This window comes from Bradyrhizobium sp. UFLA05-108, from assembly GCF_059803455.1.
The window spans coordinates 113,494-170,475 of record NZ_JBANAZ010000005.1 but is presented as its reverse complement, the minus strand read 5'-3'; the positions used below and the strand labels follow the sequence as shown (position 1 = coordinate 170,475).

The 56,982-nt window shown below is 64.5% G+C and carries 53 protein-coding genes (2 of these 53 cut by a window edge); 32 read left to right on the top strand and 21 right to left on the bottom strand.

Going from position 1 to position 56,982, the window contains the following annotated elements; translation table 11 throughout:
- Positions 1-3,244, bottom strand: partial view of an efflux RND transporter permease subunit gene (locus tag SO140_RS05815; RefSeq protein ID WP_449382244.1) — the 5' portion only. The gene continues 8 nt to the left of window position 1, outside the view; the window shows 3,244 of its 3,252 coding nt (coding positions 1-3,244); it begins with the start codon at positions 3,242-3,244; the stop codon falls past the left edge of the window.
- A gap of 45 nt (positions 3,245-3,289) precedes the next feature.
- Entirely contained in the window at positions 3,290-4,492 is a 1,203-nt protein-coding gene (locus SO140_RS05810) for an efflux RND transporter periplasmic adaptor subunit (RefSeq protein WP_449382245.1), read from the bottom strand.
- Positions 4,493-4,497: 5 nt separating this feature from the next.
- On the opposite strand from SO140_RS05810, the gene SO140_RS05805 reads away from it, so the two are divergent.
- The 3 genes from SO140_RS05805 to SO140_RS05795 all read left to right on the top strand — a co-directional run bounded on the left by SO140_RS05805 (position 4,498) and on the right by SO140_RS05795 (position 6,806).
- Entirely contained in the window at positions 4,498-4,683 is a 186-nt protein-coding gene (locus SO140_RS05805; protein ID WP_449382246.1) for a hypothetical protein, read from the top strand.
- A 61-nt stretch (positions 4,684-4,744) separates the two neighbouring features.
- Positions 4,745-5,419 carry a response regulator transcription factor gene (locus tag SO140_RS05800; RefSeq protein ID WP_449382247.1) on the top strand — a complete coding sequence of 225 codons (675 nt, stop codon included), beginning with the start codon at positions 4,745-4,747 and terminating at the stop codon, positions 5,417-5,419.
- A gap of 1 nt (position 5,420) precedes the next feature.
- Positions 5,421-6,806 (top strand): sensor histidine kinase, encoded by a 1,386-nt coding sequence (locus SO140_RS05795; RefSeq protein ID WP_449382248.1) that lies wholly within the window; start codon positions 5,421-5,423, stop codon positions 6,804-6,806.
- Between the two features lie 112 nt (positions 6,807-6,918).
- On the opposite strand, the gene SO140_RS05790 is transcribed toward SO140_RS05795, so the two are convergent.
- From SO140_RS05790 to gph, 5 genes are all read right to left on the bottom strand, one after another.
- A complete protein-coding gene (locus SO140_RS05790; protein ID WP_449382249.1) occupies positions 6,919-8,523 on the bottom strand; it encodes a TRAP transporter large permease in 1,605 nt (534 codons plus the stop codon).
- Entirely contained in the window at positions 8,520-9,059 is a 540-nt protein-coding gene (locus SO140_RS05785) for a TRAP transporter small permease subunit (protein WP_027523609.1), read from the bottom strand. The genes SO140_RS05790 and SO140_RS05785 overlap by 4 nt, the downstream gene beginning before the upstream one ends.
- A 301-nt stretch (positions 9,060-9,360) precedes the next feature.
- Positions 9,361-10,395: a GTP 3',8-cyclase MoaA gene (moaA, locus tag SO140_RS05780; protein ID WP_474797049.1), complete on the bottom strand. Its 1,035-nt coding sequence runs from the start codon at positions 10,393-10,395 to the stop codon at positions 9,361-9,363.
- A 108-nt stretch (positions 10,396-10,503) separates the two neighbouring features.
- Entirely contained in the window at positions 10,504-10,998 is a 495-nt protein-coding gene (locus SO140_RS05775; RefSeq protein ID WP_449378906.1) for a hypothetical protein, read from the bottom strand.
- A gap of 128 nt (positions 10,999-11,126) precedes the next feature.
- Complete coding sequence (gene gph / locus SO140_RS05770) at positions 11,127-11,822, bottom strand: phosphoglycolate phosphatase (protein ID WP_449378905.1); 696 nt, start codon at positions 11,820-11,822, stop codon at positions 11,127-11,129.
- 192 nt (positions 11,823-12,014) lie between these two features.
- Between gph and rpiA the strand changes: the two genes are divergently transcribed.
- From rpiA to gor, 3 genes are read left to right on the top strand one after another with little or no spacing between them, the layout of a single operon-like run.
- On the top strand, positions 12,015-12,728 hold the full coding sequence (rpiA, locus tag SO140_RS05765; protein ID WP_449378899.1) for a ribose-5-phosphate isomerase RpiA: 714 nt from the start codon (positions 12,015-12,017) through the stop codon (positions 12,726-12,728).
- A 2-nt stretch (positions 12,729-12,730) separates the two neighbouring features.
- Entirely contained in the window at positions 12,731-13,279 is a 549-nt protein-coding gene (locus SO140_RS05760) for a DUF2059 domain-containing protein (RefSeq protein WP_449378898.1), read from the top strand.
- 33 nt (positions 13,280-13,312) lie between these two features.
- Complete coding sequence (gene gor / locus SO140_RS05755; RefSeq protein ID WP_498540085.1) at positions 13,313-14,701, top strand: glutathione-disulfide reductase; 1,389 nt, start codon at positions 13,313-13,315, stop codon at positions 14,699-14,701.
- Between the two features lie 70 nt (positions 14,702-14,771).
- Here gor and SO140_RS05750 read toward each other — a convergent pair whose 3' ends face one another.
- The gene (locus SO140_RS05750) at positions 14,772-15,713 is read right to left on the bottom strand and encodes a LysR substrate-binding domain-containing protein (RefSeq protein ID WP_449378896.1); all 942 of its coding nucleotides are present in this window, start codon (positions 15,711-15,713) and stop codon (positions 14,772-14,774) included.
- Between the two features lie 124 nt (positions 15,714-15,837).
- On the opposite strand from SO140_RS05750, the gene SO140_RS05745 reads away from it, so the two are divergent.
- The gene (locus SO140_RS05745) at positions 15,838-16,392 is read left to right on the top strand and encodes a hypothetical protein (protein WP_449378895.1); all 555 of its coding nucleotides are present in this window, start codon (positions 15,838-15,840) and stop codon (positions 16,390-16,392) included.
- A 44-nt stretch (positions 16,393-16,436) separates the two neighbouring features.
- On the opposite strand, the gene SO140_RS05740 is transcribed toward SO140_RS05745, so the two are convergent.
- The 5 genes from SO140_RS05740 to SO140_RS05720 form a co-directional block, all read right to left on the bottom strand.
- Entirely contained in the window at positions 16,437-17,888 is a 1,452-nt protein-coding gene (locus SO140_RS05740; RefSeq protein WP_449378894.1) for an aldehyde dehydrogenase, read from the bottom strand.
- A gap of 26 nt (positions 17,889-17,914) precedes the next feature.
- A complete protein-coding gene (locus SO140_RS05735; RefSeq protein ID WP_449378893.1) occupies positions 17,915-18,643 on the bottom strand; it encodes an ABC transporter ATP-binding protein in 729 nt (242 codons plus the stop codon).
- Positions 18,636-20,321, bottom strand: coding sequence for a branched-chain amino acid ABC transporter ATP-binding protein/permease (locus SO140_RS05730; RefSeq protein WP_449378892.1), 1,686 nt, complete (start codon positions 20,319-20,321; stop codon positions 18,636-18,638). The genes SO140_RS05735 and SO140_RS05730 overlap by 8 nt, the downstream gene beginning before the upstream one ends.
- The gene (locus SO140_RS05725) at positions 20,318-21,193 is read right to left on the bottom strand and encodes a branched-chain amino acid ABC transporter permease (protein WP_449378891.1); all 876 of its coding nucleotides are present in this window, start codon (positions 21,191-21,193) and stop codon (positions 20,318-20,320) included. The genes SO140_RS05730 and SO140_RS05725 overlap by 4 nt, the downstream gene beginning before the upstream one ends.
- A 66-nt stretch (positions 21,194-21,259) precedes the next feature.
- A complete protein-coding gene (locus SO140_RS05720) occupies positions 21,260-22,480 on the bottom strand; it encodes an amino acid ABC transporter substrate-binding protein (protein WP_449378890.1) in 1,221 nt (406 codons plus the stop codon).
- 406 nt (positions 22,481-22,886) lie between these two features.
- Between SO140_RS05720 and SO140_RS05715 the strand changes: the two genes are divergently transcribed.
- Positions 22,887-23,615 (top strand): helix-turn-helix domain-containing protein, encoded by a 729-nt coding sequence (locus SO140_RS05715; RefSeq protein ID WP_449378889.1) that lies wholly within the window; start codon positions 22,887-22,889, stop codon positions 23,613-23,615.
- A gap of 21 nt (positions 23,616-23,636) precedes the next feature.
- On the opposite strand, the gene SO140_RS05710 is transcribed toward SO140_RS05715, so the two are convergent.
- Positions 23,637-24,197 carry a DUF2478 domain-containing protein gene (locus tag SO140_RS05710; protein WP_449378888.1) on the bottom strand — a complete coding sequence of 187 codons (561 nt, stop codon included), beginning with the start codon at positions 24,195-24,197 and terminating at the stop codon, positions 23,637-23,639.
- 64 nt (positions 24,198-24,261) lie between these two features.
- Complete coding sequence (locus SO140_RS05705) at positions 24,262-25,671, bottom strand: aldehyde dehydrogenase family protein (RefSeq protein ID WP_449378887.1); 1,410 nt, start codon at positions 25,669-25,671, stop codon at positions 24,262-24,264.
- Between the two features lie 181 nt (positions 25,672-25,852).
- On the opposite strand from SO140_RS05705, the gene SO140_RS05700 reads away from it, so the two are divergent.
- Positions 25,853-26,230, top strand: coding sequence for a hypothetical protein (locus tag SO140_RS05700; protein ID WP_449378886.1), 378 nt, complete (start codon positions 25,853-25,855; stop codon positions 26,228-26,230).
- A 296-nt stretch (positions 26,231-26,526) separates the two neighbouring features.
- Entirely contained in the window at positions 26,527-28,434 is a 1,908-nt protein-coding gene (locus SO140_RS05695) for an AI-2E family transporter (protein ID WP_449378885.1), read from the top strand.
- A gap of 582 nt (positions 28,435-29,016) precedes the next feature.
- Here SO140_RS05695 and SO140_RS05690 read toward each other — a convergent pair.
- Entirely contained in the window at positions 29,017-29,391 is a 375-nt protein-coding gene (locus SO140_RS05690; protein ID WP_449378884.1) for a winged helix-turn-helix domain-containing protein, read from the bottom strand.
- Positions 29,392-29,755: 364 nt separating this feature from the next.
- Here SO140_RS05690 and SO140_RS05685 point away from each other — a divergent pair, with 364 nt between their 5' ends.
- From SO140_RS05685 to SO140_RS05670, 4 genes are read left to right on the top strand one after another with little or no spacing between them, the layout of a single operon-like run.
- Positions 29,756-30,229 carry a TerB family tellurite resistance protein gene (locus SO140_RS05685; RefSeq protein WP_449378883.1) on the top strand — a complete coding sequence of 158 codons (474 nt, stop codon included), beginning with the start codon at positions 29,756-29,758 and terminating at the stop codon, positions 30,227-30,229.
- Between the two features lie 2 nt (positions 30,230-30,231).
- Positions 30,232-30,594 carry a hypothetical protein gene (locus SO140_RS05680; RefSeq protein WP_449378882.1) on the top strand — a complete coding sequence of 121 codons (363 nt, stop codon included), beginning with the start codon at positions 30,232-30,234 and terminating at the stop codon, positions 30,592-30,594.
- Positions 30,591-31,235 carry a YjbE family putative metal transport protein gene (locus SO140_RS05675; RefSeq protein WP_449378881.1) on the top strand — a complete coding sequence of 215 codons (645 nt, stop codon included), beginning with the start codon at positions 30,591-30,593 and terminating at the stop codon, positions 31,233-31,235. The genes SO140_RS05680 and SO140_RS05675 overlap by 4 nt, the downstream gene beginning before the upstream one ends.
- Positions 31,236-31,275: 40 nt before the next feature.
- A complete protein-coding gene (locus tag SO140_RS05670; RefSeq protein ID WP_449378880.1) occupies positions 31,276-31,872 on the top strand; it encodes a TIGR00645 family protein in 597 nt (198 codons plus the stop codon).
- Between the two features lie 19 nt (positions 31,873-31,891).
- Here the strand turns inward: SO140_RS05670 and SO140_RS05665 are convergent, their stop codons facing one another.
- A complete protein-coding gene (locus SO140_RS05665; protein WP_449378879.1) occupies positions 31,892-32,839 on the bottom strand; it encodes a helix-turn-helix domain-containing protein in 948 nt (315 codons plus the stop codon).
- 399 nt (positions 32,840-33,238) lie between these two features.
- Here SO140_RS05665 and SO140_RS05660 point away from each other — a divergent pair, with 399 nt between their 5' ends.
- Positions 33,239-34,240 (top strand): AraC family transcriptional regulator, encoded by a 1,002-nt coding sequence (locus SO140_RS05660; RefSeq protein WP_449378878.1) that lies wholly within the window; start codon positions 33,239-33,241, stop codon positions 34,238-34,240.
- A gap of 190 nt (positions 34,241-34,430) precedes the next feature.
- The gene (locus tag SO140_RS05655) at positions 34,431-34,694 is read left to right on the top strand and encodes a hypothetical protein (RefSeq protein ID WP_449378877.1); all 264 of its coding nucleotides are present in this window, start codon (positions 34,431-34,433) and stop codon (positions 34,692-34,694) included.
- Between the two features lie 3 nt (positions 34,695-34,697).
- Here SO140_RS05655 and SO140_RS05650 read toward each other — a convergent pair whose 3' ends face one another.
- Positions 34,698-35,594 carry an alpha/beta hydrolase family protein gene (locus tag SO140_RS05650; protein ID WP_449378904.1) on the bottom strand — a complete coding sequence of 299 codons (897 nt, stop codon included), beginning with the start codon at positions 35,592-35,594 and terminating at the stop codon, positions 34,698-34,700.
- A gap of 183 nt (positions 35,595-35,777) precedes the next feature.
- On the opposite strand from SO140_RS05650, the gene SO140_RS05645 reads away from it, so the two are divergent.
- From SO140_RS05645 to SO140_RS05635, 3 genes are read left to right on the top strand one after another with little or no spacing between them, the layout of a single operon-like run.
- Positions 35,778-37,166 (top strand): class II 3-deoxy-7-phosphoheptulonate synthase, encoded by a 1,389-nt coding sequence (locus SO140_RS05645; RefSeq protein ID WP_449378876.1) that lies wholly within the window; start codon positions 35,778-35,780, stop codon positions 37,164-37,166.
- 4 nt (positions 37,167-37,170) lie between these two features.
- A complete protein-coding gene (locus tag SO140_RS05640) occupies positions 37,171-37,524 on the top strand; it encodes a diacylglycerol kinase (protein WP_449378875.1) in 354 nt (117 codons plus the stop codon).
- A gap of 25 nt (positions 37,525-37,549) precedes the next feature.
- Complete coding sequence (locus SO140_RS05635) at positions 37,550-39,307, top strand: NAD+ synthase (RefSeq protein ID WP_474797052.1); 1,758 nt, start codon at positions 37,550-37,552, stop codon at positions 39,305-39,307.
- A gap of 254 nt (positions 39,308-39,561) precedes the next feature.
- Here SO140_RS05635 and SO140_RS05630 read toward each other — a convergent pair whose 3' ends face one another.
- Positions 39,562-40,749 carry a DUF2865 domain-containing protein gene (locus SO140_RS05630; protein ID WP_449378873.1) on the bottom strand — a complete coding sequence of 396 codons (1,188 nt, stop codon included), beginning with the start codon at positions 40,747-40,749 and terminating at the stop codon, positions 39,562-39,564.
- A 124-nt stretch (positions 40,750-40,873) separates the two neighbouring features.
- Complete coding sequence (locus SO140_RS05625; RefSeq protein WP_449378872.1) at positions 40,874-41,179, bottom strand: hypothetical protein; 306 nt, start codon at positions 41,177-41,179, stop codon at positions 40,874-40,876.
- Between the two features lie 291 nt (positions 41,180-41,470).
- Between SO140_RS05625 and cysS the strand changes: the two genes are divergently transcribed.
- The 4 genes from cysS (at position 41,471) to SO140_RS05605 (ending at position 45,449) form a co-directional block, all read left to right on the top strand.
- Positions 41,471-42,868, top strand: a complete 1,398-nt coding sequence (gene cysS / locus SO140_RS05620) for a cysteine--tRNA ligase (protein ID WP_449378871.1) — start codon at positions 41,471-41,473, stop codon at positions 42,866-42,868.
- Positions 42,868-43,359, top strand: coding sequence for a GNAT family N-acetyltransferase (locus SO140_RS05615; RefSeq protein ID WP_449378870.1), 492 nt, complete (start codon positions 42,868-42,870; stop codon positions 43,357-43,359). The genes cysS and SO140_RS05615 overlap by 1 nt, the downstream gene beginning before the upstream one ends.
- Positions 43,356-44,954: a citramalate synthase gene (gene cimA, locus SO140_RS05610; RefSeq protein ID WP_449378869.1), complete on the top strand. Its 1,599-nt coding sequence runs from the start codon at positions 43,356-43,358 to the stop codon at positions 44,952-44,954. The genes SO140_RS05615 and cimA overlap by 4 nt, the downstream gene beginning before the upstream one ends.
- Positions 44,955-45,071: 117 nt before the next feature.
- The gene (locus SO140_RS05605; protein ID WP_449378868.1) at positions 45,072-45,449 is read left to right on the top strand and encodes a VOC family protein; all 378 of its coding nucleotides are present in this window, start codon (positions 45,072-45,074) and stop codon (positions 45,447-45,449) included.
- Positions 45,450-45,456: 7 nt separating this feature from the next.
- On the opposite strand, the gene SO140_RS05600 is transcribed toward SO140_RS05605, so the two are convergent.
- The gene (locus SO140_RS05600; RefSeq protein ID WP_449378867.1) at positions 45,457-46,062 is read right to left on the bottom strand and encodes an LOG family protein; all 606 of its coding nucleotides are present in this window, start codon (positions 46,060-46,062) and stop codon (positions 45,457-45,459) included.
- Positions 46,063-46,263: 201 nt separating this feature from the next.
- Here SO140_RS05600 and SO140_RS05595 point away from each other — a divergent pair, with 201 nt between their 5' ends.
- From SO140_RS05595 to SO140_RS05555, 9 genes are all read left to right on the top strand, one after another.
- A complete protein-coding gene (locus SO140_RS05595) occupies positions 46,264-48,222 on the top strand; it encodes an ABCB family ABC transporter ATP-binding protein/permease (RefSeq protein WP_449378866.1) in 1,959 nt (652 codons plus the stop codon).
- Between the two features lie 78 nt (positions 48,223-48,300).
- Complete coding sequence (locus SO140_RS05590; protein ID WP_449378903.1) at positions 48,301-49,005, top strand: phosphatidylserine decarboxylase; 705 nt, start codon at positions 48,301-48,303, stop codon at positions 49,003-49,005.
- A gap of 238 nt (positions 49,006-49,243) precedes the next feature.
- Positions 49,244-50,125: a CDP-alcohol phosphatidyltransferase family protein gene (locus SO140_RS05585; RefSeq protein ID WP_449378865.1), complete on the top strand. Its 882-nt coding sequence runs from the start codon at positions 49,244-49,246 to the stop codon at positions 50,123-50,125.
- A gap of 252 nt (positions 50,126-50,377) precedes the next feature.
- Positions 50,378-51,097 (top strand): RraA family protein, encoded by a 720-nt coding sequence (locus tag SO140_RS05580; protein WP_449378864.1) that lies wholly within the window; start codon positions 50,378-50,380, stop codon positions 51,095-51,097.
- A gap of 42 nt (positions 51,098-51,139) precedes the next feature.
- Positions 51,140-51,433: a DUF1330 domain-containing protein gene (locus tag SO140_RS05575; RefSeq protein WP_449378863.1), complete on the top strand. Its 294-nt coding sequence runs from the start codon at positions 51,140-51,142 to the stop codon at positions 51,431-51,433.
- Between the two features lie 282 nt (positions 51,434-51,715).
- Positions 51,716-52,489 carry a motility protein A gene (locus SO140_RS05570; RefSeq protein ID WP_449378862.1) on the top strand — a complete coding sequence of 258 codons (774 nt, stop codon included), beginning with the start codon at positions 51,716-51,718 and terminating at the stop codon, positions 52,487-52,489.
- 22 nt (positions 52,490-52,511) lie between these two features.
- The gene (locus SO140_RS05565) at positions 52,512-53,342 is read left to right on the top strand and encodes a flagellar motor protein MotB (protein WP_449378861.1); all 831 of its coding nucleotides are present in this window, start codon (positions 52,512-52,514) and stop codon (positions 53,340-53,342) included.
- A gap of 169 nt (positions 53,343-53,511) precedes the next feature.
- Positions 53,512-55,410: a potassium transporter Kup gene (locus SO140_RS05560; protein ID WP_449378860.1), complete on the top strand. Its 1,899-nt coding sequence runs from the start codon at positions 53,512-53,514 to the stop codon at positions 55,408-55,410.
- Positions 55,411-55,553: 143 nt separating this feature from the next.
- Positions 55,554-56,982, top strand: partial view of a potassium transporter Kup gene (locus SO140_RS05555; protein ID WP_449378859.1) — the 5' portion only. It continues 500 nt past the right edge of the window; 1,429 of the gene's 1,929 nt are visible here — the first part of the coding sequence; the start codon lies at positions 55,554-55,556; the stop codon falls past the right edge of the window.

Genomic DNA, 56,982 nt, shown 5'->3' with positions numbered 1-56,982 from the left:
CCGCTTCGGGAGGCGCGGTCGTCGCGCGGTTCTCGTGCGGAACGGCTCGTTCCCGCGACAGGAAGATCTTGCGTAGCGCCGGCGCGACCACGAGCAGAAGGAGCGGGCCGATGAACATGCCGCCGACCACGACGGTCGCAAGCGGCCGCTGCACCTGGCTGCCGATGCCGTGCGACAGCGCCGCCGGAAACAGTCCGACGCCGGCCGAGAGCGCGGTCATCAACATCGGCCGCATGCGCTGCTCCGCGCCGGAGAACACGGCCTCCGCGATGCTCATGCCGGAGGCGCGCAGCTCGCGGAAATAAGTGATGTTCAGGATGCCGTCCATCACGGCGACGCCGAACAGCGAGATGAACCCGATCGCGGCCGAGATGCTGAAATCGAGATTGGCGAGGTACAACGCAATCAGCCCGCCGCCGACGGCGAAAGGAATGCCGGCGAGCGCGAGCAGGCTGTCGCGTACCGAATTGAAGAGGCTATAGAGCAAGACGAAGATCAGGAGCAGGGTCACCGGCACAACGACCATGAGGCGCGCCTTCGCCGCCTCGAGGTTGTCGAACTCGCCGGACCAGATGATGCGATAGCCGGGCGGAAGCTGGACATCTTCCGCGACGCGCTGCTGCGCCTCGGCGACCGTGCCGCCGAGATCACGGCCGCGCACGCTGAATTTGATCGGGATGTAGCGCTGGCTGCGCTCGCGATAGATGAACAGCGCGCCGGTATCGAGGGTGATGTCGGCAAGCTCGCTCAGGGGGATGTAGGCATTGATGCCCGACGGCGTCGAATAGGCGACCTTGAGGTCGCGCACCGCGTCGATGCTCTCCCGGAATTTGTGATCGAGCCGGACCGCCACCGCGAAGGAACGATCGCCTTCCAGCACGTTCGTCGCGATGGTGCCGCCGAGCGCGGCCTGCACCACGGCAGTGATGTCGCCGGTGTTGAGTCCGTAGCGCGCGGCTTTCTCTCTGACGACCCTGATGTTGAGGTTGGGCTGGCCGACGAGGTGGAAGACGCCGAGATCGGCGACGCCGCGGACGTCCCGCATGACGTCCATGACCTTGGTGGCGGTCTGCTCCAGCACGTCCAGATTCGGGCCGATGATCTTGACCGAGTTGGCGCCCTTCACGCCGGACAGCGCTTCCTCGACGTTGTCCTGGATGTATTGGGAGAAGTTGAAGGTGACGCCGGGAAGCTCCTCGTCGAACTCCTTCTGGAGCTCCTCGGTAAGCTTCTCCTTGGTCAGGCCCTTCGGCCATTCGTCGAACGGCTTGATCGGTGCGAACAGCTCGACGTTGGAGAAGGGCGAGGCGTCGCTGCCGTTGTCAGGGCGGCCGTGCTGGGAGACGACCGTGATGATCTCGGGGTGCCGGAGCAGGATGTCGCGCATCTTGCGCGTCGCCTCGGTGCCGGCTTCGAGCGAGATCGTCGGCGGCATCGCGGCGCGGATCCAGAAATTGCCCTCTTCGAGCGCCGGCAGGAATTCGCTGCCGAGCCGGCTTGCCGCGAGCGTCGAGATGGCGAGGAAGATGACGCCCACCGTCACCGCCAGCTTCACCTGCGACAGCGCCCAGCGCAACACCGGCGTGTAGACCTTGCGCAAGCACCGCACGATGACCGTCTCGGTTTCCTCGATATGCTCGGGCAGCAGCAGCGCGGCGAGCACCGGTGTCACCGTGAAGGTGGCGAGCAGGGCGCCCGCGAGCGCGTAACCATAGGTACGAGCCATCGGACCGAAGATCTGGCCCTCGACGCCCTGCATGGTGAACAGCGGCACGAAGGCGGTCACGGTGATCGCGGCGGTGAAGAACACCGCCTTGTCGACCTGGAGCGCGCTGACGAAAATCATCCGTAGCCGCTCGGTCCAGCGGGCGCTGGAAGGCTGGCCATGGGTGGGCGCGGTCGGATCAGTGCCCCAAAAGCCTTCCGCGAGATTTCGCAGCACGCGCGCGCGGCTCTCAGGGCTCGATTGGAAATTGCGAAAAATATTCTCCATCATGATGACAGCGGAATCGACGATGATGCCGAAATCGACCGCGCCGAGCGACAGCAAATTGGCGTCCTCGCCTTGCAGCACCAGAATGATGATGGCGAAGAACAGCGCGAACGGAATGTTGGCCGAGACGATCAGCGCGCTGCGCAGATCGCCCAGAAACACCCATTGGATCACGAACACCAGGAGGCAGCCGAATACGAGGTTGTGCAGCACCGTGTGAGTCGTGACGCCGACGAGCGAGCTGCGGTCGTAATAGGACACGACCTTCACGCCTGCCGGCAAGGTGCCGTCGCTGTTGATCTTGGCGACCTCTTCCTCGACCTTCGGAAGGATGTCGTTGGTGTGCTGGGTGCGGCCCATGACGACGATGGCGGCGGCGACGTCATCGTCCTTGTCCTTGCCGGCGATGCCGAGCCGCGGCACGTATCCGACCGAGACTTTTGCGACGTCCTTGATCTGGAGCGGCAGACCACCCGACTGGCTGAGAACGATATTCTCGATGTCGCCGACCTTGTAGCCCTTGGTGATGTCGTCGGCGCCACCGGAGTCGATCAGGCCGATGCCGCGGATGTTGATCGACTGCTGGCCGATCGCGATCTCGCGCCCGCCAACATTGACGTTGGCATTGCCGAGCGCGGTGACGAGCTGCGGCACGGTGATGTTGTAGGCCTCGAGCTTGGCGAGGTCGGCGTCGACGTTGAACTGCTTGGTCGTGCCGCCCCAGGAATTGATCTGCACCACGCCCGGAATGGTCATCAGGCGACGGGTGACGACATAGTCCTGCAGCGTGCGCAGATTGGTCAGCCCGAAGTTCGGCGGGCCGACGAGCTGGTAACGATAGATCTCGCCGACCAGGCTCGACTGCTGGATCGTCGGCACCAGATTGCCGGGCAGGGTGATGTTCTGCTGGATGCTGTTGGCGGCCTGCGTCAGCGCGAAGTAATAGTCAACGCCGTAGCGGAAGGTGACACGAACGAAGGACAAGCCGTAGAACGAGGTCGAACGGATGCTGACGACGCCTGGCGTAGGGTACAGCCCGACCTCCATCGGGATGGTGTAGTACTTCTCCATCTCCTCGGCCGACAGCCCCGGCGCCTGCGCGGTGATCTCCAGGATCACGGGCGCCGGATTGGGATAGGCCTCGATGTTGAGCTTGCCGAAGGCCGCAAGCCCGGCGGCGCAGAACACGACGAGGCCGAGCACGACGATCGCGCTGCGGGTCAGGCCGAAATTGATGATGCTCTTGACCAAGATCTTGGACTTGGCGCCGCAGGGCGCGGTTGGCGGACAGGGGTTTCAGCCCGTGGTGGCGGTGGCGAGCTTGTTGGAGAGGAAGATGGCGCCGGTCGAGGCGACGAGCTCGCCCGGCTTCAGGCCGTCGAGGACCTGCCACCACCCATCCTGGGCAATGCCGACCTTCACGTTACGCCGCTCGAAGCGGTGCCGGTCGGTGGTGACCCAGACCGTCATGGTGCCGTCACCTTCGCGAACCACGGCGTCCAAGGGCACGCCAACCGAGAGTTTCGGGCCGTCGATCTCGATGGTGAAGCTCGCCAACATGCCGGCGCGCAGCTTGTGGGTGGGATCGTCGATCACCGAGCGGACGAGCTGCCTGTGCGTGTTCGGATCGATGTTGAGCCCCAGCGTGGTGACGTGGCCCCGAAACACCTCGTCCGGATAAGCGGGGACGCTGACGGTGACCGCCTGGCCGATCTGGTAGGCCGGCGCGTCGATCTCGATGACGTTGGCGACCATCCACATCGTCGAGAGGTCGGCCAAGGTGAAGGGCGCCGGCGCGTTGCCGGGTTGAACGTAAAGTCCCGGTGCCGCATTGCGGGCGACGACCTGGCCCGAGATCGGGCTCGGCACGATCAGGATGGAATCGACCTTGCGGTCGGCGACGATGCGATCGATCTCCTCATCGGTCTTGCCGAAGATGCGCACGGCATCGCGCGCGGCCTTGTAGTTGCCTTCCGCGGTCTGCTGATCGGAGGTCGCCTGGTCGACGTCCTTCTGTGCGCCGCCGCCGGTCTTCAGAAGCTGCTTGACGCGCGTCAGTGTGCGGGTCTGGAGCTCCAGCACGCCGGCGGCCGCGAGCAGGGTGGACTCGGCCTGAAGCAGGTCGGGGCTGTCGATGGTGAACAGCGTCCGTCCCTTGGCGACGGTCTCGCCGACGTTGAAAAATGTGTCGACGATCTTGCCTGCGTTGGGCGTGAACACCTGCACCAGCATGTTCTGGTTGAAGTCAATCGATCCGACAGCGTTCTTCATGACGCGGAAGGCGCGCGGCTCGGCGGGCAGAACTTTGAAGCCCTCAACTTGCTTGCCAGTGACGTTCACGGCTTGTTGAGCGATATCGACGTCGCTGTCGGTGGCCGGCTGGTCTGCCTTGGCCGGGCGCACCTCGTTGGTTCGCGTCAACAACCAGGCGCCGACAGCGAGCACGGCCGCCGCAGCAATGCTCGCTGCAAAGCCCGCATGCTTGATGCGAAATGCCATAGCCCATGCTCACCTTGGTTGTTTCGGACGCGTTTGCTCACAACCGGACCATCGCCGTGCAGCGGAGGCGCGGCGACGCAAACGTCGTGGCAAAAGGCGGAACTCTGGTATCAGGCTTGCCTGACGCCCACCTTACGCGCCGCAGCATGCCGGAAGCGCCAGCTTTTTTGCTGGCCGAAGCCAACGAATGATGGGAGACATCGGTCATGGAGCGCAGGCTATTCGGGCCTGTTGCAATTGCGGATTGGACGAATGCGTCTTCTGATCGTCGAGGACAATGTCGAGCTGTCGCGACTGGTCGCGAACGGCCTGATCGCGGCGGGCTATCAGAGCGACATCGTCAGCAGCGCGGCCGAGGCGCGCGAGGCGGTACGCAATGTCAGCTATGCCGCGATGATCCTCGATCTCGGTCTGCCCGATGGCGATGGTCTTGCGGTGCTGCGAGAGCTGCGCCGCCACATGGACCCGCTGCCGGTGCTGGTGCTGACCGCGCGCGGCGGCTTGCAGGATCGTGTCAGCGGCCTGCGCAGCGGCGCCGACGATTATCTCGCAAAGCCGTTCGCGCTGGAGGAGCTGGTGGCGCGGCTGGAGGCGATCCTGCGCCGCCCCGGCCAGTTGCTCGGCCGTTCGCTGCGGCTAGCCAATCTCGTCTACGACACCGAGAGCCGGCAGATATTCGTCGACGACCAGCCGCGGATCATCTCCTCGCGCGAGACATCGGTGCTGGAGATCCTGCTGCGGCGGCAGGGGCGGGTGGTGCCGAAGAAGAACGTCGAGGACCACATTTTCGGGCTCGAGGGCGAGGTCGCCTCCAACGCCGTGGAAGTCTACGTCTCGCGGCTGCGCAAGCAGCTCGCCGAGCACGGCGCCAAGGTCGTGATCCATACCATCCGGGGTGTCGGCTACCTGATGGCCGAGGAGAAGTAGCGTGCTGCGCCTGAGGTCGCCGACATTCAAATCGCTGATCTGGCGCGTCGTCTTCCTGCACATCGTCGCGGTCGCCGTGGTGGCGATCTTCCTGCCGCTGGTCTTGTTCTGGCTGTTGAACTCGGAGATCGGCGAGCTGCATCGCGCGGCCATGCGCGCGCAGGCCGAGGTGCTGGCCGAACGTATTGCCGTGCAGCCGGACGGCAGGATCACGTTCAACCTGCCTGACAGCCTCCGCGGCCTCTATTCGGAGGCCTATGGCCGCTATCAATACGACATCAGCGATGCCGACGGCAGGGTGCTGTTCTCCTCGCACAAGAAGACCGGAGCGGCAGCCTCGGAGACCATTTCCGGCGCGGGCGTCACGCGCACCGTCGACGACAAGACCGTGCGCATCCAGGTCGCCGAGGATCTCGCCCATCGCGACGTCATCATCGACGACATCGTCGCCAACTTCTTCCGGCGCGTCGGCTGGATCACGATTCCGATCCTCCTGGTTCTGCTTGCCACCGACATCATCATCTTCCGCCGCGCCATCTCGCCGCTGCTGAAGGCCTCGGAGGAGGCGACCAATATCAGTCCGGCGCGCACCGATATCCGTCTGCCGACGGAGCAGATCCCACGCGAGATCATGCCGCTGGTTACCGCCGTCAACCAGGCGCTCGACCGGCTCGAGGATGGCTTTCGCGTGCAGCGGCAGTTCACCGCGGACGCCGCGCATCAGCTGCGCACCCCGCTCGCGATCCTGCGCACGCGGATCGAGACATTGGGCGATGGCGCGGCCAAGGAGTCGCTGCACGCCGACATCGAGGGCATGAGCCGGATCGTTGCGCAGCTGCTGGAGATCGCCGAGCTCGATACGCTGGTGCTCGATCCCGGCGAGACCGCAGACCTGCGTGCCGTCTGCGCCGAGGTGATCGGCTCGATCGCGCCGCTCGCGCTCGCCCAGCACAAGGATATCGCGCTAAGGGGCACCGATGCGCCGGTCCTGATCCACGGCAATTCCGAGATGCTGCAGCGGGCGATCTTCAATCTCGCGGAAAACGCCATCAAGTTCACCGCGAAGGAGACCGCCGTTGACGTCGAGGTCAGCGGCGATGGCGTGGTGCGGGTGCGCGACTGCGGTCCGGGCATCGCGGAAGCCGAGCGCGAGCTGATCTTTCAGCGCTTCTGGCGCGCCGACCGCCAGCGCAGCGACGGTGCGGGCCTCGGGCTGTCGATCGTGCGCGGCGTCGCGGAGGATCACGCGGCCAGCATCGCCGTCGAAAATCTCCCCGGCGGCGGCGCGCAGTTCACGCTGTGCTTCAAGCTGGCGGAAAAGATGTCTGCTGCAGCCTCTCCCCTTGCGGGAGCGGGTGGATCGCATCGTCAGATGCGAGCCGGATGAGGGGTTCTCTCCGCGAGATCAACTCCTGTATGGAGCGCGGAGAGAACCCGTCATCCGGCGCTTTCGCGCGCCACCTTCTTCCGCAAGGGAAGAAGGAAAAAGCGCGCGCGGCCTACTTCTGCGGCGGGCCGAGGTCGAGCGGGGGCAAGTCGATCTGTGGCACCTCGATCTTCACCTTGTCGAGATCGACAGTGACCGGCTTGTCGAGCAGGCCCGTCACCACGGACGGGAAGACGATCACGAGCAGCACCATGATCATCTGCAATCCGATCCAGGGCACCGCGCCCCAATAGATGTCCGAGCTCTTCACCGAGCGCGGCGCGACGCCACGCAGGTAGAACAGCGCGAAGCCGAACGGCGGATGCAGGAACGAGGTCTGCATGTTCACGCAGAGCATGACGCCGAACCAGATCAGCGCGGCGTCGGGGCCGACCACCGGCGCCAGCATCTTCTGCGCGATCGGCGCGATCATCGGCAGGATGATGAATGCGATCTCGAAGAAGTCGAGGAAGAACGCGACGAAGAAGATGAAGAGGTTGATGAAGATCAGGAAGCCCCAGACGCCGCCGGGCAGGGACGTGAGCAGGTGCTCGAGCCAGACGCCGCCGTTGCAGCCCAGGAACACGATCGAGAAGCACGTCGAGCCGATCAGGATGAAGGTGACCATGCAGGTGATGCGCATGGTCGTCTCGTAGCCCTGCTTGATCAGATCGCGCAGGTCCGGAATGCGGGCCGCCTCGATGCAGATCCAGGCAACCGCGAGGTAGGTGATCGCATAGGCGATCTTGAAGACGATGTTCTCGCTGAACAGCATCGCGACGATCGTGCCGATGCCGGCGGTGATGACGCCGATGATCAGGATCTTGCGTCCCGTGGAGGAAAAGTCCTTGTGGTGGATGGCGGCGAGGACGATGGCGCCGACCGCGCCCATCGCGCCGGCTTCGGTCGGGGTCGCAAGTCCCAGCATCATGGTGCCGAGCACGACGAAGATCAGGACCGCGGACGGAATGATGCCGAGCAGGCACTTCTTCCACAGCGCCCAACCGGCCAGCGTGCGCGCCTCTTTCGGCACTGCAGGCACGTGGTGGGGCTTGATGATGCCGAGCACGAAAGTGTAGCCGGCAAACAGCACGATCTGGAAGATCGAAGGACCCCAGGCGCCGAGATACATGTCGCCGACGGACTTGCCGAGCTGGTCGGCGAGCACGATCAGCACCAGGGAGGGCGGCACGAGCTGCGTGATGGTGCCGGAGGCCGCCAGCACGCCCGTGATGTAGCGGATGTTGTAGCCGTAGCGAATCATCACCGGCATCGAGATCAGCGCCATGGCGATGACCTGCGCCGCCACCGTGCCGGTGATGGCGCCCAGGATGAAGCCGACGATGATCACGGAGTAGCCGAGGCCGCCGCGGATCGGGCCGAAGAGCTGGCCCATGGAATCCAGCATGTCCTCGGCTAGCCCGCACCGCTCCAGCACCGCGCCCATGAAGGTGAAGAACGGGATCGCGAGCAACAGCTCGTTGGCGAGCACGCTGCCGAACACGCGGCCCGGAATCGCCTGAAGGAAGTTCAGGTCGAAGAAGCCGAGATGGATCGCGAGGAAGCCGAAGGAGAGGCCGAGCGCCGCCAGCGTGAACGCGACGGGGTAGCCGATCAGCATCGCCACCACCAGGCCGCCGAACATCATCGGCGGCATCATCTCCAGCGTAATGGTCATTGGGTCGGTCTCTCGTACTTGGCGTCGATCGTCACATAGCCCTGGAGAGCCGCGATACGCTTGATGACTTCGGATACACCCTGCAGCGCCAGCATCACGAAACCTGCGGGGATCACGAACTTGATCGGCCAGCGGATCAGGCCGCCGGCATTGCCGGACATCTCGCCGACGTCATAGGCCTGCATGAAGAACGGCCAGGAGAGTTTTGCGAGCAGGAGGCAGGAGGGGATCAGGAAGAAGAGCGTGCCGATCAGATCGAGCCAGAGCTGGCCGCGCTCGGACAGCATCAGATAGAAGATCTCGACGCGGACGTGCTCGTTGCGCTTGAAGGTATAGGACGCGCCGAACATCACGAGCACGGCGAACATGTACCATTGCAATTCCAGCCAGCCGTTCGACGAGTAGCTGAAGGCGTAGCGGATCATGGCATTGGCAGCGCTGACGAGGCACGCCAGCAGCACCAGCAGGTTACAGATGTTGCCGATCTTTTCATTGAGGAGGTCGATGGCGTTGCTCACCGCCAACAATGGACGCATCTTACTTTTCTCCGCCGCGGCCTTTATTATTCATTGGGGGGTGCATGTGCATGCATTGCTCGGCCGGCGCGCGAAATACACGCGACCTTGACGGCTCGTCATCCGGAGCGATTGCAGCGACAGTCCTCCCTCGTGCCTCGCCATCTTGATCGCGCTCGCCTTCTAGGCAGCGCGCCGGCTTATGCTGCCGGACAGCCAAGGCGCAGGCACCATTTCAGCGGGCTCGCGCGCCGTCAATCGGAAAATGGGCAAATTGACGCTTGCTCAGGGGGTTAGGTTATCGGCGGCCCCCGTAATTCTCCTAGCCGCCAGTAACGCTCATGTGCCGGCTGACGCTCGGGCGGTTGTGCCGGCGGTCGATGATGAAATCGTGCCCTTTGGGTTTGAGGCCAATCGCACGGTCGATCGCGGCCGCAAGCAGCGCATCCTCAGTGGACTCTCGCAGAGGCTTGCGCAAGTCGGAGGCATCCTCGTGACCGAGGCAGGTGTGCAGGGTACCAGTGCAGGTGATGCGCACCCGGTTGCAGGATTCGCAGAAGTTGTGGGTCATCGGCGTGATGAAGCCGAGCTTGCCGCCGGTCTCCGCGACGCTGACATAGCGCGCCGGACCGCCCGTCGTCTCACTCAAGTCCGTCAGCGTGAATTGCTGGGCGAGCCGCGCGCGCACCAGCGACAGCGGCAGATACTGGTCGATGCGGCCCGAGCCGATCTCTCCCATCGGCATCACCTCGATCAGCGTGAGGCCCATGCCCTTGCCGTGCGCCCACTGCATCAGCGAGGGGAGCTCGTCCTCGTTGAGATTCTTCAGCGCCACCGCGTTGATCTTGACCGCGAGCCCGGCCGCGCGTGCCGCCTCGATGCCCTCCAGGACCTTGTCGATCTCGCCCCAGCGGGTGATCTCGCGAAACTTCTGCGGATCGAGCGTGTCGAGTGAGACGTTGATGCGGCGGACACCGCAATCGGCGAGTTCCCGCGCATGCTTGGCCAGCTGCGTTCCGTTGGTGGTCAGCGTCAACTCGCCGAGCGCGCCGCTTTGCAAATGGCGTGACAGCGAGCGCACCAGCGACATCACGTTGCGGCGGACCAGGGGCTCTCCGCCGGTCAGCCGCAGCTTTTTCACGCCCTTGGCGATGAAGGCCGAGCAGAGCCGGTCGAGTTCCTCCAGTGTCAAGAGGTCTGCCTTGGGCAGGAACGTCATGTCTTCCGACATGCAGTAGAAGCAGCGCAGGTCGCAGCGATCGGTGACGGAGACCCGCAAATAGGTGATGGTCCGGCCGAACGGGTCGGTCATCGGGCTCGACAGCGGGGACAGGCGACTCACAGCGGGTCCGTTCATTCAACAAGCCTTGTCACGATCGCGATCACCGCGCCTTGCGCAGTGACAATCATACTGGAGGCAATCTAAGCATCCCCGCCATTGCCGACAATCGTGCGCTGCACCGTATTAGCGCGTTGGTGCGGGGGCCGTGGGCGGCGGCGCGGCGGGAGGCGGCGCCGAGTTCGGATCGGGGAACGGAGAGTCTGCCGCGGCCGGCGTTGCTGCCTTCGGCGCCTTCGGCTTCTTTGGCCGATGCGGCTTCTTCACCGGTTTTGGCGGCACGGCCGGTTGCAACTCGACGAATACCGGGTTGGGATCGGTCGTCACCGATGCGGGTGTGGAGAAATCGCCGGGCGTCTTGGTGACGTTCACCGGCACCGAGGCCGGGAGGTAGTTGATTAGCGTGTAGCTGACGGTGAAGGGAGCATCCGGCGCTGGAACCGAGACCGCGCAAGGGGTCTTGCAGCCCGGGCCGAGCGAGGTGACGGCCTCGGCGCCCGGTGGACTTGATTCCAGCCGGACCTGGACGGCCGGGGGCGTCGACTTGAACATGTCCCACGAGGCCGAGGAGCAGCCCGCCAAGCTCGCCCCCGCAAACGCAATCGCGATCACACGACGCATGACCATCACATCTCACTGCGACGAACCGCCACAATCCCAGGCGGACCTTAGGTGCGTCGGTTTACCCACGCAACGCGCCGAGGGCGCGTAGTTAGTAGATGGTTAATGCGGCGGGTTTCGTAGCGATATCAGGCGCTTGCCTCGATTTTCAGGCACCCCATCAGACTCGTCGCCGCTGCCGGCAGGTCGCGCATATGGTGGATCAGGCGGTCTGGCTTGAGTTCCTCGATCGGCACGTCGGTATAGCCGAAGCTTACGCCGATGACGGGAACCCCGGCGCGCCGCGCGACCCCCACGTCGGTTCCGGCATCCCCGACCATGATGCTGGCGGCGAGCTGTCCGCCGGAGCGGGCAACGGTCTCGCGCAGGATGGTCGGGTCGGGCTTCTGTACCCCAAAGGTGTCGGCGCCGCAGATGGCGGCAAAGCGCTGGCTCAGGCCCAGCGCGTCGAGCAGCCGCCTGGAGAGCCATTCAAGCTTGTTGGTGCAGACCGCGAGCCTGTGGCCACGCTCCGCGAGGTGATCGAGGGCGGCCTCCAGCCCCTCGAACGGGCGCGATTCATCGGCGATATGGTCGGCGTAATAGGCGATGAAATCCGCCGTCAATCGGTTGATGTCCGCGACGCCGACGATCCGGCCTTCGGCCTCCAGGCCCCGCTCGATCAGCTTGCGCGCGCCGGCGCCGATCATGTTGCGGGCCGATTGCATCGGCACCGGCGGCAGGCCCTCGCGCTCGAGCACGTGGTTCAGCGCGCTGATCAGGTCGGGCGCCGTGTCCACTAGCGTGCCGTCGAGATCGAAGACGATGGTGTGAGCGGTCATGATCATGCGCTACCGGCAAGGTGAAGCTTCTGCAAGCGGAGCCGCCATAAGATCAGCTTATAACTTCCTTCCGCAGGCCTGTTCTCCGGGCCAAAACGGGGCTAGATAGGCCGCCGAATGCGACTTATTTCGGCGGTCTCCCAAATGAGATCTCAAGTGAGGCATTCAAGACACACACAAAGGGCAGGCCCGAACGTGGACATGGACCAGTTGAAGCGACAGGCGGCTGCACGCGCCCTCGAGGAGGTGCGCGACGGCATGCAGCTCGGTCTCGGCACCGGATCGACGGCCAAGCATTTCGTCGAGCTGCTCGGCGAGCGCGTGCGCGCCGGCCTCAAGGTGATTGGCGTGCCGACTTCGGAAGCCACGCGCGCCGACGCGGTCCGTTGCGGCGTGCCGCTGACCACGCTGGACGAGATCGACCATCTCGACATCACCGTCGACGGTGCTGACGAAGTGGATCCCGAGCTCAACCTGATCAAGGGCGGCGGTGGCGCGCTGCTCCGCGAAAAGATCGTCGCCGCCGCCTCAGACCGCATGATCGTGATCGCCGACGACAGCAAATGGGTCCCGACGCTCGGCCGTTTCCCACTACCGGTGGAGGTCATTCCGTTCGGGCTCGGCGCGACACGGCGGGCGATCGAGAAGGCGTTTGCGCAATCCGGCGTTTCCGGGCAAATGGCGCTCCGCAAGGCCAAGGACGGCCACGTTTTCGTCACCGATGGTGGCCACTGGATCCTCGATGCCCATCTTGGACGGATCGAGGATCCGGCACGGCTCGCGGTCGCGCTGAGCGCGATCCCCGGCGTGGTGGAGCATGGACTGTTCATCGGCTTGGCCGGCTCTGCCGTTCTGGCGGGCGGCGAGGGAATCCGCGTGATTGAACGGCGAAAGCCGAAAGGAGACTAGGAATGAAGAGCGTTTTGAAGATGCTGCCCGTGGCCGGACTCGCCTTGGGACTGGCAGGCTTGGGACTGGCGGGCTTGGGACTCGCTTTTGGCGTCGTCCCGGCGGCGGCACAGCAGGCGGCAGCGCCCAAGGCCTCGCCCGCGGCGATCGCGGCCGCCAAGGAAATCCTGACCATGAAGAACGCGAACGCGCTGTATGCCAACGCCGTTCCCGGCATGGTGGAGAAGGTCAAGGGCGCGCTGATCGGGCAGAACCTCAACTACCAGAAGGACCTCAACGAGCTGGCGCCGATCGTGGTGCAGCAGCTCACGGGCCGCGAGAAGGAGATCGGCGAAGGCATGGCGCAGGCCTATGCTGCTCAGTTCACCGAGCAGGAGCTCAAGGATCTCGTGACGTTCTACAAGTCTCCGCTGGGGCAGAAGCTGATTACTGCCGAGCCGCGCGCGATCGAACAGGGCATGGCCTTCACGAATTCGTGGGCGCAGAATTTCTCCGAGGTCGTCGCGGGCGCGTTCCGCGCCGAGATGAAGAAGCGCGGCAAGGACATCTGACGAGGACGAGAGGCAAGGAGGTCGGAGTGGACAATGGCTGAATTCGACGTCGACCTCTTTGTCATCGGTGGTGGTTCGGGCGGCGTGCGCGCCGCTCGCATCGCGGCCGGTCACGGGGCACGCGTGATGATCGCGGAAGAGTACCGCATGGGCGGTACCTGCGTGATCCGCGGCTGTGTGCCGAAAAAGCTGTTCGTGATCGGATCGCATGTCCGCCACGAGATCGAGGATGCCGCGGGCTTTGGCTGGACGATCCCGTCCGCAAGCTTCGACTGGCCGACGCTGATTGCCAACAAGGACAAGGAGATCGCGCGGCTCGAGGCGGCCTACACCACGAATGTCGAGAAGTCGGGCGCGCGCATCGTCAAGAGCCGCGCGGTGATCGAGGATGCCCACACCATCCGCCTGCTCGAGAACGACAAGACGATCACGGCAAGATACATCCTGATTGCCACCGGCGGCGCGCCCAACCATGGCGCGGCGATCCCCGGCATCGAGCATGTCATCTCCTCCAACGAGGCGTTTCATCTCAAGAAGCTGCCGAAGCGGATCGTGATCCAGGGCGGCGGCTATATCGCGCTGGAATTCGCCGGCATTTTCGCCGGCTACGGCTCAGACGTCACCGTGATCTATCGCGGCGACAACATCTTGCGCGGTTTCGACGACGACGTCCGCGCCCATGTCCGCAGCGAGATGGAGAAGCAGGGCATCACCATCCTCACCGGCTGCACGGTGAGCAAGGTCGATCGTCACGGTGACGAGTTCACCACCCATCTGTCGAACGGCTCGAGCGTTGCCTCCGACCAGGTGATGTTTGCGATCGGCCGCCATCCCGCCGTCGCCAATCTGGGCCTCGAGAAGGCTGGCGTTGCCATCAATCCGAAGAACGGCGGTATCGCGGTCGACGGTTTCTCGAAGAGCTCGGTCGACAGCATCTACGCCATCGGAGACGTCACCCATCGCCACAATTTGACGCCGGTCGCGATCCGCGAGGGCCACGCCTTTGCCGACACCGTGTTCGGCAAGCGCGAGGTGCGGGTCGACCACGCCAACATCCCGACCGCCGTGTTCTCGCAGCCGGAGGTCGGCACTGTCGGCCTCACCGAGACCGAAGCGCGCGCGCAATTCAGCCACGTCGACATCTACAAGGCGACATTCCGCCCGATCAAGGCTACGATGTCCGGCCGCGACACCCGCGTGCTGATGAAGCTCATCGTCGACGGCAGCTCCGACCGCGTGCTCGGCTGCCACATCGTCGGCGATGCCGCGGCTGAGATCATCCAGGCGGTCGCGATCGCCGTGAAGATGAAGGCGACCAAGGCCGATTTCGACGCGACCATCGCGCTGCACCCGACAGCGGCCGAAGAGCTCGTCACCATGCGCACGCCAACCGCGCGCCACGTGCGGCAAGCGGCAGAGTAATTCGAGGGCAGCGGACTCTTTATCCTCTCCTCATCCAGAGGGTCTTTCGGCGCAAATGGGCCGTGTGCGGTTACGCGCCGACCTTGCCGTGATCGGCATTCTCCTGCCGTTCGCGATCGCCGAGTTCGCGCACCAGTTCCTGGAGAAGCGACTCCGTATAGGCGGGCAGCACCCGTTCGGCGCGGACATAGACGCCGAGGTCGGACCACACCGGACTGCCGGCGTTGTCCAGCGGCAGGAATTTGAGCTGTCCGCTCTTCGCGAGGCGACCGACGCCGATCTGGGTCTGGATCGCAACGCCGACGCCGCGTGCCGCCAATTCGCGCATCAGGTCGATCGAATTGGCCTGCACGGCGGGCTCGGGCGTCTCGGCAAGCTGCGCGATGAGCGGTTGCAACAGGTGATAGATCGACAGCTCCGGAAGCGCGTGGATGATCGGAAAGGCGAGGCATTGCGCCAACGTCACGGTCCGGCGCCGCGCCAGTGGATGATCAGCCGCGACGATCGCCCCTAGCCGGAAGCGCTTCAGCGCGACCTGGCGCAGATCCTGGGGATGACGCAGCGCCATGGCGATGCCGATGTCGGCTTCGCCGCGGCTCAGTGCGTCCAGCACGTCGGCTGATCCCATCACCTGCGTGGTGAAGGTAACGCGGCGGGCGCGGCTGCGATGCGAGGCGATCAGGTCGGGCAGAAGCGATTCCGCGAGCGACTCGATGCAGGCGATGCTCACCGAGCCACGCCAGGTGCCGGACAGCGATTGGACGTCGGAGCGGAAGCGGTCGTGGTCCTGGAGCACGGTCATGACGTGCCGCGCCAGCATCTCGCCGACCGTGGTCAGCGTCAGGCCGCGCGCCGTCCGCTCGAACAGGGGCGCGCCGATCTCCTCTTCAAGCTTGAGGACCTGTCGGCTGACCGCCGACGAGGCGACGTTGAGGGTCCGCGCGGCAGCCCGGATCGAGCCGGTCCGGCGCACGGCGTGAAAGTAATAGAGGGCGGGGGCATGAAATCGCATCGCTCGACTATAGCCGTTGCCGATTCGGCAGCAAGGCGTACGAAATTCTCTTCTTTTCGAGAGCAGCCCTTAGGCCTAGTTTCCGCCGCGGCCGCCAGGGGCGGGCGAAGAGGGGGACTGGGCGGTGGACGGGAAGAGCGCGTGCGCGCTGGAGGCGGCGGAGCCGCATGGTTTGATCGATCGGCGCCGCGCGGCTGCCTATGTCGGCGTCACCGCCGGCCGTTTCGAACAACTGGTGCGCGACAATGTCGTGCCGCCGCCGGTCATGGTGGATAGGAGCCGCCGGTGGCCGATCGCGGCGCTCGATCTCGTCAAGCAATCGGTCGGCACAGGGGCAATGGAGCCAGCGGAAGCGGTCCCGGAGACTGAGCCCTGCGACGAGATGGTCGAGCCGTCGCGCGTGTTGCCCGATGAGACTTGGCTCCAGCAGAAGGCGAGGCTGGTACAGCGCGTCCGCAGGTCGCTGTTGTCGGGCAACGAGATCCGCGCGCTACGCGAGTTCAGGGCGCAGCGGCAGAGCGAGATCAGCATGCATGGCTATTATGGAAGCTTCGAAGCGTTGATGGTGCGCGGCTACGTCGTCGAACTCGCGCGCAAGCCGCCGTCGAGCCGTCCGCTGGTGACCTACCGCCTGACCGAGCTCGGCGAACAGGTGCTCGCCGCGCTCAGGGACGAGTAGCTTGCGGCGCGCCATTGGCGTTTGGCGCGCCGGCTCGGCCGATCTCAGAACGGATAATGCCGCGGCCCGGTCTGCACCGTGATCCAGCGCAACTCCGTGAACTCGTCGATCGCGGCCTTGCCGCCGAAACGGCCATAGCCCGAGGCCTTGGTGCCGCCGAACGGCATCTGCGGCTCGTCGTGCACGGTCGGTGCATTGACGTGGCAGATGCCGGCCTCGATGCGCTTGGCAACGTCGAGCGCGCGTGCGATGTCGCGGCCGAATACCGCGGAGGACAACCCATACTCCGTGTCGTTGGCGATGCGCACGGCCTCGTCGATGCCGCTGACCCGGACGACCGTGACGACGGGGCCGAAGCTTTCCTCGCCATAGATGCGCATCGCCGGCGTGACGTGATCCACGATCGTCGCGGGCATGATGGCGCCGTTGCCGCGGCCGCCCGCCGCGATCGCAGCGCCCTTGGCGAGGGCATCGTCGATCAGGCCGCCGACGCGGTCGCAGGCGGCTTGGCTCACCAGTGAGCCCAGAACGACATTGCCCTTGCGCGGATCGCCGTAGGGCAGGCCCTTCGCCTTCGCTGCAAATTTGGCGACGAAGGCGTCGGCCACCTTGTCGTCGACGACGATGCGTTCGGTCGACATGCAGATCTGGCCCTGGTTCATGAATGCCCCGAACGCAGCTGCGTTTACCGCCGCATCAAGGTCGGCATCGTCGAGGATGACGAGCGGGGCCTTGCCGCCGAGCTCGAGCAGCACGCGCTTCAGATGCTTGGCGCAGGCGAGCGCGATCAGACGGCCGACCCGGGTCGAACCGGTGAAGTTCACGCGCCGCACCGCCGGGTGCGCAATCAGGGCTTCGACCACGGCCTGCGCGTCCTCCGGCGCATTGGTCACCACGTTGACGACGCCATCGCCGAGGCCCGCCTCGGCCAGACAGCTTCCGATCAGCCGGTGCACGCCGGGGCTCATTTCCGAGGCCTTCATCACCACGGAGTTGCCGCAGGCGAGCGGCATGGCAACCGAGCGGACGCCGAGAATCACGGGTGCGTTCCACGGTGCGATCCCGAGCACGACGCCGACCGGTTGCCGATGGGCCATCGCCAGATTGTCGGGCTTGTCTGTCGGGATGATCTCGCCGGAGATCTGCGTCGTCATCGCGGCGGCTTCGCGCAGCATGCCCTCCGCCAGATGCACGTTGAAGCCGGCCCAGCCTGCGGTGGCGCCGGTCTCGGCGACCATCAGCGCGGTGAACTCGGGGGCACGTCGCGCGAGGATGTCGGCCGCGGCGCTAAGGCGCTTGCGGCGTTCGGAGGGCCCGAGCTGCGACCACGCGGGGAACGCGGCTGCAGCCGCATCGGCGGCGCGCATCGCATCGTCGACCGAGGCCGCCGCCACGATGGTTGCGATCTCGCCGCTGATCGGATTGAGACGTTGGAATGTCCGCTGGTCGCTGGCCGACTGATCTTTGCCGCCGATGAGAAGGTCGATTGCGTTCATGGGGCTCTCCATGGGTTGCTGGGGGATTAGGCAGTTGCAGGTGCGCGCCCCTTGCCGAGATAGGCACGCTGGACGTCGGGGTTGTTCTTCATCTCGCCGGCCACTCCGGAGCCTGCGTTGCGGCCCTGTTCGATCAGATAGACGCGGTCGGCGATGTCGAGACTGGCGCGCGCGTTCTGCTCCACGAGCAGCACGCTGACGCCGCTGTCGCGGATCTGCGCCAGCGCGCGAAACACCTCGCGGCTGAGCAAGGGCGAGAGGCCGAGCGATGGCTCGTCGAGCAGCAGGAGAAGTGGATTGGACATCAGGGCGCGCCCGATCGCGACCATCTGCTGCTCGCCGCCGCTCATGGTCCGTACCGTCTGCGCCATCCGCTCGGTCAGGCGGGGAAACAGTGCCAGGATCTTCGCGAGCCTTTCCGCTTCTCCGGCGCGGGCGCGGGCGGGGTAGGCGCCGAGCTGGAGGTTCTCTGCAACCGTCAGGTCGCCGAACACGCCGCGCCCTTCCGGCACGAGCGCGATCCCGCGTTCGACGATCAGATGGACCGGAAGCGCGATGAGGTCCGCGCCGTCGAAGCGTATGCTTGCGCCGGGAGCGGGATCGATGAGGCCGGCGATGCTCTTGAGGAGCGTCGACTTGCCCGCGCCGTTTGCGCCAAGGATCGCGACGATCTCACCGCGGGCAATATCGAGCGTCACGTCGGCGAGTGCCTGATGCTTGCCGTAGAAGTGGGAGAGCGCGGCGACTTCAAGCATCAGCGTCTCCCAGATAGGCGGCCACGACCGTCGGGTCGGACAAGACCGTGTCAGGGACACCGTGCGCGATCACGCTGCCCGCATTCATCACGATGCAATGCCCGCACAGCGCGCGGATCGCATCCATGACATGCTCGACCATGATGATGGTCATGCCGCGGTCGCGCAGCCTGGCGATCAAGGCGATCCCGGTCTCGAGCTCGCTCGGATTGAGGCCGGCGAGCCATTCGTCGAGCAGCACAAGTTGCGGCGCAAGCGCGAGCGCGCGCGCAAGCTCCAGGCGCTTCTGGTCGATATAGGTCAGCTCGCCGGCGGGGGTATCAAGCATGGTGCCGAGGCCGACGAGATCGAGCAGCTCGCCGCTGGTTTCCCCGCCGCGGTTCGGTGCTGCCGATCCTCCGCTGAAATAGGCTGCGGCGGCAACGTTCTCTGCGACGGTCAGGTCCGACATCACGCGCACGAGCTGGAAGGTGCGGGCAAGCCCGAGCCGGGCGATCCGGTGCGGTCGAAGCCCGCCGATATCAGCGCCGTTGAACCGGATCGCGCCCGACGACGGCACCAGCGCGCCGGAGAGCATGTTCAGGAGAGTCGTCTTGCCCGAGCCGTTGGGACCGATGATCCCGATGATCTGTCCGCGTGCGACCTCGAAGCTGACCCGATCGACCGCGCGCAGGCCGCCGAACGACTTGCCGACGCCGTCGACCAGAAGCAGCGGTCCGCTTTGCTCGCTGCCTCCCGCAGGTATGGCACTGTCCGCCAGTTCATTTCGCCGCCGCGGCTCGATCAGCCCGATCACACCCTTCGGCAGCAGCAGGACGATGATCACGAAGATCGCGCCGAGCACGATGCTGAAGTGGTTCGGCAGCGTCGCCGTGAGGACTTCGAACAGAAGGACGAGGGGAATGACACCAAGCACTGGGCCAAATAGCGAGCCGGCGCCGCCCAAGAGCGCCATGATGACGACCTGGAACGAGATCATCGGATTGAAGGCGATCGACGGATCGATATAGGTCCAGCGCGGCGCCATCACTGCGCCGGTTACCGACATGAAGACGGCGCTCAGCATAAACACCGCGAGCTTGATGCGGGTGGCGTCGATCCCGGAATGACTGGCGGCGGTTTCGTCGGCACCGATCGCGCGCAGCGCAAGGCCGTAGCGGGAGCGGCCGAGAAAAAAACCGGTCAGGAAGACGATGGCGGCGAGGCCGAGAAGCTGCCAGTAGAGAACGTCCTGGGTCACGGCGCTGAAGAGGTAGCGGCCGACCGATCTATGTACGTTGACTTCGTACCAGATCACGAGCTGCCGGATGAGCTCCGCGAGTCCGAAGGAAAAGATCACGAAGTAGATGCCGGACAATCGCAGCGTGGAGAGACCGGTGATGGCGGCAACGAGCGCGCCGAGCGCTGCCGCCGCCAGCAACACGGCCGGCCAGGGCCAGGTCTCGCCCAGCACCGCCGCGGTGTAGGCGCCGATGCCGAAGAAAGCGACGGTCGCAAGCGAGATGTATCTGGTCGGGCCTGAGAACATCGCCCAGGCGGTCGCAAGGATCGTGAAATAGAGGATGCTGATGCCGAGCGCGAGATAGTAGCCGTTGGCGTAGAGCGGGTAGACGACGATGGCCGTGGCGAGAGCGATGCCTGCGCACCATGCCAGCGTTTTGGTGGGGCTTGCGATCACGAGGTGGCCCTTCCGAACAGGCCGGTCGGTCGGATGAGCAGAACCGCGAGAAACAGCGCATAGGTGGCGGCAAGCGTCAGGCCGGGGTCGAGCAGACGTGCGACTGCGGTTTCGACGACGCCGAGCATCAGCCCAGCCACGAGCGCGCCCATCACGTTGCCGACGCCACCCATGATTACGACGACGAGCGCCTTCATGGTGAAGACCACGCCCATCGAGGCATTGAAGGTGAGGAACATGCTGACCAGCACGCCGCCGACCGCCACCAGGCCGCCACCGAAGGCAAAGGCAAGGCCCGACAGCGCCGGCACGTCGATGCCGACCAGCCGCGCTGCGTTGCCGTCGACTGCGATGGCGCGTACGGCGGTGCCGACGCGTGTGCGCGTCAGCGCCAGATAGACGGCGATGCCAATCACGGCGGCAAACAGCAGCGCGACGAGCCTGTTGACGGCAAGCGTCGTGCCGAGCACGACGACCGGAATGGAGAGATAGCTGTAGCTGTAATACTGGCCGCCGAATGCGACGAGCATGATGCCCTGGATGGCGAACAGCACGCCGAACGTCACAAGGATGCTATCGACCTCCTGCGCGCCTCTGTCCTTGCCGCGTCGCATCAGCTTTTCGAGCAGGAAGCGGTAGAGCAGCCAGTTCAACGCCATCGCGCAGGGCACGGCGAGCAGCAGCGCCGCCAGCGGGCTCAATCCGAGACCGGTGTAGAGAGACAGCGCACCGAACGCGGCCGCGATGAGCGACTCGCCATAGGAGAGATTCATGACGCGCGCCACACCGTATTGCAGCGTCAGGCCCAGTGCGATGAGGGCATACATGCCCCCAAGCACAAGGCCGGGCAGGACGATATCGAACAGCAGCATGAAGTGGTGTCCTGTTGGCGCTCCGGCGGGCGGGTCTCACGGCGAGACCTGCCTGCCGGGTTGGCGTCACTGCCACTGCGGCTTCGGCACCACGGGTGCGCGCGCGCCCGGCAGCGAGGTTGGTGCAAGCCCGTAGAATTCGCCGTTCTGCCACTGACCGACGCTCCAGACTTCCTGAAGCAGTCCATCCTTCAGCTTGACCTTACCGATGATGGTGTCGAACGTGCCGGAGCGGATTTCCGCCGCGACCGCGGCCCGATCCACCTTGCCGAGCTTTTCGATCGCCTGCTGGAGCACTTGGAGGCTTGCATAGGTAATCGGGCTGGCCCAGCGATCCGGCTCCTTTCCAGTGGCCGTCTTGTGGCGCGCGAGATAGTCCTTCAGTTGTGGCGAGTCCGCGTTCCAGCCGCCGATCCCCATCACGCCGTCGCTGTTGGCGGCAAACTTGCCCTTGTAAAGCGGAAAGGCGGTGCCGACGCCAACATAGAAGATCTTTGGGTTGAACTTCAGCAGTTGCGCCTGCTCGGTCAGCGCGATGGTATCGGGAGGATAGCTGAAGGCGATGAACGCATCGGGCTTGGCCGCGATCGCGTCATTGAGCAGTGGCTGGAGATCTTGCGACCCCAGCGGATAGGTCTTGTCGTAAGCGAGCGTGAAGCCGTGCTTCTTGAAGGCCTCCCGGCCGGCGGCGGCAAGCTCGATGCCGAACTGATCAGCGACGCTGACCATCGCGACATTCCCGCCGATCTTGCCTTCACTCTTCAGCTTGCCCAGCAATTCGGCAAGCGCCTCCGAGATCTGCGCGGACGTGCCGAGCCAGAAGGTCGCGTTCGACCAGCGCTTGGCGAGCTCCGGCGCCTTGTCGGTGACCGAGGTGACGGCGAGGTGAGGGTAACCGAGCCTGTTCAGGGTCGGGCCGACCGCGAGATTGAGGCCCGTTCCCCAGGGCGGCAGAATGAAGTCGACCTTGTCCTGATTGGCGAGGCGCTCGATCGCCTTCACCGCTTCCTCCGAGCTCGAGCGATCGTCGTATTCGACGACCTCGACGGGCAGTCGCTTGTCGCCAAGCTTGATGCCGCCGGCCGCGTTCACGTCCTTCACCCACAATTCGTAGTTGGGCAGCGTGGTGATGCTCGCGCCGCCGGCATAGGGGCCGGTCTTGGAAATCGCGTAGCCGATGCGGATTTTGTCTTGCGCCTCGGCGGCGGACGTCAAGGTCCAGAGCGCTGCGGCCATCGCGGTCAGGCTGGTGATGCGCAGCATCGTTCGACGGTTCGTTAAGAACATGTCGAGTCTCCCTCCATGTTTCTCCCATGCGATCGCTCGCAGGGATGAATGTGCGTCGTTTCCTCTCCATCCCGGATTTTCTGCTCGGCAGCTTCTGGAGGTGCCGTGGCCGGGACTTGACCCAGCAAGCACCTTCGGCTTTTGTCCTTCAATGGACAGATCCGGCGAAAGATTGCACGTTTCTGGTCACGCCGGCCAAGTGCGTCGAGCTGTCGCGGACGCCGTGCGCGTTCCCATTGTCGCCCCGCCCAGTGGACCAGCTGCGATCGGCGCCGAGGTCATCGTGTCGCACTATGAGCCGCGGCGCTGGTCGCTCGATTCCAGGGCGGCGCGGCCCTTCATTCACCTGCTCTGTTTGCACGGCGGTGGCGTCGCGGACCTCCGTCGCGAGGGTGAGAGAATCGCATTGCCCGGCCCCGCCATCGCCTGGCTGCCGGCGGGATGCGCCAACTATCTGGACGTGGCGGCGGGCACGACCGCAGAGCTGCTCCGTCTGAAATCGGGCGCGTGGCATCGCTACCTTCCGCCGTCGGCCGAGGCGGCCTATCTGGCTCTCGATCGCGCCGACGGGATCATGGCGCTTCCGGTCGATCCCGGCCTCGTCACCACCGTGTCGCGCTCGATTGCCGCGATTGCGACCGAGATCGCGACACCGGCGCGTAGCGGCGCCGCGTCGATCATGTCCGCCGAACTGACGCTGATTGCATTGCGCTTCTGGCGTCTTTTTGCCAGCGACAGTGATCTGGAAGAGGAAGGCAGCAGCGCGGAGATCCTGAGCCGCTTCCGCAGTCTGCTCGAGGAGCGATACCATCAGCAACTCCGGGTCGCCGATTACGCCAGCCTGCTCGGCGTGACGCCGGACCGCCTGCATGCCCTGTGCAGCCGGGAGCTGAAACGGTCACCGAGCGCCCTGATCCAGCAGCGTGTCGTCAGGGAAGCGGCCACACGATTGGAAGCGAGCGCCGCGACCGTGAAACAGATCGCGTTCGCGCTCGGTTTCAAGGACACGGCCTATTTCAGCCGCTTCTTCAGCAAGCACGCCGGCGAAGCCCCCGGTACCTGGCGGCGGCGCGCCGGCGCCCGTGGCGCGATGGGACGGTCGAAGCCGACGCTGAATTTCGCCGACTGGCCGTGAGGACGGCAAGGCGCAGATCGTTTACTTCAGAACTTCGCAAACCGTGAGATGCTGATCGGGGATCAGGTCCGCACCACGCGCCGAGACGGCTCGCCACCACGCATCGAGCGCCTGGTGGTCGCAGCTGAGCTTGACGCTCATCCCTCCGGCGAACTTGATCCAGTCGGCGAAGTGATCGCGCGCCACCGCGATCACCACGGGGATATCGGCATCGAGCGCCTGCTCGATCAGATAGGCCAGCCCCTTGCCATTGCGCTCCCGTTTGCCGAAGCGGTTGATGATCACGAGGTCGGCGCCATTCTCCAACGCCTCGGCGATCCGTTCGCCGGCATTCTGGAGCCGCGCGAGATCGAGCCGGCAACCGCTCGCGGCGGGATCGAGGTCCTGCGCCAGGAGTAGTTTCTCGCCGCTGTGGAGAATCAGCGCCGACAGGCTGGCGTCGGCGCAATGGCCTGCTTGCACCATGCCTACGACGCGGATGCCGCGTGCATTCAGGTCGGCCGCGAAGCCGCGCAAGATGGTGTCGGGATCCTGATTTGGCGCATAGACCAGGGCGGCAAGATCGCATTGTGCATCGAACATCGTCCGCCTCCGCTTTCCCGAGAATGAGCGGGGCCGCGGCGTGCGCCGCGACCCCGCGTGTTGGTCAGGCCGCAGGCGGCCCGTTGATGATCTGAAGCTGGGTGAACTCGGCGAGGCCTTCCTCGGCGAACTCGGTGCCGATGCCCGATTGCTTGGCGCCGCCGAACGGGATGTGCGGGGCCATGTCGAGATGCTTGTTGATCCACACCGTGCCGGACTCGAGCTGGCTCGCGACCTCGTGGGCGCGCTTGACATCGGACGACCATACCGAGGCGCCGAGACCGTAGGTCGTGGCATTGGCGCGACGGATCACGTCATCCTTGTCGGAATATTTGATCACCGGCAGCACGGGGCCGAATTGCTCCTCGTCGACCAGTTTCGAGCCCTCCTGGATGTCGCGCACGATGGTCGGCTCGATGAAATAGCCGGGACGGTCCATCGCCGCGCCGCCGGCAATGACGTTGCCGTTCTTGCGCGCGTCCTCGAGGAACGCCTTTACCTTCTCGTACTGCATCTTGTTCTGCAGCGGCCCGAGCTTGGTGCCTTGCTTCGATCCGTCATCGACCACGGTGCTCTTGGCGATCGCGACCAGCTCGTTGCAGAGCTCGTCATAGACGGACTCGTGAACGTACAGTCGCTTGATCGCAAGGCAAACCTGACCGGAATTCTGGAATGCACCTTCGAAGATTCCCGGCGCGACCTTCTTCGGATCGACGTCGTCGAGCACGATGCCGGCATCGTTGCCGCCGAGTTCGAGCGTAATACGCTTGAGCGTCTGCGCTGCGCTTGCCATCACCTTCTGGCCGGTCGCCGAGGAGCCGGTGAAGGAGATCTTGCGGATGTCTGGATGCTTGGTCATCTCGCCGCCGAGATCGTTGGCGTCGGTGATGATGTTGAGCACACCTTTCGGCAGTACGTCCTTGACGAGCTCGGCAAAGCGCAGCGTTGCGAGCGGCGTGGTCGGCGCGGGCTTGACCACCAGCGTATTGCCGGCGAGCAGCGCTGACGGCAGCTTGAAGCTGAGGATCAGCAGCGGATAGTTCCAGGGAATGATAGCGCCGACAACGCCGAGCGGCCGGCGATACGCTTCGACCTTGCGGTCGCCGGAATTCTCGATCACCCGCATCGACAGTTCGAGCGAGCCGAGATAGCGGAAGAAGGCTGCCATTCCGAGGACTTCGCCGGTGGCATCCGTGAGCGGCTTGCCCTGTTCGGAGGTGAGCAGGCGCGCGAGCTCACCGGAATTGGCCTCGATCACGTCGGCCATCTTGATCACGAGCTTGCGTCGCTCCTCGATCGGCGTCGCAGCCCAGGCCGGGAAGGCGGCTTTCGCCGCGGCCACGGCGGCGTCGAGCTGGCTCTTCGAGGCGCGCGGGCACTGCGCCAGCACGTCCTCGGTCGCGGGATTGAGCACGGGCATGGTCAGGTCGCCGGGCACCATCTTGCCGTCGATGAGAAGATTGTAGTCGCTCATTGGCTTGTTCGCTCCCTGTCAAAACGGGCCGTTATCGGCCTCGCTATATCCCATTATATATCACGATGGCCGAGTTTTCGCCAATCACCCGATTGGGAAAAGCGATCAAAACCGGGCTAGACGTCGGGTAGAGCAACGATATATCGTGTTGAATATAACGACAAGTGCCTCGGAGCCTGTGATGGAAATTAGCGTCAAGTCGCTCACGACCTGCGAGGTCGCCGCCGATGGGGGCGCCATCTCGCTGCGTTTTGAGGATGCATCGGGAAATTCGGGCGCGGTTCACGTCTCCCTCAATCAGGTCGGCGCCCTGATCATGACGCTGCCGGGCCTGCTCGAAGCCGCGCTGAAAGCCCGCTATGGCGACCAGAGCCTGCGCTACGCCTATCCGCTGGCGTCCTGGGTGGTCGAGCAATCGACGGACGTGACCCAGCGCATCATCACGCTGGAAACGGAAGATGGCTTCAAGGTTCGCTTCTCGATTCCGAAGGCGGAGCAGAGCCTCCTGAGCGAGGCGCTGGTCCAGCCGGCACCGGAGATGACGGTGCGGCCGAACTAGGCCGTGTGCGCATAGACCCTGCGCCGCAGATCCATCAATCCGTCGAGATCGACGTGCTCACGCGTGAGCCGAGCAGCAGGGATTCGCTGAGATGGCGGGCACCCTCTTACTTTGTTCTTACCCGAGGTGGAAAAGAGGCGTAGAATTATGGGGCGCCAAAAGGGTAGCGCACGACCGGCAATCGTCCATTCGCATTGCAGAACCCAACTCCAGCTGGAGCGGCACTGGGTTTGGGTTCGTGAGGTTTCATCGAAGCCGCAGCGACCGTCGCTCGGCTAAGAGCGAGGGCCACGCAGTTGCAGGAGAAGCCCAAGCAAATAACGCAGCGGCGGGGAAGTGCGCTGACAAATATGGCCGTTGCAGCACTGATTATTGCTGCGCTCTATTTTGGCCGGGAAGTTTTCGTTCCGGTCGCTCTGGCCGTTCTCTTGAGCTTCGTTCTCGCGCCCTTCGTCATCCGTCTATATTCATGGCGAGTTCCGCGCACGGCTTCTGTACTCATAGTCGTCTTCTTCGGATTTGCGATCATATTCAGTTTAGGCGGGCTTATGGTCTCGCAGGCAACGCGCCTGGCCGCCAGGCTGCCCGGATATCAGCAAACTCTGAGTGACAAGATCGAGAGCCTTCGCGGGTTGATGGGTGGTTCCGGAACGTTGGAACAGGCCTCCACCGTTCTCAAGGAACTGGGGACAGAGTTGCAACGTGGTGATGCGACCACTGGCAGGCCGGACAATGGGCTCGCGAGACAAGCAACAGACAGAACGCTTCCGATACCCGTTGAAGTCAAGCAGCCCGACCCAGGTGCTCTCACAACGCTCGCCAAAATTATCGAGCCTTTGCTTTCGCCGCTCACGACGACGGGAATCGTCGTCATTTTCGTGACCTTCATCCTGCTGCAACGCGAGGATCTGAGGAATCGCCTGGTCCGTCTTGCCGGCTCGGGCGACATTCAGCGCACGACGGCAGCCCTTGATGACGCGGGCAAGCGCCTGAGCAAACTCTTCCTGACCCAGATTATCTTCAACGCAGTGTTCGGTCTGGCAATCGGCTTAGGTCTCGAATTGATTGGCGTGCCCTCCGCTCCGTTGTGGGGCCTGTTAGCGATGATCCTGCGGTTCGTTCCCTACATTGGTGCGCTGATCTCAGCCATTTTTCCGCTCATTCTCGCTGCTGCCGTTGGTTCGGGCTGGCAAATGTTGGTGCTGACAGCTCTATTGTTTGTGATCCTGGAACTGCTCGCAGGACAGGTCCTCGAACCATTGATCTATGGCCATAGTTCCGGCCTGTCTCCTGTCGCAATCATCCTGTCTGCGTCATTCTGGACGTGGCTTTGGGGCCCAGTCGGACTGGTCATGGCGACGCCTCTGACGATCTGTCTCGTTGTCGCGGGACGACATGTCGAGCGGCTCAAATTCCTCGAGATCATGTTGGGCGACCGACCTCCTCTGAGCCCGCCTCAGCTGGCCTATCAACGGATGCTGGCGGGGGATCCCCTTGAAGCGGCGGAACAAGCGCATGAGTTCCTCAAACGGGCGTCGCTTGAGGAATACTGTGACACGATCCTGCTTGAGGGATTGAGGCTCGCAGAAGCCGACCGCCGATTAGGCCATCTCGACGAAGAACGGTTAAATCGTATTGCTTCAACAGTCGACGAACTGGTGGCCGACCTGGAAGCGCACCACGATTTGGACTCGCCGGCTCAGGACATGAGCTCGAGCCCCGGTGCCGCGATCGCGATCGAGCAAGCAAGGACGCAACGCAAGTTGATTGAGGAGGAAAACAGATCGCCGCGTTCGGTGCTCTGCATTCCAGGCTCCGGAAAGCTCGACGAAGCGACGGCGCTGGTGTTGTCCTATTTGCTGCGGCACCGTGGTATCGAGGCGATGGCGGAAGAGGCGGACGCGCTATCAACGGCGAAATTCTTTTCGCTCGATATGGCGGACACCTCGCTTGCTTGCCTCTGCTACGTCGGCCAGCCGTCCACCGCCAAGATTCAAGATGTCGTTCGCAGGCTCAACAAGAAGAACGCCGACGCCCGCATTCTGCTCGCCCTGTTTGGAACCGGTGCAGCCGCGCCGACGGTGGGTGCAGTCGGCGCGACGGTTTGTGCAGGGTCATTTGGCGTCACGTTGGAAGCAATAGCTCAAGGGGCCGTCAAGCAGGACGGTCTTATGGCCGTTGGCAAAGATATTACTGCTACCTAATTCAAGTCCGCCCCAGCAGGGGAAGGGCTCAGTGTAAGCAATCCCACTATGCCCCCCGCGTCCGTACTTCGACGAGGCAGCGGCCGTAGTCGTCGTAGGATGGCCATGCCGCGAGAGGCCCAGCACCCTTGATGCCGCCGATGTGACTATTCGTGAAGTCGCTATTTGTTGGGACGGTGCGACGCGAGCCTTACCTAAGCAGCCATGGCGGTCGTTTGGAGAAAAAGCGATGCGTTCTATCTTGGCCTTGAGCCTTTTGATCATCCTGTGTGGTTCTGCGAGCGCGGCTACGGTACATCGCGCGCACCAGCGGCACGCTATTGCTCGTCCCGATCAGGGCACGATCGCCTCGGATCCCGCTTCGGGCTTTGCCTACGCGCCAGATGCGCCGCCGATCCACTACCGGGCGGCGCCGTACAATGATTACGATGGACCGTATCCGGGAGCTTCCCAGGGTTACGCGCCTGGCGAACGCGAACAATTTCTCGACAGTGTGAGACGGGGTGGCTAGGCCGCCCGCATTTCCGGCAGAAGCGGACATCTAAGCCTTCCTGAGTGCACCTCCAAAGCCGTTCGGACCGCTCACGCCTTCCGTGAGCGCTTGATGTCCGTCTTCAGCGCCATCAGCTCCTTGCGCACGGCGCGCGCTGCGTCGCGCTCGATCTTGCGGTAGCGCGCGACGAGCGCGGCGCCGAACGGGGTCAGCATCGCGCCGCCGCCGTTCTTGCCGCCGGTCTGGGGCTCGACCGCGGCGTGTCCGCAGATGCGGTTGATCTCATCGACGAGATCCCAGGCGCGCTTGTAGGACATGTCCATGGCACGGCCCGCGGCCGAGATCGAGCCGTGCTCCCTTATGTTCTCAAGGAGCTGGATCTTGCCGGGCCCGATCCGGTCCTCGGCATCCAGATCGATCCGGACGCTCAATTGGGGAAGCGATTTTGCGCCTGCGCGCGACATGACTGGCTCTCTTCGGTCTCAGTTTGCGAGATTGCCACCGGGCAGGCCACCGAACAAGGTAAACGGGCGGGATATCCCTTGATGGCGATTTTATGAACGGCACGTTGCGTTCCCGCGGCTGCTGGTCGCAGCTCGGCCGGCTTGATTTGGCAGGGACGAACTTTATCTCTCGCTTCAACAGAATCCGGGCCCCTCTGACGAGGCCGCCGATCCCCTCGGCCAACCTCGTGATGTCGGATGACCTGTCCCGCGCGCGAATGCGCTTGGATTGGACGATCGTTGGGCCCAGCGCACCTGCTCTCATCGACCAGCCATCCTCGTCGCTTCCCGCGTGCGGTCACAACCGTAAGCTTGAGGAGCTATGATGCCTGACGCAGAACCTTTGAGCCCCATCCGGGGCGAGATCACCGAACCGTCCAGTCTGCACGAGCAGGCAGCCGCCGCGCTCGTGATTGCTGGCGCGCTGGTGGCCGTCGCCGACCGCCGTGTCGCTGCAGTCGAGCGCGAGGAGGTGACGCGCTTCATCCGGGAGCGCGGGCTCGCCCCGCACATCTCCGAAGCACGGCTGGCCGCGATGTTCGACGAGCTTGCCGAGCGGCTCGAGCAGCCAGATTTTGCCAATGTCGTCATCGACACGCTGCGCCCGGTCTCGGACCTGCCGCTGGCCGCGCATCTGGTCGACATCTCCGAGCGCGTCGCCGCGGCGGACGAGGATGTGCATCCTCATGAGGTGCAGGCGATCAAGCTGCTCCGCCTGCTCACGCTGGTGCTGCCGCGATCGAAGCCGGTCGCCCCGGTCGCAGCGCGCAGCGAGGGCCGCCCCGCATCCGGAGCGTGAGCATGAGCGCAGGCATCGACGATCACGCAAGATCGCGCCAGCGCGCCACCGGCGAGGCGGCCGGTGGCGATCCGCGCCTTGACGCGCTCATCAGTCGCCTGCCGCCGCGCGTGGCCGGCACCGTCACCTATCTGCTGCGACCTTCAAGCCGCTGGGTGAGGATGCCTGCCGGCGCGCTGCTCGTCGCCGGCGGCGTGCTGTCGTTCCTGCCGGTGCTCGGCATCTGGATGCTGCCGCTGGGCCTCGCACTGCTTGCCGAGGACGTGCCTGGCCTCCGCGCGCAGCGCTCGAAGGTCCTGGACTGGATCGAGCGCCGCAAGCCGCACTGGCTCGATGCCGCCTCGCGTCCGAATGATCGGACATGAGCGAATTCATCACCCCCGACGCGCTGACGGCACTGTTTCAAGTCGTGCTGATCGACCTCGTGCTCGCCGGCGACAATGCCGTTGTCATCGGGCTTGCCGCGGCGGGCCTGCCCGCCGGCCAGCGCCGCCGCGCCATCATCGTCGGCATCGCGGCTGCGACCGTGCTGCGCATCGTCTTCGCCGGCGTTGCAACGCAGCTTCTCCAGGTGCTCGGCCTGCTGCTGGCCGGCGGTGTGCTGCTGCTGTGGGTCTGCTGGAAGATGTGGCGCGAATTGCGCCAGCAGGCTGCAGGCCATGGCGAACTGGTCTTCGGCCACGCCGGAGCAGGCAGTTCGGCCGGCGCGCCGGCGCCGCGCAAGACGTTTCGGCAGGCCGCGATCCAGATCGTCGCCGCCGACGTCTCGATGTCGCTCGATAACGTGCTGGCTGTCGCGGGCGCCGCACGCGAGCATCCGTTCATCCTGGCCTTCGGCCTGTTGCTGTCGGTCGCGCTGATGGGCGTTGCCGCCGATCTGCTCGGCCGCGTGCTCCAGAAGCAGCGCTGGATCGCCTATGTCGGTCTCGCCATCATCGTCTATGTCGCCTTCGAGATGATCTGGCGCGGCTCGCTTGAGCTCGCGCCCGTCATCGCCAGCCTCTGATCCCAGCCTTTCTGACTTCGTCCGCATTCCGGAGTGATCCATGACGTCTGAATCCCAAGCACCTTCGAGCCGCGCTGCGTCCCCGCAGCTCGGCCTGGTCCCGCGCCTGATCTTCGGCTCGCGCTGGCTGCAATTGCCGCTCTATGTCGGCCTCATCGTCGCGCAGGCCGTCTATGTCCTGCTGTTCCTCAAGGAGCTCTGGCATCTCGCCGCGCACTGGTTCGACGTCAACGAGCAGCAGATCATGCTGACCGTGCTCGGGCTGATCGACGTCGTCATGATCTCCAATCTGCTCGTGATGGTAATCGTCGGCGGTTACGAGACTTTCGTCTCGCGTCTCAACCTGCGCGGCCACCCTGACGAGCCGGAATGGCTGAGCCACGTCAACGCCAGCGTGCTCAAGATCAAACTTGCGATGGCGATCGTCGGCATCTCCTCGATCTCGCTGCTCAGGACCTTCATCGAGGCGGGCAATCTCGGCACCGCGCGCAGCAATTTCACCGAGAGCGGCGTGATGTGGCAAGTCATCATCCACATCACCTTCATCGTCTCCGCGATCGGGATCGCCTGGGTCGATCGCCTGAGCGAGGCCGCACATCGCAGGGCGGCCGATCACGCGAAGGCTGTCGGCCATTGAGCCCGCGCTTTCGCCTTGCTCAGATGTGGCGCGCCCGCGCCAGCGTCTCCGAGGGCGTCTCGTCGAAGGCCGACTTGTAGCTTTTGGCGAAATCGCCCATGTGCCAGAAGCCATTGGCCAGCGCTGCGGCCTTGACGGTGAGACCTGTGCTTCCGCTCACGAGCTGCTTGCGGACGGTCCATAGCCGCTTCGCCCGCAGATAATGATGCAGGCTCATGCCGTGGACGGTTTGTGCGGCGGCCTGGAGCGTCCGCACGGAGACATTCAGGGCGGTTGCGAGATCGTCGCTGTAGAGCGGTACGCTCCCGAGCAGCATGACCTGCTCGTCGAGCTGCGCGATCAGCCGGCGATGCCTGTCGAACGATCCGGGGCGCGCGCGCGACGCGGCGTCGGCAACGAACGCGGCGTCGAGCGCGCCCAGCAGCGTTTCCTGGATCGGACGGTTGATGGCCTCGAATTGTCCGGGATCGTTGCAGCCCGACGCCAGGCAGAACATGTCGAGGATCGCAGCCCGCAAGCACTGCCTCGGCTCGTCGGCAAGCCGGTAGAACTCGAGCCCGGCGTTGAAATCGGCCCAACCGCGATGGCGCATGTCGGAGTTGAAGCGCAGCATCAGATAGGTGTTGGCGTAGCGCTCGATGGCGCGCATCGGGACCTTGCCGCGCACGAGGCCAATCATGGAGTTGTCGATCTCGCGGCCATTTACGACGGAATGCGCGGCGAGCGGTACGATGAGGCCGACGCCGCGATCGATGCCGATGTCCGCCTCCAGATGACGCGCGAAGGAGCGCTGCATGACCATGAGGCTGTCTGGGAGTGGCAGGCTGGCGCGGAACACCGAGAAGTGTCGCGGTTCGAGCGGAATGCTGGTGCCGCCGCCGAGCACCTCGGTGGGACGGAACTGATCGAAATCGGTGAAGTGCTCGATGATCAGGTTTCGCGACGGCTTCAGCCAACGGACGGGCATCTTCGTTTCTCAACTCGAGCGTCGTCCAAGAGCCGTGGTCCTCCTTGTCTCGGGCATCGGATGGGACCGGCGCGCGGATGAAGGCGATGGAACTCCCGCGCGCCGGATTGAGCAAAGCGCGTGACGCGGCAAGCGCTTCATGGATGGTTCAATGCGCTCGACCGTGCAGGGGCGAACGACTGAGCAGTCTTTTTGGTGTTTGAGGCAGCCGCTGAGGGCAGCTGCGGTTCGAGGCGTTTCCTCACAGGGGCGGCATTAAAATACCTTCCGGCAATGCCGTCCCATGAACCATAGATAACCGCCTGGAACTTAAGCCGATATGGCGAATGCGCGGCGGTTTGGTATTTTGCGCGGGATGAGCCTCGGTTTCGCGTCAAACCGAGGGCTTGGGATGTCGTCATGCCCAATCGACTGGACGACCTGTCCGCACGGGGATTTTCGAAGACACTGACGCTGGATGCAGCGAACGAGCTCGCCCACGCGATGTACGGCGGCGATGCCCGCGTCGAGCGGCTCGGGCAGACGCGGCGCGTAACGATCGATTTCAAGGCGATCCATTTCGGCGCGGCGCAACTGATGCGGGTCGATCTGGCCGGCTTGAGCGTCGAGCGCAGCACTGACGATTCCCTGCACGTCTCGATCCCCGTCACGGGCGGCTTCCGCCGCGGTCGCGGCGACAATCTGCAGGACTATCACCCGATGCGCCAGGCCAGCATCGGCCGGCCATTCGAGCGGTCGAAGCTCGAGGTCACGGACGCCTCCGTGCTGGTGTTCTATGTGCCTGGGAACGTCGCGGTCGAACGCGCCGAGCGGCTGACCGGCCGCACGCAGGATGCGGACGTGCTGTTGTCCGAGTTGAGCGAAGGTCTCGATCTCGGCGCGCCGGTCGCCGCTGCGCTCGCCCGGCACTTGAACGCAGCGATGGCCGAGATGACCAGCCTGAACGCTATCGGCATGGGGCCGCTGGCGGCGGCTGCGACCGAGGAGATGCTGGTCAATCTGGTGACGGCCGCAATGTTTCCACGCGTCGCGCAGGCGCTCTCCGTGAGCCATATCGACCGCAGCCCGGCCATCGTCCGCCGCGCGCGCGATTACATCAAGGCGCATGCTGACCAGCCGATCGAGATTTCGAAGCTCGCGGCCGGGCTCGGCGTCAGCCTGCGCTCGCTGCAGGAGAATTTTCAGCGCTATCTCGGCTATTCGCCGCGCGACTGGATACTGACATGCCGGCTTGAACGCGCGCGCGAGCGGCTGCTCGTTGATGATGGTCAGGGGTCAGTGACGACGGCGGCGCTCGATGCCGGGTTCAGCGATCTCGGACATTTTGCCGGAAAATATCGCGACAGGTTCGGTGAGCTGCCGTCGGAGACGTTGCGGCGCGTGAGAGGCGACGCAGTCTAGCGAAAACGTCTTCTTGCTCTCAGGGGACCAGCGAGGAGGCGTGCCGCGCGTTGCGCCGACGCTAACGCATTCGTTCAAATTGTCTGCAATTCGCCGACCCGCGAGCAACTCTCCCGACAAATGCCGCGCAGTCTTAAACCCGGCCTTTGGAACCCACCTGCATCCTCCCGGAAAAGGGTGGGGCCTCAACATGTCTGTTTTCAAGGAGATCGTCGCTGCGGTTGCGGGAGTGTGCGCACTCCTGTTCGTCTGCGACGCATTGTTCGGCATCAGCGAGACGCGTTTCGACGATGCCTATTACAGCCGCGACTTCTATGCGCCGCGGCCGAAAGAGTTTCGCTTCGCGAGCGACACGCCGCCGGCGGTCCGCGTTAGCGACGCCTTCGCGCAGTTCTCGCCGACCGAAGCAAAGCTGAACAAGCGCTACTCGTCGCTGACGACCGTCATTCGCTAGCCGTCACTCCCCCTGGATCCATTCGGCCATGCCGCGCCAGAGCGCGTCGCGGTGGGCGGGGCGGAAGAAGCCGAAATGGCCGATTGTCTTGACGCCAATGTCGGACGGCTTGACCGTGACCACCTCCGGCTTGATCGCGGTGAAGCCGGCGCAGAGCAGCTCGACTGCGGACCGCGTCGCCCAGGGATCGTCTGAAAAGGTGAGGGCGCGCAGCGCGCCCTTGTAGCTTGCGAAGTTTGCCAGCGCCGGCAACCTGGAATCAAAGAGGTGGCGCGGGCTGCTCACCCATTTGGTGCCTTGCAGGAACACGCCCTTGGGTAAATCTTCGCCGATGCCGAGCCAGCCCGGCGCGTAGCCGAGCAGATGAGCCACGGGCACGCCGATGAAATTCATGAACGCGAACACGCGGTAGTTTTCCGGTGGCGGGATCAGTTTCCACGTTGCGGCTTGCGACGCCACGAACAGCGCCCGGGAAATCTCGCCGTTGTTCGCGATCAGCCCGAGCGCCTGGCCGCCGAAGGAATGGCCGACATAGTTGAGGGGCAGTGTGTGATAGCGCTCGCGCATCCAGGCGACGGCGGCGGTGACGTCGAGCGCGGCCCAGTCGGACATCGAGGCCTTGAAGCCGACCAGCGATTTCGGCTGGTTGTGGCCGACCAGCGCCGGCAGGCGGGAGTCGCCGATGCCGCGATAGTCGTAGGTCAGGACCGCACAGCCGCGATGGGCGAGGTAGGAGGCAAAGCCGCGATAGATCTTTCGCGGGACACCGGTGGCAGAATTGATCAGGACGGCGTGACGCCTGGCGCCACGCGGCAGGAACAGGGTGCCGCCTAGCGAATACCCGTCGACGGCCGGGAAAGTGATGTCGTCGATAAAGACGTCGTCGAGTGCCGCGTCCATGAGCAGCGTACGCCCCAAAGTTTCTCCCGCAGTCCCCAGCAAATGTGAATTCGGCTTTGCCCGCAAGGGCTTGCATGCGTAAATGGATTTACAACTGGCGAGGCGATGCTAGCCTGTGTATAAGGCGGCTCGCGCAACCCACAGATCAGGTTGCAGTTTTTGCTTTGAGAAAGAGGATTTGCGATGTCCGAGCGGTGGACACCCGAGAGCTGGCGCAGCAAGCCCGTGCTGCAGGTCCCCGACTATCCCGATGCGAAGGCGTTGGCCGATGTCGAGGCGCAGCTTGCGAGCTTTCCGCCGCTGGTGTTCGCCGGCGAAGCGCGCAACCTGAAGAAGGCGCTGGCCCGCGTCGCGGCCGGCGAGGCCTTCCTGCTCCAGGGCGGTGACTGCGCCGAGAGCTTTGCCGAGCACGGCGCCAACAACATCCGCGACTTCTTCCGCGTGCTGCTCCAGATGGCGGTCGTGCTCACCTATGCGGGCGCCGTCCCCGTGGTGAAGGTCGGTCGCGTCGCCGGCCAGTTCGCAAAACCGCGCTCCTCGCCGACAGAGAAGGTTGAAGGTATCGAGCTGCCGAGCTATCGCGGCGATATCGTCAACGACATCGCGTTCACCAGGGAAGCGCGTGTGCCGGATCCGCAGCGGCAGCTGATGGCCTACCGCCAGTCGGCGGCGACGCTGAACCTGCTCCGCGCGTTCGCGACCGGCGGCTTCGCCAATCTCGGCAGCGTGCACCAGTGGATGCTCGGCTTCCTGAAGGATTCTCCACAGTCCCGCCGCTACAAGGAGCTGGCCGACCGCATCTCGGACGCGCTCAACTTCATGCGCGCCTGCGGCCTCGATCTCGAGAGCCATCCCGAGCTGCGCGCGACCGATTTCTACACCAGCCACGAGGCGCTGCTGCTCGGCTACGAGCAGGCGATGACCCGCGTCGATTCCACCACCGGCGACTGGTACGCCACGTCAGGCCACATGATCTGGATCGGCGACCGCACCCGTCAGCTCGACCATGGCCATGTCGAATATTTCCGCGGCATCAAGAATCCGATCGGGCTGAAGTGCGGCCCGTCGCTGAAGGCCGACGAGCTGCTCAAGCTGATCGACGTGCTCAACCCCGACAACGAGCCCGGACGGCTGACCCTGATCGGCCGCTTCGGCTCCGACAAGGTCGGCGAGCATCTGCCGAACATGATCCGCGCGGTGCAGCGCGAGGGGCGTGTGGTGGTCTGGTCCTGCGATCCCATGCACGGCAATACCATCACCTCCACCACGGGCTACAAGACCCGGCCATTCGACCGCATCCTCTCGGAGGTGAAGTCGTTCTTCGCGATCCACGCGGCGGAAGGAACGCATGCCGGCGGTGTGCATCTGGAGATGACCGGCAAGGACGTCACTGAATGCCTCGGCGGCGCGCGCGCGATCACGGACGAGGACCTCAACGACCGCTACCATACGGTCTGCGATCCCCGCCTCAACGCCGAGCAATCGATCGACATGGCTTTCCTGGTCGCGGAGCTCCTCAAGCAGGAACGCGTCGGCAAGGCCAAGCCGATGCCGTTCGCAGCGGGGCTCTAAGACCTTGCTGCGGATTTGGAAGGCCACGATCAACTCCCGTAACGGTCTGGCCTTTGCGTTTCGCTCGGAGCAGGCCGTCCGTGAGGAGATCTTTGCGCTCCTGCTGTCGCTTCCGCTGGCCTGGTTCATCGCCGTGACCGCGATGCGCGCGGTCGAACTGGTGTGTGCTGTCGCATTCGTGCTCGTGGTCGAACTGCTGAACACTGCGATCGAGAAGCTCGCCGACCGTCTCACCATGGACCACGACAAGCAGATCGGGCGGGTCAAGGACATGGGCTCGGCTGCCGTCGGCGTGGCGCTGCTGATGGCCGGCGCCTTCTGGATCTTTGCGCTCGTCGAGCGATTGGGTTTCGTCTAGCCACAGGATTGGACAACAGGCGATCATGACCGAACGTCTCAACGAATTCGCGGTCACGCTCGCCCAGCTCAATCCGACGGTGGGCGATATCGACGGCAATGCCGCGAAGGCGCGCGCGGCACGCGCGCAAGCCGCAAGCGCCGGCGCCGATCTCGTGCTGTTTCCGGAATTGTTCATCGCCGGCTATCCGCCCGAAGACCTCGTGCTGAAACCTGCCTTCCAGTCCGCCTGCCGCGCCGCGATCGAAAGCCTCGCGCGCGAGACCGCCGATGGCGGTCCCGCCATGCTGGTCGGCACGCCCTGGGTCGAGGACGGCAAGCTCTACAATGCCTGCGCGCTGCTCGATGGCGGCCGCATCGCCAGCCTGCGTTTCAAGGCCAACCTGCCGAACTACGGTGTGTTCGACGAGAAGCGGCTGTTTGCGCGCGGGCCTGCAGCCGGCCCAATGACCGTGCGCGGCGTGCGGATCGGCGTGCCGATCTGCGAGGACATCTGGCTGGAGGAATCCGAGGACTACGAGAACGTCGTCGAGACGCTGGCCGAGACCGGCGCCGAAATCATCCTCGTGCCGAACGGCTCGCCTTACGCCCGCGACAAGGGCGACGTGCGCTTGTCGGTAGCGGTCGCGCGCGTGACCGAAAGCGGCCTGCCGCTGGTCTATCTCAACCAGGTCTGCGGGCAGGACGAGTTGGTGTTCGACGGCGCTTCGTTCGCGCTGAACGGCGACCTCTCGCTTGCCGCGCAACTGCCGGCATTCGAGGAGAGCGTCACCACGCTGCACTTCACCAAGGCCGGCGACGATTGGCGCTGCACTGGTCCGATTGCGCAACTGCCCGAAGGTGACCGGGCCGATTATGCGGCCTGCGTGCTCGGCTTGCGCGACTATGTCGGCAAGAACGCTTTTCCCGGCGTGCTGCTCGGCATGTCCGGCGGCATCGATTCAGCCTTGTGCGCGGCGATCGCCGTCGATGCGCTCGGTGCCGATCAGGTGCATGGCGTGATGCTGCCGTACCGCTTCACGGCGCCAAGCTCGATCGCGGATGCCGGCGAGCTCGCAGGTCATCTCGGGATCCGCTACGAGGTGCTGCCGATCGCAGAGGCGGTGAACGGTTTTGAGACCATCCTCTCCGACATCTTCAAAAATCTGCCGCCCGATATCACCGAGGAAAATCTCCAGGCGCGCACCCGCGGCATGCTGCTGATGGCGATTTCCAACAAGACCGGGCTGATGGTGGTGACCACCGGCAACAAGTCGGAGATGTCGGTCGGCTACGCTACGCTCTATGGCGACATGAACGGCGGCTTCAACCCGATCAAGGACATCTACAAGACGCAGGTGTTTCGGCTGGCGGCCCTGCGCAATGCGTGGAAACCGGATGGCGCGCTTGGCCCCTCCGGCGAGGTCATTCCGCCCGACATCATCACACGCCCGCCGACGGCGGAACTGCGCGAGAATCAGCTAGATCAGGATTCGCTGCCGGCCTACGATCTGCTCGACGCGGTGCTCGAGCGCCTGGTCGAGCGCGAGGACCCGCTGGAGGAGATCATCGCCGCAGGCTTCGACCGTGCGGTGGTGACGCGGATCGACCACCTCCTCAACATCGCCGAATACAAACGCCGTCAGGCCGCGCCGGGCGTGAAGGTGACGCGCAAGAATTTTGGTCGCGACCGCCGCTATCCCATCACCAACCGATTCCGCGACAAGGGCGAGCCCTTGCCTGCGCCGGACGAAACGCTGGTCTCGCGCGGCAGCCGCGCCTCGATCGACGCGTTCGAGGGGTAGAGTTAGCGAGTTTGGAGACCGGTGTCGTAAGCCAGGCGGCCTCGCCAGCCGTGACGCTGTCATCATCCGCGACCCGGCTACGCCAAGGCTTCGCCGAGGCTAAGGTCCAGGCGCGCCAAAGCTTTAGCGTAGGCGGCAGGCGGATGATTCAGCACTCCGGGGCGCATGTCGTCGGAAACGGCTCGCGCCGCGGAGTACTGGATGCCCCGCCTTCGCGAGGGCATGACGGCGGAATAGGAGGCTGCGAAGCAGCCTTACTTCTGCTGCTGCGGCAGGAAGGTCGGTCCGACCGAGCGGATCGGCTTGTTCTCGTTCGTCGTGGTCGTGGTGTCCGCAGGCGGTGTTGCGGCCGGTGCAGTCGCTGTCGGCTCCGACGGTGGCGTCGCGCCCTTCTTGCCGCTCGTCGGCGCACCCTTGGTGAGCTGCCGCTGCTGCATCTTCTTGGCGCTTTCCTCGGTAACGATGATGTCACCCTGCTGCTGGACCGCCGCCTTGTCGTCGGCCGATTTCAGCGCATCCGCCCAGCTCTGGCCCGCGGCCTTGCACGAGCAGGATGGGTTGAACTCGCTGCGGAATTTGAAGGCGTTCGGAAGTGCGGTGTAGGGCTGGCCGTTGACCGAGACCGCCGCGTTCATGTCCTCGCCGGGATTGCGATAGGCGTAGAGCGCCGCGTCGGCCGCCGGGCACAGTGCCTTGCAGGTCTTCTCGTCATCGGGGAAACGCGCGGGCACGGTGGCAAACGAAACCGGGAAGTAGGCGCCGTCGCAGGTGCGGACGCACACCGTCCGATACGTGCCGGATTGCGGGCCGAGATCCGCGGGCGGCGCGCCGGGCGGAGGATTATTGGGATTGTTGCCGCCGCCGAACAGGTTGCTGAGGAAATTGCCGGGGCCTTGCGACTGCGCAGCGTTGGCATATTGCGGGCCGCAATTGTTCTGCGCGAGCGAGACCAGCACCGAGCGGCGCTGGTTGTCGCGGTCGGGGCTGTAGCTGCCTGGACCACCTGCACGCAGCCGCTCGAGGTTGGAGGTGATCTGGTCGAGGTTGGCCCGCATCTGCTGGATCTGGGTGTTGACCGGACCGCATTGCGCCGACTGGTTGTTGAACAGCGAGAAGAAGCCGGAACTGTCGCAGCCCATGCGCTTGGCTTGCGCGGTGACGCGGTCGAGCTCGGCCTGCTGGCGGGTTGCCGAATCCTGGTAACGGCGGATCTGATCGTCCTTGGCGGGATCGCCGCTTCCGCCGCGGTCGAGCGCGACAAGCTGGCCTTCCAGCCGCGAGCAGATCGGGTTCGCCCCAGGCGCGGCTTGCGCTGGCGGCGGCCCAGGGGGGCCTGCTTGTGCGAGGGCGTCAGTGCCGAAGGCGAGCGCGCTGATCAGCGCGGCGCCGGCAAGGATCGAACGGGAGCGAAAGAGAGAGAGAAATTCCGGCATATCCGCCATTCTAGCGATGTCACGGCCCCAAACATGGGGGCCGATGCGGCCCTCCAATACCCGCTTCTCGGGGCATCGTCACGTCGTTTCGGGCGCGAAGATCGGGCCTAAAGTCAGCCAGTTCCGAGCGAATTCAGCGCTGGCAGGTGATTGCGACATATTCGTCGCAATGGCCATGGGAGCAGTTTGCGCCGGATTTGGGGACGGAGCCGGTAATTTCGTCGGGATCGACCCGGCGATAGGACGAGGCCTGGGCAAAGTCGCGGGACTGACAATAGGAGCGCGCGACGTGCGCACCGCATTGGTCGCCCTTGGCCAGGCACTGGTCGACGCCGTAGCCGTCCGCCTGATTGGCGATGATGAAGACGCGGGTCTCCGCCGAGGCGCTCGAGGCGGCAACGATGAAGGCACAGCAAAGGAGTGCCGAAAAGGATCGCATGAAATGCACCGTGGCTTGGAAGGAACCGCCACCACATGAATAAACTCAAAAGGTTAAGGATGATTAACCCTGATGGCGGGACGCGGCCGCTTTGGGCAGGGAAAGCGGCTTTTTCGCGGCTCACTTGACGGCAGGCCCGCTTGTGGCCCATATGTTCCGCATGAACGGTCTCCTCGCCATTTGCATCATTTGCCGCGAGATTACGAGCTAGCGATTCGCTGGCTGGAGCCGTCTTTTCTCAAAACACATTGAGAGCACTGGACGCCCGGCCAACAGCCTTTGGGTATCCCTATGGAATTGCGCCTTTACGATACGCTGACGAAGGAAAAGCGCACATTCGTGCCGCTGAACCCTCGGGACGTCCGCATGTATGTCTGCGGACCGACCGTCTATGACTTCGCCCATATCGGCAATGCGCGGCCGGTGATCGTGTTCGACGTGCTGTTTCGGTTGCTCCGTCATCTCTATGGCGAGGCGCACGTCAAATATGTCCGCAACATCACCGACGTCGACGACAAGATCAACGATCGCGCCGCGCGGGATTTTCCGGGGCTTCCGCTCAACGAGGCGATCCGAAAGGTCACCGAGGAGACGGGCCGGCAGTTTCACGCCGACGTCGATGCGCTCGGCGCACTACGCCCGAGTGTCGAGCCGCGCGCGACCGAGCATGTCGGCGAGATGCGCGAGATCATCGAGAAGCTCGTCGCCGGCGGCTTTGCCTATGTTGCCGAGGACCACGTGCTGTTCTCGCCGCAGGCGATGAACGCGGCCAATTCCGAGCTGCCTCGCTATGGTGCGCTGTCCAATCGCTCGCTGGACGAGATGGTCGCCGGTGCCCGTGTCGATGTCGCGCCCTACAAGAGAGGCAATACCGATTTCGTGCTGTGGAAGCCGTCCAAGCCCGGCGAGCCGTCTTGGCCATCGCCGGCCGGCATCAAGGCAGAGGGGCGTCCGGGCTGGCACATCGAGTGCTCGGCCATGGCCTGGAAGCACCTCGGAACGCATTTCGACATTCACGGCGGCGGCATCGATCTCGTGTTTCCGCATCACGAGAACGAGGTCGCGCAGACCTGCTGCGCCTTCCATCAGTCGCGCATGGCGAACTACTGGATGCACAACGGCTTCCTCCAGGTCGAGAGCGAGAAGATGTCGAAGAGCCTCGGCAATTTCATCACCATCCGCGACCTGCTCGCAGATTGGCCGGGTGAGGTGCTGCGTCTGAACATGCTGAAGACGCATTATCGTTCGCCGATCGACTGGACCTTGAAGTCGCTGGAGGAGAGCGGCAAGACGCTCGACGACTGGTATCGTGTCGCAGCGGACGTTCCACCAGGCAAGCCGGCTGCGGCGGTGATCGAGCCGTTGCTGGACGACCTCAATACGCCCCAGACGATCGCGGCGCTGCATGGTCTGCGCAACACGTCCGATGCCGCCGGCTTGGCGGCGTCACTGCGGTTGCTCGGCTTCCTCTCCGAAAGCGCGGCGCAGTGGGAGGGACGGAAGCGGCAGGCAAGTGGCGTCGATGCGAGCGAGATCGACCGCTTGATCTCGGAGCGCACGGCAGCGCGTGCGCGGAAAGACTTCAAGGAATCCGACCGCATCCGTGACGAGCTCGCTGCCAAGGGCGTCGTGCTCAAGGACGGCAAGGATGCCGACGGCAAGCCGGTAACGACCTGGGAGCTCGCGTGATGGCCCGAGCTCTCCCCAAGCCCGCGCTGCGGCCATTCCTGCCCGCCGACGTCCCGGTCCTTGCCGCGATCTTCGCATCTGCCATCGAGGAGCTGACCGGCGACGACTACAGCGAGGCGCAGCAGGAAGCCTGGATGGCGGCGGCGGAGGACGACGAGTTCGGCCGCCAGCTTGCCTCCGATCTGACGCTGGTCGCAACGCTGGACGGCTCGCCCGTCGGTTTTGCCTCCCTGCGCGGTAGCGATCACATCCGCATGCTCTATGTGCATCCGGCTGTCAGCGGGCAGGGCATCGCGACCCTGCTGGTTGATGCGCTGGAGAAGCTTGCCGGCGGCCGTGGCGCCACGAGCCTGACGGTCGATGCCAGCGACACCGCGCAGGGCTTCTTCGCCAAGCACGGCTACACCGCCCAGCAGCGCAACAGCATCACCATCAACGACGAATGGCTCGCCAACACCACCATGAAGAAGACGCTCGGAGCGACCCAATGAGCAAGGAGCGCCTGTATCTGTTCGACACCACGCTGCGCGATGGCGCGCAAACCAATGGCGTCGACTTCACGCTGGCCGACAAGCAGGTCATCGCGCAGATGCTGGACGAGCTCGGCATCGACTATGTCGAGGGCGGCTATCCCGGCGCCAATCCGCAAGATACGGAATTCTTCGCCGAGAAGCCGAAGTTCTCGCACGCTCGCTTCACCGCGTTCGGTATGACGCGGCGGGCGGGGCGGTCGGTCTCCAACGATCCCGGCGTTGCAGCGCTGCTGGAGGCGAAGGCCGATGCGATCTGCTTCGTCGCAAAATCCTCCGCCTACCAGGTGCGCGTCGCGCTCGAGACCACGAAGGAGGAAAACCTCGCCTCGATCCGCGACAGCGTCAGCGCCGCGAAGAAGGCCGGCCGCGAGGTGATGCTCGATTGCGAGCATTTCTTCGACGGTTACAAGGAGGACGCGGACTTCGCGCTCGCCTGCGCGAAGGCAGCCTATGAGGCCGGCGCGCGCTGGGTGGTCTTGTGCGACACCAATGGCGGTACCATGCCGCATGAGGTCGAGACGATCGTCACGGAGGTCATCAAGCACATCCCAGGTGATCACGTCGGCATCCACGCCCATAACGACACCGAGCAGGCGGTGGCGAACTCGCTCGCGGCGGTACGTGCCGGCGCGCGGCAGATCCAGGGTACGCTCAACGGGCTTGGCGAGCGCTGCGGCAACGCCAACCTCTGTTCGCTGATCCCGACGCTGAAGCTGAAAGAAGAATTCTCCGACGTCTTCGAGATCAGCGTGACGGGTGAGAAGCTTGCGAGCCTCGTCAAGGTCTCGCGCACGCTCGACGACATGCTCAACCGCGCGCCGAACCGGCACGCGGCTTACGTCGGCGAGAGCGCCTTCGTCACCAAGACCGGCATCCACGCCTCCGCCGTGCTGAAGGATCCGCAGACTTATGAGCATGTGGCGCCGGAAGCCGTCGGCAACCATCGCAAGGTGCTGGTGTCCGATCAGGCGGGCCGCTCCAACGTCATCGCCGAGCTCGACCGCGCCGGCATCGCTTATGAGAAAAGCGACCCGAAACTGACGCGGCTGGTCGAGGAGCTGAAGGAGCGCGAGGCGCAAGGCTACGCTTATGAATCCGCCAACGCGTCGTTCGAGCTGCTGGCGCGGCGCACGCTCGGCAAGGTGCCGCATTATTTCGAGGTCGAGCAGTTCGACGTCAATGTCGAGCAACGCTACAACGCGCTCGGCGAGCGCGTCACCGTTGCGCTCGCCGTGGTGAAGGTCGACGTCGCCGGCGAGCACCTGATCTCGGCGGCGGAAGGCAACGGCCCCGTCAACGCACTCGACGTCGCCTTGCGCAAGGACCTCGGCAAGTACCAGAAGTACATCGAGGGCCTGAAGCTGATCGACTACCGCGTGCGTATCCTCAATGGCGGTACCGGCGCGGTCACGCGCGTTCTGATCGAGAGCGAGGACGAGAACGGTGACAGCTGGACCACGGTCGGCGTATCGCCCAACATCATCGATGCCTCGTTCCAGGCGCTGATGGATTCGGTGATCTACAAGCTCGTGAAGTCGGGCGCGCCGGCGTAGATCCGCAACGGTTGTCATACCCCGCGAAAGCGGGGTCAGTAGCTCTCGGGCGTCGCGGAATACTGGATCGCCCGGCCAAGCCGGGCGATGACAGCGGAGATGAGGGGGAACGCAGACATGATCGACCACATCTCCGTCGGCGTCAGCGATCTCGGTCGCTCCGCAAAATTCTACGAGGCCACGCTTGGCACACTCGGGCTCACGCGCCTGGTGACGCGGCCGGGGACCGTCGGCTTCGGCAAGGCCTATCCGGAATTCTGGATCAACTATCGCGCCGGCATGTCGCCCGTAGCACCGGGGAGCGGCGTCCACATCTGCCTGCGGGCGAAGACGACTACTGATGTCGACGCCTTTCATGCCGCAGCTCTTGCGGCGGGCGGTGCCTCCGACGGCGCGCCGGGCCTCCGCGCGCACGACCGCGTGCGCTACTACGCGGCCTTCGTTGCCGATCCTGACGGCAACCGCATCGAGGCGGTGACGTTTCCGAGCGAATGAATAGAGGCTAGAGCTTCCGAGCAACCTCGGGCGCGAGGTTCTTCTCCGCCTCGGCGACTTGCGCCGCGGCGGTCTTCAGCATCGGCATGATATCCTCGACGCGATCAGCCTTGAGGATGTCGATGTTGAGACCGGCGCGGATGAATTCCGTCTGGCGCATGTGCGACAAGAGCGAGAACAGCGGCTCCCAGAAATTGTCGATATTGGCGAGCAGCACAGGCTTGGCGTGACGGCCGAGCTGCTTCCAGGTGAGTTGCTCGACCAGCTCTTCGAGTGTGCCGACGCCTCCCGGCATCGCCACGAAGGCATCGGAGCGCTCGAACATCAGCCGCTTGCGCTCGTGCATGTCGGGCGTGACGACCATCTCCTGCACGCGGGTCAGCGCGTTCTCGCGCATCCGCAGGAAGTCAGGGATGATGCCGGTGACGGTGCCGCCGTGGTCGAGCACGGAGGTCGCGACTGCGCCCATCATGCCGACCGAGCCGCCGCCATAGACGAGGCGGACGTTGTTCTCGGCGAGCGCCTTGCCGAGCGCCTTGGCGCCTTCGATGAAACGGGGATTGGTTCCTGGGCCGGAGCCGCAATAGACACAGACGGTTTTGATAGTGCTCATTGAACCCATGATGCATTGCAGCGTAGGGGCGTCAAGTCCAATCGGTGATTCGCAACTCCCGGAAATCTACCGGTAAATCACGACAAACAATCGAGAATAGCCGTCCGGCGGGGTGCGCAGCCGGCTCGAAGCCTCTATATGACAGGCGAAACCGGTTAATCGCAAACGGGCTCGCATCCGGCGGGTCTTCCAAGGCTGTCTATGGCTCACCCTCATTCGTCCCCCGCAGGCGGCGATGTCCCTGATGCCGCCCGCAACTCCGCGGAGCGGGCGACCCTAGCCGGAACGCTGGCGCATCTGTGGCCCTATATCTGGCCGAGCGACCGCTTCGACCTGAAGATGCGCGTGGTCTGGTCGATGGTGCTGCTGCTCATCGCCAAGCTCATCACGCTATCGGTACCGTTCACCTTCAAGTGGGCGACCGACGCGCTGACCGGCGCGAACACGGCGCCCGTGGAAGCCTCCAACTGGCATCTCTGGGTGATCGCTTCGCCGCTGGTCCTCACCGCGAGCTACGGCGCAACCCGTATCCTGATGGCGGTGCTGACGCAGTGGCGCGACGGCATCTTCGCCCGCGTCGCCATGCACGCGGTGCGCAAGCTCGCCACCATCACCTTCATCCACATGCACGAATTGTCGCTGCGCTTTCACCTCGAGCGCAAGACCGGTGGGCTGACGCGCGTGCTGGAGCGCGGCCGCGAGGGCATCGAGGTCATCGTGCGCATGGTGATCCTCCAGCTCATCCCGACGATTGTCGAGGTGTCGCTGCTGATGGCCGTGCTGTTCTGGCAGTTCGACTGGCGCTACGTGGTCGCGACCCTGATCACCGTCGTGATCTACATGTACTACACCTACATCGCCACCGAGTGGCGGATCGGCATCCGCCGCAAGATGAACGATTCCGACACCGAGGCGAACACCAAGGCGATCGACTCACTGCTCAACTACGAGACCGTGAAATATTTCGGCGCCGAGGCGCGCGAGGCGCAGCGCTACGACCGTTCGGTCGAGCGCTACGAGGAGGCGAGCGTCAAGACCTATACCTCGCTCGCGGTGCTCAACACCGGCCAGGCCGTGATCTTCACGCTCGGGCTCACCGCGACCATGCTGATGTGCGCGATCGGCGTACGAAGCGGGCGCAACACGGTCGGCGATTTCGTGCTGGTCAACGCCATGATGATCCAGCTCTACCAGCCCCTGAACTTCATGGGCATGGTCTATCGCGAAATCAAGCAGGCGATCATCGACATTGAAAAGATGTTCAACGTGCTGTCGCGCGAGGCCGAGATCAAGGACGCTCCGGACGCCAAGCCACTGGTGGTGTCCGCAGGCTCGGTGCGCTTCGAGGACGTGCGCTTTGCCTATGAGACGGCGCGGCCGATCCTCAAAGGCATCAGCTTCGAGGTGCCGGCCGGCAAGACCGTCGCCATCGTCGGGCCATCTGGGGCCGGCAAATCGACGATCTCTCGGCTGCTGTTTCGCCTCTACGACGTCTCCGGCGGTAGGATCCTGATCGACGGGCAGGACATCCGCGACGTCACGCAGGGCTCGCTGCGCGCCTCCATCGGCATGGTGCCGCAGGACACCGTGCTGTTCAACGACACCATCCGCTACAACATCCGCTACGGCCGCTGGGACGCGAGCGATGCGGACGTCGAGCAGGCGGCACGCCTGGCGCAGATCGACAATTTCATCCGCATGGCGCCGAAGGGCTATGAGACCCAGGTCGGCGAGCGCGGCCTGAAGCTTTCCGGCGGCGAGAAACAGCGCGTGGCGATCGCGCGCACCGTGCTGAAGGCGCCGCCGATCCTGGTGCTGGACGAGGCGACCTCGGCGCTCGACAGCCACACCGAGCACGAGATCCAGGGCGCGCTCGACCGCGTCTCGAAGAATCGCACCTCGCTAGTGATCGCGCACCGGCTTTCGACCATCGTCGGCGCCGACGAGATCATCGTGCTCGACCAGGGCCGCATCGCGGAGCGGGGGACGCATGCCAGCCTGCTGGCGTTCGGCGGGCTCTATGCCGGCATGTGGAACAGGCAGCGCGAGGCGGAGGCCGCGCGCGAAAAGCTCGCCAAGATCGCCGAGTCCAGCGAGGCGCCGAACCGCGAGCCGCCGCCGGTCGATGACGTCCTCACGACGCCGGCGGCCGCCGAGTGACCTTGTCTACGGTCCCAACTCTGGCCTAAACCTCTCCCGCGCGCGAGGTGACCGCGCGCCATCAACCCCAGGCGGCAGATAGCGATGTCCATTCTCGATTCGATCCAACGGCAGATCCCGCCGATCCACAAGGAGGGCTATCCCTTCATCGGCATCTTCGCGCTGGCGAGCCTCTTCCTGTTCTGGCTCTGGTCGCCCCTGGGGTGGATCGGCACGCTGCTCACGGTGTGGTGCGCGCTGTTCTTCCGCGATCCTGTCAGGGTGACGCCGGTGCGCGAGGGGCTCGTGGTCTCGCCGGCCGACGGGCGGGTCTCGATGATCACGATGGCGCTGCCGCCGGCCGAGCTCGGGCTCGGCGATCGGCCGCTGCCGCGGGTCTCGATCTTCATGAGCGTATTCAACTGCCACGTGAATCGCGCCCCGATAGCGGGCCGGATCGACCGCATCGCCTACCGGCCCGGTCTGTTCATCAATGCCGAGCTCGACAAGGCGAGCGAGGACAATGAGCGCAACTCGCTGGTGATCTCCTCGGCGCAGGGGCGGATCGGCGTCGTCCAGATCGCGGGCCTCATCGCCAAGCGCATCGTCTGCTTCGTCAAGGAGGGCCAGTCGATCGGCGCCGGCGAGCGGTTCGGCCTGATCCGCTTCGGCTCGCGGCTCGACGTCTATCTGCCGCTCGGCACAAGGGCGCTGGTCTCCGAAGGTCAGACCGCGATCGCTGGCGAGACGGTTTTGGCCGATATCGTCGCTGACGACACCGGCCGGTCCTACCGCGCCAGTTAAACTTGCTGCGTGGCTAGACCCTCATGGTGAGGAGCGCGAAGCGCGTCTCGAACCATGAAGGCCCGGATTCAACCCGTGGTCATCCTTCGAGACGCCCGCCTTTGGCGGGCTCCTCAGGATGAGGGCGAGAGTGCTCATTGCGTAGCAGGATTAACTATTACATCGGCGAAAGGTCCCGCGAGCGCATTGGCGGGGGGCGGGGCGGCTTGCTATATCCCGGGGAAGCGAGGTCAAAGCCATGACGCCCTACGACTTCAAGAACCCTGACGTGCGCCGCCGGCGCTTCCGCCCGATCCCGGTGCGGATGCTGGTGCCTAACGTCATCACGCTCCTGGCGATCTGCGCCGGATTGACCTCGATCCGGCTCTCGATCGAAGGGCGGATGACCCTTGCCGTCTATGCGATCGTGTTCGCTGCGGCGCTCGACGGCATCGACGGCCGCATTGCGCGGCTGATCAAGGGCCAGTCGAAATTCGGCGCCGAGCTCGACAGCCTCGCCGACTTCGTCAATTTCGGCGTGGCGCCCGGCCTGATGCTGTATTTCTGGCAGCTGCATGAGCTGCGCAATGCGGGCTGGATCGCGGCCATGGTGTTCGCGATTTCCGGTGGCTTGCGGCTCGCGCGCTTCAACGCCACCATGGACGATCCCAACAAGCCGCCGTTTGCGTCGAACTATTTTACGGGCATCCCGGCGCCCGCCGGTGCGATCACGGTGCTGCTGCCGATCTACGCGGCGTTCCTGGATCTCGGGCGCTGGCCCGCGCCAGTGACGGCCGGCTACACGCTGTTGATCGCCTTCCTGATGGTGTCGCGGTTGCCGGTGTTCTCCGGCAAGACGGTGCGCATGCGCGTGCCGCCGGAGTTGGTGCTGCCGGTGTTCGTCGGCGTGGTCTTCTTCATCGCGCTCCTGATCAGCTATCCCTGGTACATCCTGCTGGCCGGCTCGGTGCTTTATCTCCTCGCCCTGCCGTTGGGCTGGAGGTCCTATCAGAGGCAGGCGCGCGCATTCGCCGCTGCGTCACCGGCGCCGGTCGGCGTCACGCCGCCCGGACCTGCGCCGGCTCTGTCGCCGAACCTGCCGGACCCCCCGCACGACGACCGGCCCGGGCGTCTGCACTGAAGCGCGATCTGATCACGCTTTAGGTTGTTGTTTGAGCATATCTCCGCGCAAACGCGTTCCGCGTTTGTCGCGAGGGAACACCGCTTCACACTTTGCGCTAACGCGGCCCTTCGGGTCCGGATCATGCTCTGAGCCGCAGGCACGGATATCTGCCATGAAGGCGCGCCCGTTGGGTTAACGTCCGATCTCGGCTATATCGCCTTGGGTCTGCGGCGCTTGCGAACAGCCGCGGCCAAAAGGGGAGAGAACGCCGTGACGACATCCGCAACCGGGCCGCTGCCTGCATCCGTCCTCGCAGCGCTTGGCCGCTACGACACGCCGACGATCTGCAACGCCATGGAGATCGTGGCGCCCGAGCGGCGGCTCATCGGCTTCACCACCAAGCCGCTGGTCTGCCCATTTCCCGATCTGCCGCCGATGGTCGGCTACGCGCGCACGGTCGCGATCCGCTCGGTGCTGAAATCCTCGCTTCCTGCAGAAGAGCAGGCCAAGCGCCGCATCGAATACTACGAATATGTCGGCACCGGCCACGGGCCGCGCATCTCCGTGATCCAGGACATCGACGGCCCCGACGTCGGCTACGGGGCGTTCTGGGGCGAGGTGCAGAGCAACGTGCACAAGGCGCTCGGCTGCCTCGGTGTCGTCACCGACGGCTCGATCCGCGACATCCCGCAATGGGCACCTAGCTTCCAGGCGCTCGCCGGCTCGATCGGCCCGTCGCATGCTTGGGTGCATGCCGAAAGCTTCGGCGGCGAGGTGAGGGTCGCCGGCATGACCGTGAAGTCGGATGACCTGATCCACGCCGACAGACACGGCGCAATCGTGATCCCGCTCGACGTCGCCGCAAAACTCCCCGAGGCCGCCGAGCTCTGTGGCCGCCGCGAGACCCCGATCCTCGAGATCGCGCGCAGCCCTGACTTCTCGCTGGAGAAGCTGAAGGCCGCGTTGCAGCGGTCGGCGGAGATCCATTAGCAGTGTGGATCGAAATTTGGGGTATCGGGCGAAGAGGCGATCATGAAAGCGTTCGTTATCGCGACCGAGACTCTCAAAGACGAGGCCATGTTCGCCGAATATCGACGGGCCGTTGCAGAAACGCTAAAGGCTTTCGGAGGTAAATTCGTCGTGCGGGGCGGCAATCTCCAACTGGTGGAAGGGGAATGGCCGCACCCGCGTCTGGTGATTATCGAATTCCCGTCGCGAGAGGCTGCTGAGGGCTGGTACAGATCGCCAGCGTATCAGAAGATCATTGGACTTCGACAAGGAAGCGCGGTCACAAACCTCGTCATTGTCGAGGGGCAGGTAGACTAGATCTCCTGTGAACACGCGAAGACGGGACTGCGCTCAGCCTGGAACTGACCAGCCTGTCGGCTCAACCGGCCGATTATGGTTAGCAGAGTGTTGAGATCGCTATCGTGGCGCGGCAATTCGCCCGCGCGATGAGCCCCGCGATGTAGCCGGATCGAGGCAGGCCACACTTAACCTTTACGCGTCTTTAATGGCAGCTCTTTAGGGTTCCTGCCACGCGGTTCGGGGTTGGGCCGCGCCGCCGGCCAGGACGGCCGGTGTGTGGCGTGCGGGTTGGAGTCTCCCATGGATATCATGACGGGCGTTGGGCTCGTGGCCGGCCTCATCGTCATCTCGGTGATGATGATCATGGGTGGCGATCTCCACATGTTCATCTCCGAACATGCGATGATCATCATCTTCGGCGGCTCGGTCTCCGCGACCATGATCCGCTTTCCGCTCAGTGCGCTGATGCATGGCCTGCCGCTCGGCGCCAAGTTCGCCTTCACCATGAGCCGGCTGTCGGCCCACGATCTCGTCGACGAGCTGGCCCGCATCGCCGAGATCGCTCGCAAGCAGGGCCCGGTGGGCCTGGAAAAGGTCGAGACCGACGAGCCGTTCCTCGCCAAGGGCATCCGCTACGTCGCCGACGGCTACGACCTCGACTTCATCCGCGACAATCTCGAGCGCGATCGCGACAACTTCCTCATGCATCTCGACGAGGGCAGCAAGATCTACCGCGCCATCGGCGACTGCGCCCCGGCCTTCGGCATGATCGGCACCCTGATCGGCATGGTGCAGATGTTCGCCAACATGACCGACCCCTCCAAGCTCGGCCCGTTCATGGCGACCGCGCTGCTTGCGACGCTCTACGGCGCGCTGGTGGCGAACCTGTTCTGTCTGCCGATCGCCGACAAGCTGCACGGCAAGCTGCTCGACGAGGAAACCAACCGCACGCTGATCATCGATGGCATCCTGATGATCCGCGACTCCAAGAGCCCGACCCTGGTGCGCGAAATGCTGCTGGCTTACCTGCCGGAGAAGCATCGCCACGCCGAGGGCGAGCCGGTGCCGGCCTGATCAGCCACGCCGGGTTTAGGACATGGCCAAGAAGAAGCGCGGCGATGCACATGGAGGCGGTCACGGCTGGTTCGTGACTTTCGCCGACCTGATGGGCCTGATGATGAGCTTCTTCGTGATGCTCGTCGCGTTCTCCACCCAGGACGCCAACAAGCTCAAGATCGTCGCAGGCTCCATGCGCGACGCCTTCGGCATCCAGAGCGAGGCGCGCTATGCCGGCATCATCGAATCCGACGGCCTGCCCACGCGCCCCAAGCTGAAGAACGTCGACCACATCCAGCCCGAGGACGCGTCCAACACGCCGACCCCGGATCAGCAGGATCGCGACCGCACTTCGGGCGCGAAGATCAAGGTCGATCGTGACTTCGCGCTTGCCGCGGCCTCGCTCCGCCAGGCGCTTCAGGACCTGCCCGAGCTCACCGAGATGTCCAAGCACATCATGTTCGAGGAGACCAAGCAGGGCCTCAATCTCGAGATCGTCGACCAGGACGGCCGCTCGATGTTTGCGGACGGCTCCAAGGTGCCCTATGACCGCACCCGCCGCCTGATCGAGAAGCTGGCGGTGCCGCTCAAGGCGACGCCGCTGCGCGTTTCCATCGTCGGCCACACCGCTGCGGGCTTCGTGCCGAGCCGCAGCGACTACGGCGCCTTCGACCTCTCGGCTGATCGTGCCAATGCGGTGCGCCAGATCCTCGAGCGTGAAGGGCTGCCGCCCTCGCACATCTTCGCCGTCTCCGGCAAGGCAGACACCCAGCCGCTGTTTCCTGACGATCCGTCCCTGGCCGCCAATCGCCGCGTGACCATCACACTGATGCGCGAAGATCCGCCACTGCCCCCGAATCTGAAGCCCTAAATCCCTTGCGCTACGATTTTACCTGAGGCATGTGGTCGCGCGGCGATGAACGTGGCTGCTCCGTCACAGCATCCGCACGGGCGCCTGCTATGCTGGGGCGATTGACAGGCGCGCAGGAAGCGTCAAAAGGCGCCGGATCAATTCCAGGGAAAAAGCGTTTTCCACCCTCATGACGGCGAGCATCACCACGACCGACGGCCAGGAGGCGACGGCCACGTCAGGCTTTTGGGCCCTGACGCTCGGAAGTATCGGCGTTGTCTTCGGCGATATCGGCACCTCACCGCTCTACGCATTTCACGAGGCGGTCAGGGGGGCGGCCCATGGCGAGCCGGTCTCGCGGGTCATCGTGCTCGGCGTGCTCTCGCTGATCCTGTGGGCGCTCCTGATTGTCGTTACCGCCAAATATGTCCTGCTGTTGCTGCGCGCCGACAACAACGGCGAGGGCGGCACGCTTTCGCTGATGGCGCTCGGCCAGCGCGCGCTCGGGCGGCGAAGCTGGTTCCTGCTCGCGCTCGGCGTCGTCGGCGCCTCCATGTTCATCGGCGATTCCATGATCACGCCGGCGATCTCGGTGTTGTCGGCGGTCGATGGTCTGAAGCTCGCGACGCCTGCGTTCGAGCACTACGTCGTGCCGCTCACCGTCTTCATCCTCGTGGTGCTGTTTGCAGTCCAGAGCAAGGGCACCGCGCTGGTCGCTTCCGCCTTCGGGCCGGTGATGGTGGTATGGTTCACCTGCCTCGCGGTGATGGGCATCGTTCACATCGCCGACGATCCGTCGGTGCTGGCGGCGATCAATCCCTATTACGCGCTGCAATTCCTGCTGACGCACGGCACGATCGGGCTTGTGACCCTCGGCGCGGTATTTCTCGCGGTCACCGGTGGCGAGGCGCTCTACGCCGATCTCGGCCATTTCGGCCGCAAGCCGATCCAGTGGGCCTGGCTATTCTTCGTGCTGCCCGCGCTCCTGATCAACTATTTCGGACAGGGCGCACTGGTGCTGTCGGATCCCAGCGCGATCGAACATTCCTTCTATCGCATGGTGCCCGAGCATCTGGTGCTGCCGCTGGTCGGACTTGCGACCGCGGCGACCGTGATCGCGAGCCAGGCCGTGATCACCGGCGCCTATTCGCTGGTCTATCAGGCGGTACAGCTAGGCCTCTTGCCGCGCTTTGCGGTCCGCTACACCTCCGAGTCTCACGCGGGACAGATCTATCTGCCGCGCGTGAACCGGTTGCTGCTGATCGGTGTGATGCTGCTGGTGCTGTTGTTCCGCACCCCGGGCGGGCTCGCCTCGGCCTACGGCATCGCGGTCTCCACCACCATGGTGGCCGACGGCATCATGGGCTTCGTCGTGATCTGGAAGCTCTGGAACTGGCGCGCCGCAACTGCGGCAGCGGTGATCCTCCCCTTCGTCGTGGTCGACATGACCTTCTTTGGCGCCAATCTGCTCAAGCTGCTGGAAGGCGCCTGGGTGCCGCTGTTGTTCGGCGCCTGCATGGCCGCAACGATTTGGACGTGGCGGCGGGGAACGGGAATTCTGCTTCAGAAAACCCGCCGCATCGAGGTACCGCTGGACGACCTGATCCGGAGCCTGGAGAAGCGGCCGCCACACATCGTCAAGGGCACCGCGGTGTTCCTCACCAGCGATCCCGCCTTCGTGCCGACCGCGCTGCTGCACAATCTCAAGCACAACAAGGTGCTGCACGAGCACAACGTGATCCTGACGATCGAGACCGCGCACACCCCGCGGGTCGACCTTTCGGAGCGGTTCCGGATGGAGAAGATCAGCGACAAGTTCTCCAAGGTGCGACTACGCTTTGGCTTCATGGAACAGCCGAACGTGCCCAAGGCGTTGGCGATTGCGCGTAAGCAGGGCTGGCAGTTCGACATCATGTCGACGTCGTTCTTCGTGTCGCGCCGGTCGCTGAAGGCCTCGGCGCAATCGGGGATGCCGCTGTGGCAGGACCACATGTTCATCGCGCTCAGCCGGTCCGCCAACGACGCCACCGATTACTTCCAGATTCCGACTGGACGGGTGGTTGAAGTCGGTACCCAAGTCACTATCTGAGCGAAATTGGCGGACTTATGCGATTTTTGCATGGCAAAGCCCCAAAATCGCGCTAGGCTATGCCGGTAGCGCAGGACTATAAGCCGCGCGCTCTCTTCCGCCATTGTGCAGTGAAGCATTTCTAGAGGCCAACAGTCTCTCCCATGACCAGTGAAGTCGCAGTTCCCGCCCCGGAAACGGTGGCGGCCAATGGGCATGGCGAAGCCCACACCACGGCAGGTTTCGGCGCCCTGACGCTCGGCAGCATCGGCGTCGTCTATGGCGATATCGGCACCAGCCCGCTCTACGCGTTCCGCGAGGCGGTGACGGCGGCATCCGGGGCGGAGGGCGCGCCGACGATCGCGGCCGTGCTGGGGGTGGTCTCGCTGATCCTGTGGGCGCTCGTCGTCGTGGTGACGCTGAAATACGTCGTGATCCTGCTCCGCGCTGACAACAACGGCGAGGGCGGCACGCTCGCGTTGATGGCGCTGGCCCAGCGTGCGGTCGGCACCGGCGGGGCGACCATCGTCCTGCTCGGCATCATCTCCGGCGCGCTGTTCTACGGCGACGCGGTGATCACACCGGCGGTCTCCGTGCTGTCGGCCATCGAAGGCATGAAGGACGTCACGCTGACGTTCGAGCCTTACATCGTTCCGCTGACCGTGGTGATCCTGCTTTGCCTGTTCGCCGTGCAATCGCGCGGCACGGCGCGCGTCGCGGCATTCTTCGGTCCGGTGATGTGCGTTTGGTTTGCGGTCATCGCCGTGGCGGCGATTGGTCCAATCCTCCGGCAGCCGCAGGTGCTGTTCGCGCTGAACCCGCTCTACGCGGTGTCCTTCATGCTCCACCACGGCATCATCGGCTTCGTCACGTTGGGCGCGGTGTTCCTGGCGGTCACCGGCGCCGAGGCGCTCTATGCTGATCTCGGCCATTTCGGCAAGCGGCCGATCCAGACCGCCTGGCTGTTCATCGTGCTGCCGTCGCTGGCGCTGAATTATTTGGGGCAGGGCGCTCTCGTGCTGGATGATCCCGGCGCGATCGTGAGCCCGTTCTTCCAGTTGTTTCCGCAAGGGTGGCTCCGCGGCAGCATGGTCGTGCTTGCCACAATGGCGACCGTGATCGCGAGCCAGGCCGTCATCACCGGCGCCTACTCTCTGACGCGCCAGGCGATCCAGCTCGGGCTGCTGCCGCGATTTGAAATTCGCCATACATCTGAGGCCCATTCCGGGCAGATCTTCATCCCGCGCATCAACCAACTGCTGCTGGTCGCCGTGATCCTGATGGTGCTCTTGTTCCGTTCGTCCAGCGCGCTGGCGTCGGCCTACGGCATCGCCGTCACCGGTACGATGGTGGTCACCGGATTGATGGGCTTTGTCGTGATCTGGAAGGCCTGGAGGTGGTCGCCGCTTGCCGCCGCCGCGCTCATCGCACCGTTCCTGTGCCTCGACTTGACCTTCCTGGCGGCGAACCTGCTCAAGGTGTTCGAGGGAGGCTGGGTGCCGCTGGCGCTCGGCGCTCTCATGATCCTCCTGATGTACACGTGGCGGCGCGGCAGCCGGCTGCTGTTCGAGAAGTCGCGCAAGCTCGAGTTCC

What these genes read in the sequence shown, in the direction of transcription:
- SO140_RS05810 (WP_449382245.1), bottom strand. Translation starts at nt 4,492, where the DNA reads ATGGCATTTCGCATCAAGCATGCGGGCTTTGCAGCGAGCATTGCTGCG.
- SO140_RS05805 (WP_449382246.1), top strand. Translation starts at nt 4,498, where the DNA reads ATGCTCACCTTGGTTGTTTCGGACGCGTTTGCTCACAACCGGACCATC.
- SO140_RS05800 (WP_449382247.1), top strand. Translation starts at nt 4,745, where the DNA reads ATGCGTCTTCTGATCGTCGAGGACAATGTCGAGCTGTCGCGACTGGTC.
- SO140_RS05790 (WP_449382249.1), bottom strand. Translation starts at nt 8,523, where the DNA reads ATGACCATTACGCTGGAGATGATGCCGCCGATGATGTTCGGCGGCCTG.
- SO140_RS05785 (WP_027523609.1), bottom strand. Translation starts at nt 9,059, where the DNA reads ATGCGTCCATTGTTGGCGGTGAGCAACGCCATCGACCTCCTCAATGAA.
- moaA (WP_474797049.1), bottom strand. Translation starts at nt 10,395, where the DNA reads ATGAACGGACCCGCTGTGAGTCGCCTGTCCCCGCTGTCGAGCCCGATG.
- SO140_RS05775 (WP_449378906.1), bottom strand. Translation starts at nt 10,998, where the DNA reads ATGCGTCGTGTGATCGCGATTGCGTTTGCGGGGGCGAGCTTGGCGGGC.
- SO140_RS05760 (WP_449378898.1), top strand. Translation starts at nt 12,731, where the DNA reads ATGAAGAGCGTTTTGAAGATGCTGCCCGTGGCCGGACTCGCCTTGGGA.
- gor (WP_498540085.1), top strand. Translation starts at nt 13,313, where the DNA reads ATGGCTGAATTCGACGTCGACCTCTTTGTCATCGGTGGTGGTTCGGGC.
- SO140_RS05750 (WP_449378896.1), bottom strand. Translation starts at nt 15,713, where the DNA reads ATGCGATTTCATGCCCCCGCCCTCTATTACTTTCACGCCGTGCGCCGG.
- SO140_RS05740 (WP_449378894.1), bottom strand. Translation starts at nt 17,888, where the DNA reads ATGAACGCAATCGACCTTCTCATCGGCGGCAAAGATCAGTCGGCCAGC.
- SO140_RS05735 (WP_449378893.1), bottom strand. Translation starts at nt 18,643, where the DNA reads ATGCTTGAAGTCGCCGCGCTCTCCCACTTCTACGGCAAGCATCAGGCA.
- SO140_RS05725 (WP_449378891.1), bottom strand. Translation starts at nt 21,193, where the DNA reads ATGCTGCTGTTCGATATCGTCCTGCCCGGCCTTGTGCTTGGGGGCATG.
- SO140_RS05720 (WP_449378890.1), bottom strand. Translation starts at nt 22,480, where the DNA reads ATGTTCTTAACGAACCGTCGAACGATGCTGCGCATCACCAGCCTGACC.
- SO140_RS05710 (WP_449378888.1), bottom strand. Translation starts at nt 24,197, where the DNA reads ATGTTCGATGCACAATGCGATCTTGCCGCCCTGGTCTATGCGCCAAAT.
- SO140_RS05705 (WP_449378887.1), bottom strand. Translation starts at nt 25,671, where the DNA reads ATGAGCGACTACAATCTTCTCATCGACGGCAAGATGGTGCCCGGCGAC.
- SO140_RS05700 (WP_449378886.1), top strand. Translation starts at nt 25,853, where the DNA reads ATGGAAATTAGCGTCAAGTCGCTCACGACCTGCGAGGTCGCCGCCGAT.
- SO140_RS05690 (WP_449378884.1), bottom strand. Translation starts at nt 29,391, where the DNA reads ATGTCGCGCGCAGGCGCAAAATCGCTTCCCCAATTGAGCGTCCGGATC.
- SO140_RS05685 (WP_449378883.1), top strand. Translation starts at nt 29,756, where the DNA reads ATGCCTGACGCAGAACCTTTGAGCCCCATCCGGGGCGAGATCACCGAA.
- SO140_RS05680 (WP_449378882.1), top strand. Translation starts at nt 30,232, where the DNA reads ATGAGCGCAGGCATCGACGATCACGCAAGATCGCGCCAGCGCGCCACC.
- SO140_RS05675 (WP_449378881.1), top strand. Translation starts at nt 30,591, where the DNA reads ATGAGCGAATTCATCACCCCCGACGCGCTGACGGCACTGTTTCAAGTC.
- SO140_RS05670 (WP_449378880.1), top strand. Translation starts at nt 31,276, where the DNA reads ATGACGTCTGAATCCCAAGCACCTTCGAGCCGCGCTGCGTCCCCGCAG.
- SO140_RS05665 (WP_449378879.1), bottom strand. Translation starts at nt 32,839, where the DNA reads ATGCCCGTCCGTTGGCTGAAGCCGTCGCGAAACCTGATCATCGAGCAC.
- SO140_RS05660 (WP_449378878.1), top strand. Translation starts at nt 33,239, where the DNA reads ATGCCCAATCGACTGGACGACCTGTCCGCACGGGGATTTTCGAAGACA.
- SO140_RS05655 (WP_449378877.1), top strand. Translation starts at nt 34,431, where the DNA reads ATGTCTGTTTTCAAGGAGATCGTCGCTGCGGTTGCGGGAGTGTGCGCA.
- SO140_RS05650 (WP_449378904.1), bottom strand. Translation starts at nt 35,594, where the DNA reads ATGGACGCGGCACTCGACGACGTCTTTATCGACGACATCACTTTCCCG.
- SO140_RS05645 (WP_449378876.1), top strand. Translation starts at nt 35,778, where the DNA reads ATGTCCGAGCGGTGGACACCCGAGAGCTGGCGCAGCAAGCCCGTGCTG.
- SO140_RS05635 (WP_474797052.1), top strand. Translation starts at nt 37,550, where the DNA reads ATGACCGAACGTCTCAACGAATTCGCGGTCACGCTCGCCCAGCTCAAT.
- SO140_RS05630 (WP_449378873.1), bottom strand. Translation starts at nt 40,749, where the DNA reads ATGGCGGATATGCCGGAATTTCTCTCTCTCTTTCGCTCCCGTTCGATC.
- SO140_RS05625 (WP_449378872.1), bottom strand. Translation starts at nt 41,179, where the DNA reads ATGCGATCCTTTTCGGCACTCCTTTGCTGTGCCTTCATCGTTGCCGCC.
- cysS (WP_449378871.1), top strand. Translation starts at nt 41,471, where the DNA reads ATGGAATTGCGCCTTTACGATACGCTGACGAAGGAAAAGCGCACATTC.
- SO140_RS05615 (WP_449378870.1), top strand. Translation starts at nt 42,868, where the DNA reads ATGGCCCGAGCTCTCCCCAAGCCCGCGCTGCGGCCATTCCTGCCCGCC.
- cimA (WP_449378869.1), top strand. Translation starts at nt 43,356, where the DNA reads ATGAGCAAGGAGCGCCTGTATCTGTTCGACACCACGCTGCGCGATGGC.
- SO140_RS05605 (WP_449378868.1), top strand. Translation starts at nt 45,072, where the DNA reads ATGATCGACCACATCTCCGTCGGCGTCAGCGATCTCGGTCGCTCCGCA.
- SO140_RS05600 (WP_449378867.1), bottom strand. Translation starts at nt 46,062, where the DNA reads ATGAGCACTATCAAAACCGTCTGTGTCTATTGCGGCTCCGGCCCAGGA.
- SO140_RS05595 (WP_449378866.1), top strand. Translation starts at nt 46,264, where the DNA reads ATGGCTCACCCTCATTCGTCCCCCGCAGGCGGCGATGTCCCTGATGCC.
- SO140_RS05585 (WP_449378865.1), top strand. Translation starts at nt 49,244, where the DNA reads ATGACGCCCTACGACTTCAAGAACCCTGACGTGCGCCGCCGGCGCTTC.
- SO140_RS05575 (WP_449378863.1), top strand. Translation starts at nt 51,140, where the DNA reads ATGAAAGCGTTCGTTATCGCGACCGAGACTCTCAAAGACGAGGCCATG.
- SO140_RS05570 (WP_449378862.1), top strand. Translation starts at nt 51,716, where the DNA reads ATGGATATCATGACGGGCGTTGGGCTCGTGGCCGGCCTCATCGTCATC.
- SO140_RS05565 (WP_449378861.1), top strand. Translation starts at nt 52,512, where the DNA reads ATGGCCAAGAAGAAGCGCGGCGATGCACATGGAGGCGGTCACGGCTGG.
- SO140_RS05560 (WP_449378860.1), top strand. Translation starts at nt 53,512, where the DNA reads ATGACGGCGAGCATCACCACGACCGACGGCCAGGAGGCGACGGCCACG.